The sequence below is a fragment of the Paraburkholderia nodosa DSM 21604 genome (genome assembly GCF_000519185.1).
Taxonomy (GTDB): domain Bacteria; phylum Pseudomonadota; class Gammaproteobacteria; order Burkholderiales; family Burkholderiaceae; genus Paraburkholderia; species Paraburkholderia nodosa.
Genome location: NZ_JAFA01000001.1, coordinates 511,050 through 568,720, shown reverse-complemented (window position 1 = coordinate 568,720; position 57,671 = coordinate 511,050). Strand labels below are relative to the sequence as shown.

Annotated in this window: 47 protein-coding genes (2 of these 47 cut by a window edge); 10 read left to right on the top strand and 37 right to left on the bottom strand. The window is 60.1% G+C overall.

Annotation, left to right across the window (positions count from 1 at the left end; genetic code table 11):
• Together A3CW_RS0102510 and galE are read left to right on the top strand one after the other, a co-directional pair.
• A protein-coding gene (locus A3CW_RS0102510; RefSeq protein ID WP_407669685.1) for a glycosyltransferase family 4 protein crosses the window boundary here: on the top strand, positions 1 to 872 show its 3' portion. Its footprint begins 304 nt before the window's first position; 872 of the gene's 1,176 nt are visible here — the last part of the coding sequence; its start codon lies beyond the left edge, outside the window; it ends in the stop codon at positions 870 to 872.
• A gap of 32 nt (positions 873 to 904) precedes the next feature.
• A complete protein-coding gene (galE, locus tag A3CW_RS0102505; protein WP_028202158.1) occupies positions 905 to 1,936 on the top strand; it encodes a UDP-glucose 4-epimerase GalE in 1,032 nt (343 codons plus the stop codon).
• Between the two features lie 107 nt (positions 1,937 to 2,043).
• Here galE and A3CW_RS0102500 read toward each other — a convergent pair whose 3' ends face one another.
• Both A3CW_RS0102500 and gmd (A3CW_RS0102495) read right to left on the bottom strand, forming a co-directional pair.
• Positions 2,044 to 2,943 (bottom strand): NAD-dependent epimerase/dehydratase family protein, encoded by a 900-nt coding sequence (locus A3CW_RS0102500; RefSeq protein ID WP_028202157.1) that lies wholly within the window; start codon positions 2,941 to 2,943, stop codon positions 2,044 to 2,046.
• Positions 2,943 to 3,977, bottom strand: a complete 1,035-nt coding sequence (gmd, locus tag A3CW_RS0102495) for a GDP-mannose 4,6-dehydratase (RefSeq protein ID WP_028202156.1) — start codon at positions 3,975 to 3,977, stop codon at positions 2,943 to 2,945. The genes A3CW_RS0102500 and gmd (A3CW_RS0102495) overlap by 1 nt, the downstream gene beginning before the upstream one ends.
• A 502-nt stretch (positions 3,978 to 4,479) precedes the next feature.
• On the opposite strand from gmd (A3CW_RS0102495), the gene A3CW_RS44960 reads away from it, so the two are divergent.
• The gene (locus A3CW_RS44960; RefSeq protein WP_245623517.1) at positions 4,480 to 5,748 is read left to right on the top strand and encodes an O-antigen ligase family protein; all 1,269 of its coding nucleotides are present in this window, start codon (positions 4,480 to 4,482) and stop codon (positions 5,746 to 5,748) included.
• A 520-nt stretch (positions 5,749 to 6,268) separates the two neighbouring features.
• Here A3CW_RS44960 and A3CW_RS50045 read toward each other — a convergent pair.
• Positions 6,269 to 7,390: an FkbM family methyltransferase gene (locus A3CW_RS50045; RefSeq protein ID WP_161782928.1), complete on the bottom strand. Its 1,122-nt coding sequence runs from the start codon at positions 7,388 to 7,390 to the stop codon at positions 6,269 to 6,271.
• A gap of 613 nt (positions 7,391 to 8,003) precedes the next feature.
• Between A3CW_RS50045 and cysC the strand changes: the two genes are divergently transcribed.
• On the top strand, positions 8,004 to 8,612 hold the full coding sequence (cysC, locus tag A3CW_RS44950) for an adenylyl-sulfate kinase (RefSeq protein WP_245623516.1): 609 nt from the start codon (positions 8,004 to 8,006) through the stop codon (positions 8,610 to 8,612).
• A gap of 41 nt (positions 8,613 to 8,653) precedes the next feature.
• Here cysC and A3CW_RS0102470 read toward each other — a convergent pair whose 3' ends face one another.
• From A3CW_RS0102470 to rfbB, 24 genes are all read right to left on the bottom strand, one after another.
• Positions 8,654 to 10,537 (bottom strand): polysaccharide biosynthesis protein, encoded by a 1,884-nt coding sequence (locus tag A3CW_RS0102470; RefSeq protein WP_028202154.1) that lies wholly within the window; start codon positions 10,535 to 10,537, stop codon positions 8,654 to 8,656.
• 320 nt (positions 10,538 to 10,857) lie between these two features.
• Complete coding sequence (locus tag A3CW_RS0102465; protein ID WP_035512154.1) at positions 10,858 to 11,880, bottom strand: MraY family glycosyltransferase; 1,023 nt, start codon at positions 11,878 to 11,880, stop codon at positions 10,858 to 10,860.
• Positions 11,877 to 12,860, bottom strand: coding sequence for an NAD-dependent epimerase/dehydratase family protein (locus A3CW_RS0102460; protein WP_028202152.1), 984 nt, complete (start codon positions 12,858 to 12,860; stop codon positions 11,877 to 11,879). Before A3CW_RS0102460 ends, A3CW_RS0102465 begins: the two co-directional genes overlap by 4 nt.
• 237 nt (positions 12,861 to 13,097) lie before the next feature.
• Entirely contained in the window at positions 13,098 to 15,053 is a 1,956-nt protein-coding gene (locus A3CW_RS0102455) for a hypothetical protein (RefSeq protein WP_028202151.1), read from the bottom strand.
• Between the two features lie 101 nt (positions 15,054 to 15,154).
• Positions 15,155 to 16,474, bottom strand: a complete 1,320-nt coding sequence (locus tag A3CW_RS0102450; RefSeq protein WP_028202150.1) for an NAD(P)/FAD-dependent oxidoreductase — start codon at positions 16,472 to 16,474, stop codon at positions 15,155 to 15,157.
• A 13-nt stretch (positions 16,475 to 16,487) separates the two neighbouring features.
• Positions 16,488 to 17,513: a lysylphosphatidylglycerol synthase transmembrane domain-containing protein gene (locus A3CW_RS0102445; RefSeq protein WP_028202149.1), complete on the bottom strand. Its 1,026-nt coding sequence runs from the start codon at positions 17,511 to 17,513 to the stop codon at positions 16,488 to 16,490.
• Positions 17,514 to 17,643: 130 nt separating this feature from the next.
• Entirely contained in the window at positions 17,644 to 18,423 is a 780-nt protein-coding gene (gene rfbF, locus A3CW_RS0102440; RefSeq protein WP_028202148.1) for a glucose-1-phosphate cytidylyltransferase, read from the bottom strand.
• A 10-nt stretch (positions 18,424 to 18,433) separates the two neighbouring features.
• Positions 18,434 to 19,396 carry a glycosyltransferase family 2 protein gene (locus A3CW_RS0102435; RefSeq protein ID WP_028202147.1) on the bottom strand — a complete coding sequence of 321 codons (963 nt, stop codon included), beginning with the start codon at positions 19,394 to 19,396 and terminating at the stop codon, positions 18,434 to 18,436.
• Positions 19,393 to 20,244 carry an NAD-dependent epimerase/dehydratase family protein gene (locus tag A3CW_RS44945; protein WP_051481144.1) on the bottom strand — a complete coding sequence of 284 codons (852 nt, stop codon included), beginning with the start codon at positions 20,242 to 20,244 and terminating at the stop codon, positions 19,393 to 19,395. The genes A3CW_RS0102435 and A3CW_RS44945 overlap by 4 nt, the downstream gene beginning before the upstream one ends.
• Positions 20,241 to 21,317 carry a CDP-glucose 4,6-dehydratase gene (gene rfbG, locus A3CW_RS0102425; RefSeq protein WP_028202146.1) on the bottom strand — a complete coding sequence of 359 codons (1,077 nt, stop codon included), beginning with the start codon at positions 21,315 to 21,317 and terminating at the stop codon, positions 20,241 to 20,243. The genes A3CW_RS44945 and rfbG overlap by 4 nt, the downstream gene beginning before the upstream one ends.
• 559 nt (positions 21,318 to 21,876) lie before the next feature.
• Positions 21,877 to 23,067 carry a glycosyltransferase gene (locus A3CW_RS0102420; protein ID WP_035512152.1) on the bottom strand — a complete coding sequence of 397 codons (1,191 nt, stop codon included), beginning with the start codon at positions 23,065 to 23,067 and terminating at the stop codon, positions 21,877 to 21,879.
• Entirely contained in the window at positions 23,064 to 24,179 is a 1,116-nt protein-coding gene (locus A3CW_RS0102415; protein WP_245623515.1) for a glycosyltransferase family 4 protein, read from the bottom strand. The genes A3CW_RS0102420 and A3CW_RS0102415 overlap by 4 nt, the downstream gene beginning before the upstream one ends.
• Positions 24,167 to 25,321, bottom strand: a complete 1,155-nt coding sequence (locus A3CW_RS0102410) for a glycosyltransferase family 4 protein (protein ID WP_028202143.1) — start codon at positions 25,319 to 25,321, stop codon at positions 24,167 to 24,169. The genes A3CW_RS0102415 and A3CW_RS0102410 overlap by 13 nt, the downstream gene beginning before the upstream one ends.
• 150 nt (positions 25,322 to 25,471) lie before the next feature.
• On the bottom strand, positions 25,472 to 26,506 hold the full coding sequence (gene gmd / locus A3CW_RS0102405; RefSeq protein WP_028202142.1) for a GDP-mannose 4,6-dehydratase: 1,035 nt from the start codon (positions 26,504 to 26,506) through the stop codon (positions 25,472 to 25,474).
• 67 nt (positions 26,507 to 26,573) lie between these two features.
• Complete coding sequence (locus A3CW_RS0102400) at positions 26,574 to 30,230, bottom strand: glycosyltransferase (RefSeq protein ID WP_028202141.1); 3,657 nt, start codon at positions 30,228 to 30,230, stop codon at positions 26,574 to 26,576.
• Between the two features lie 231 nt (positions 30,231 to 30,461).
• A complete protein-coding gene (locus tag A3CW_RS44940) occupies positions 30,462 to 31,931 on the bottom strand; it encodes a class I SAM-dependent methyltransferase (RefSeq protein WP_035512149.1) in 1,470 nt (489 codons plus the stop codon).
• Positions 31,931 to 33,151, bottom strand: coding sequence for an ABC transporter ATP-binding protein (locus tag A3CW_RS0102390; protein ID WP_028202140.1), 1,221 nt, complete (start codon positions 33,149 to 33,151; stop codon positions 31,931 to 31,933). Before A3CW_RS0102390 ends, A3CW_RS44940 begins: the two co-directional genes overlap by 1 nt.
• Complete coding sequence (locus A3CW_RS0102385) at positions 33,151 to 33,945, bottom strand: ABC transporter permease (RefSeq protein ID WP_028202139.1); 795 nt, start codon at positions 33,943 to 33,945, stop codon at positions 33,151 to 33,153. The genes A3CW_RS0102390 and A3CW_RS0102385 overlap by 1 nt, the downstream gene beginning before the upstream one ends.
• Entirely contained in the window at positions 33,945 to 35,390 is a 1,446-nt protein-coding gene (locus tag A3CW_RS0102380; RefSeq protein ID WP_028202138.1) for a mannose-1-phosphate guanylyltransferase/mannose-6-phosphate isomerase, read from the bottom strand. Before A3CW_RS0102380 ends, A3CW_RS0102385 begins: the two co-directional genes overlap by 1 nt.
• Before the next feature lie 216 nt (positions 35,391 to 35,606).
• A complete protein-coding gene (locus tag A3CW_RS0102375; protein ID WP_028202137.1) occupies positions 35,607 to 36,809 on the bottom strand; it encodes a sulfotransferase family 2 domain-containing protein in 1,203 nt (400 codons plus the stop codon).
• A 64-nt stretch (positions 36,810 to 36,873) separates the two neighbouring features.
• Positions 36,874 to 37,758, bottom strand: coding sequence for a dTDP-4-dehydrorhamnose reductase (rfbD, locus tag A3CW_RS0102370; RefSeq protein WP_028202136.1), 885 nt, complete (start codon positions 37,756 to 37,758; stop codon positions 36,874 to 36,876).
• A 7-nt stretch (positions 37,759 to 37,765) separates the two neighbouring features.
• A complete protein-coding gene (gene rfbC, locus A3CW_RS0102365) occupies positions 37,766 to 38,317 on the bottom strand; it encodes a dTDP-4-dehydrorhamnose 3,5-epimerase (protein ID WP_028202135.1) in 552 nt (183 codons plus the stop codon).
• On the bottom strand, positions 38,302 to 39,195 hold the full coding sequence (gene rfbA, locus A3CW_RS0102360) for a glucose-1-phosphate thymidylyltransferase RfbA (RefSeq protein ID WP_028202134.1): 894 nt from the start codon (positions 39,193 to 39,195) through the stop codon (positions 38,302 to 38,304). The genes rfbC and rfbA overlap by 16 nt, the downstream gene beginning before the upstream one ends.
• An 11-nt stretch (positions 39,196 to 39,206) precedes the next feature.
• On the bottom strand, positions 39,207 to 40,268 hold the full coding sequence (gene rfbB, locus A3CW_RS0102355) for a dTDP-glucose 4,6-dehydratase (RefSeq protein ID WP_028202133.1): 1,062 nt from the start codon (positions 40,266 to 40,268) through the stop codon (positions 39,207 to 39,209).
• Between the two features lie 373 nt (positions 40,269 to 40,641).
• Between rfbB and A3CW_RS0102350 the strand changes: the two genes are divergently transcribed.
• Positions 40,642 to 41,496 carry a symmetrical bis(5'-nucleosyl)-tetraphosphatase gene (locus A3CW_RS0102350; RefSeq protein ID WP_028202132.1) on the top strand — a complete coding sequence of 285 codons (855 nt, stop codon included), beginning with the start codon at positions 40,642 to 40,644 and terminating at the stop codon, positions 41,494 to 41,496.
• A 36-nt stretch (positions 41,497 to 41,532) separates the two neighbouring features.
• Here the strand turns inward: A3CW_RS0102350 and A3CW_RS44935 are convergent, their stop codons facing one another.
• From A3CW_RS44935 to A3CW_RS0102310, 8 genes are all read right to left on the bottom strand, one after another.
• Positions 41,533 to 42,306, bottom strand: a complete 774-nt coding sequence (locus A3CW_RS44935) for a lysophospholipid acyltransferase family protein (RefSeq protein ID WP_081771487.1) — start codon at positions 42,304 to 42,306, stop codon at positions 41,533 to 41,535.
• A 72-nt stretch (positions 42,307 to 42,378) separates the two neighbouring features.
• Entirely contained in the window at positions 42,379 to 43,662 is a 1,284-nt protein-coding gene (locus A3CW_RS0102340; protein WP_028202131.1) for a dihydroorotase, read from the bottom strand.
• 34 nt (positions 43,663 to 43,696) lie between these two features.
• On the bottom strand, positions 43,697 to 44,716 hold the full coding sequence (locus A3CW_RS0102335) for an aspartate carbamoyltransferase catalytic subunit (protein WP_028202130.1): 1,020 nt from the start codon (positions 44,714 to 44,716) through the stop codon (positions 43,697 to 43,699).
• Between the two features lie 90 nt (positions 44,717 to 44,806).
• Entirely contained in the window at positions 44,807 to 45,328 is a 522-nt protein-coding gene (pyrR, locus tag A3CW_RS0102330) for a bifunctional pyr operon transcriptional regulator/uracil phosphoribosyltransferase PyrR (RefSeq protein ID WP_028202129.1), read from the bottom strand.
• Between the two features lie 19 nt (positions 45,329 to 45,347).
• Positions 45,348 to 45,782 (bottom strand): Holliday junction resolvase RuvX, encoded by a 435-nt coding sequence (gene ruvX, locus A3CW_RS0102325; RefSeq protein WP_028202128.1) that lies wholly within the window; start codon positions 45,780 to 45,782, stop codon positions 45,348 to 45,350.
• Positions 45,779 to 46,357, bottom strand: coding sequence for a YqgE/AlgH family protein (locus A3CW_RS0102320; protein WP_028202127.1), 579 nt, complete (start codon positions 46,355 to 46,357; stop codon positions 45,779 to 45,781). The genes ruvX and A3CW_RS0102320 overlap by 4 nt, the downstream gene beginning before the upstream one ends.
• Positions 46,358 to 46,591: 234 nt before the next feature.
• Positions 46,592 to 48,103, bottom strand: coding sequence for a hypothetical protein (locus A3CW_RS0102315; protein WP_028202126.1), 1,512 nt, complete (start codon positions 48,101 to 48,103; stop codon positions 46,592 to 46,594).
• 194 nt (positions 48,104 to 48,297) lie between these two features.
• Positions 48,298 to 48,468, bottom strand: a complete 171-nt coding sequence (locus A3CW_RS0102310; protein ID WP_008342674.1) for a rubredoxin — start codon at positions 48,466 to 48,468, stop codon at positions 48,298 to 48,300.
• Between the two features lie 284 nt (positions 48,469 to 48,752).
• Between A3CW_RS0102310 and A3CW_RS0102305 the strand changes: the two genes are divergently transcribed.
• Positions 48,753 to 49,598, top strand: a complete 846-nt coding sequence (locus A3CW_RS0102305; protein ID WP_028202125.1) for a hydroxymethylpyrimidine/phosphomethylpyrimidine kinase — start codon at positions 48,753 to 48,755, stop codon at positions 49,596 to 49,598.
• Between the two features lie 154 nt (positions 49,599 to 49,752).
• Here A3CW_RS0102305 and groL read toward each other — a convergent pair whose 3' ends face one another.
• The gene (groL, locus tag A3CW_RS0102300; protein WP_028202124.1) at positions 49,753 to 51,393 is read right to left on the bottom strand and encodes a chaperonin GroEL; all 1,641 of its coding nucleotides are present in this window, start codon (positions 51,391 to 51,393) and stop codon (positions 49,753 to 49,755) included.
• 44 nt (positions 51,394 to 51,437) lie between these two features.
• Positions 51,438 to 51,728, bottom strand: a complete 291-nt coding sequence (groES, locus tag A3CW_RS0102295; protein WP_028202123.1) for a co-chaperone GroES — start codon at positions 51,726 to 51,728, stop codon at positions 51,438 to 51,440.
• 1,068 nt (positions 51,729 to 52,796) lie between these two features.
• Here groES and A3CW_RS0102290 point away from each other — a divergent pair.
• The 4 genes from A3CW_RS0102290 to A3CW_RS0102275 all read left to right on the top strand — a co-directional run.
• Positions 52,797 to 53,669: a hypothetical protein gene (locus tag A3CW_RS0102290; protein ID WP_154677831.1), complete on the top strand. Its 873-nt coding sequence runs from the start codon at positions 52,797 to 52,799 to the stop codon at positions 53,667 to 53,669.
• 60 nt (positions 53,670 to 53,729) lie between these two features.
• The gene (locus A3CW_RS0102285; RefSeq protein ID WP_028202121.1) at positions 53,730 to 54,821 is read left to right on the top strand and encodes a TAXI family TRAP transporter solute-binding subunit; all 1,092 of its coding nucleotides are present in this window, start codon (positions 53,730 to 53,732) and stop codon (positions 54,819 to 54,821) included.
• Between the two features lie 807 nt (positions 54,822 to 55,628).
• Positions 55,629 to 56,756, top strand: coding sequence for an acyltransferase family protein (locus A3CW_RS0102280; protein WP_081771486.1), 1,128 nt, complete (start codon positions 55,629 to 55,631; stop codon positions 56,754 to 56,756).
• A 377-nt stretch (positions 56,757 to 57,133) separates the two neighbouring features.
• Positions 57,134 to 57,671 carry the beginning of an FAD-binding oxidoreductase gene (locus A3CW_RS0102275; RefSeq protein ID WP_028202119.1) on the top strand. The gene runs 782 nt beyond the window's last position, so the window shows 538 of its 1,320 coding nt (coding positions 1-538); its start codon is at positions 57,134 to 57,136; the stop codon falls past the right edge of the window.

The following is a 57,671-nucleotide window of genomic DNA, read 5'->3' as shown; positions in this document are numbered from 1 at the left end:
GCGTCGTGTTCCACTACACGATCAAGCCGAACATCTATGGATCGATTGCCGCCTGGCTCGCGCGCACGCCTTCGGTGGCGGTCACAACAGGCCTCGGCTACGTGTTCATCCAGAAGAGCCGCGCCGCGCAGGTCGCCAAGCGCTTGTATCGTTTCGCGTTCCGCTTCCCTCGCGAAGTCTGGTTCCTCAATCGCGACGACGAAGCCGCCTTCAAGGATGGCAATCTCCTCGCGCATCCCGAACGCGCGAGGCTGCTGCACGGGGAAGGCGTCGATCTCGACGATTTCCCCTTCACGTCGCTGCCCGAGCGCGCACAATTTGCGTTCGTTCTGATCGGCCGGCTGCTATGGGACAAGGGCGTGGGCGAGTACGTCGAGGCCGCACGCACGCTGCGCGCGCGCTATCCGCACGCACGCTTCCAGCTGCTCGGCCCGGTGGGCGTGGACAACCCGAGCGCGATCTCGCGGGAAGAAGTCGCCGCCTGGGAACGCGAAGGCGTGATCGAATATCTGGGCGAAACGGCCGATGTGCGCCCTTTTATCGCCGATGCGGATTGCGTCGTGCTGCCCTCGTACCGCGAGGGCGTGCCGCGCACGCTGATGGAAGCGAGTGCGATGGGCCGCCCGATCGTGGCCACCAACGTGCCCGGCTGCCGCGAAGTGGTTACCGACGGCGTGAACGGCCTGCTGTGCGAAGCGCGTAACGCCGCCTCGCTATCCGCCAGCCTCGCGCGGATGCTGGACCTCGACGGGCCGGCGCGCGCCGCCATGGCCGGACGGGGCCGGAAAAAAATCGAGAAAGAATTCGATGAGCGCGTTGTGGTACAACGCTACCGGGAACTGATCCGGGAAATCACCGGGTCGACTTTTTGATCGAGTCTGGATTTCACGGGAACGAACACGGCATGACTGCGACGAACTCAAAGGGCACCATCCTCGTCACCGGCGGCGCGGGCTATATCGGCTCGCATACCTGCGTCGAGCTGCTCAATGGCGGCTATGAGGTGGTCGCCATCGACAATCTCGTGAACAGCAGCAGCGAATCGCTCAAGCGCGTCGAGCAGATCAGCGGCAAGCCCGTGGCGTTCTACGAAGCCGACGTGCGCGACGCCGCCGCCCTCTCGCGTATTTTCGAAGCGCACCGCATCACCGGCGTGATCCATTTCGCGGCGCTCAAGGCCGTGGGCGAATCGGTGGCGAAGCCGATCGAGTATTACCGCAACAACGTCGACGGCCTGCTCGTGGTGCTCGACGTCATGCGCCAGCACGGCGTGAAGCAGTTCGTGTTCAGCTCTTCGGCCACCGTGTACGGCATGCCAGAACGCTCGCCGATCGACGAGACGTTTCCGCTCTCGGCAACGAATCCCTACGGCCAGTCGAAGCTCATCGCCGAGCAGATTCTGCGCGACGTCACGATCTCGGACCCGGAGTGGCGCATTGCCGTGCTGCGCTATTTCAATCCGGTGGGTGCGCATGAAAGCGGGCTGATCGGCGAGGATCCGGCGGGCATTCCGAACAACCTCATGCCATACGTTGCGCAAGTGGCCGTGGGCAAACTCGCAAAGCTGCGCGTGTTCGGCGGCGACTACCCGACCCCGGACGGCACGGGCGTGCGCGACTATATTCACGTGGTCGATCTCGCGAAGGGCCACCTCAAGGCGCTCGATGCGCTTGCCTCGCGTGGCGAAGGCCTCGTCGTTAATCTAGGCACGGGGCGCGGCTATAGCGTGCTGGAAGTCGTGAAGGCGTTCGAACAGGCCTCAGGGCGGCCGGTGCCCTATGAGATCGTGGCGCGCCGGCCCGGCGACATCGCCGAGTGCTATGCGAACCCGGTCGCGGCGGAAAACGTCATCGGCTGGAAGGCGGAGTTCGGGATCGAGCGCATGTGCGTGGATCACTGGCGCTGGCAGGAGAAGAATCCGCGGGGGTTTGAGTAAGGCTGAATGCAGCCGCACTGCTTTTCGGGCAGGCGCGGCTGCAAAGGATGACACGAGCGCAGTACCTCGGCGCGACGCGACGGTAGCTGGCAGAATGCCCGCCGCTTTCAGGCGGCGTCGCTATCGGACAACATCCAGTGCAAGGTGTCGTAGAGTGTCGGCGCATCGAGCTGCCCGATGGCGCTCAACAGCTTGTGGTTATCGCCGCACTGCGATTTCACCTCGTGATCACGCACAAAGTTGGGATTGGTCCGCGCTTCGATATCGTGACCGGTGATCGTGGACATTGTCTGCAGCACGTGCGTGAGCGTGACCGCATGGCCCGAACACACGTTGAACACTTCGCCGACTGGCGCCTTCTCGAGCAGCCTGCAATACACATCAGCCACCCAGCGCACATCGGAGAAGTCGCGAGCCACATCGCGATTGCCCAGCTCGATGACCGGCGCGCGCCGACGGAAGTGATCCGCCATCTTCGCAACAAGAAAGCTCAGCGACTGGCCAACGCCGATGCAATTGAACGGGCGCACCGTGATGATCGGCAACCGGTCCGTCCAGAGTTGCGCCATGTATTCGAGCGCGACCTTGCTCACGGCGTAGTCGTTCGCGGGGTGATACGGCGCCGTCTCCGGGATCGGCAGGCCTAGCGGGCCCGCGCCATAAATGTTCGCGCTGCTTGCAAGCAGCACCGCCGAAGGTTTCTTTTCGCCCGCGGCGAGCGCCTCGAGCAGATTGCGCGATCCCACGACGTTGGTCGCGTAAATTTCCCCTGGATTGCCGTGCCCGACGAACGAGATGGCGGCCAGATGCACGACCCAGTCCGGACGCACACGCGCCACCACCTCTGCGAGCCCCGCGCGGTCCTGAAGATCGCACGCGTACACGTCAGGTTTGGGCTCATCACAGCGTCGTACGAGACTCGAAATCTGATGGCCGCGCGCGCGCAATGCCTGAGCAACATAACGCCCGGTGAAGCCCTCGGCTCCTGTAATCAGCACTGAAGCCATCAGAACGACGTCCCCTTCTTGTTACGCGCGACATCCGCTTCGACCATCATCTGGCACAGTGTTTCAAGTGACGTTTTCGGCGCCCAGCCAAGCTCGTCGTGCGCCTTTTGTGCATCGCCGATGAGCAGATCGACTTCGGCCGGACGATAGAACGTAGGATTCACGCGCACGATCGTCTTGCCGCTCTTGCGATCACGTCCGATTTCGTTTTCCGCGGTGCCTTGCCATTCGATCTCGATGCCAAGACACTTCGCCGCTGCGTTGACGAAATCGCGCACGCTTACCGTGCGGTTGGTTGCGAGCACATAAGTATCGGGCTGATCGGCCTGCAACATGCGCCACATCCCTTCCACGTATTCCTTCGCGTAGCCCCAGTCGCGCTGTGCGTCGAGGTTGCCGAGTTCGAGCACGTCGAGCTGGCCGAGGCTGATTTTCGCTAGCGAATCGGTGATCTTGCGCGTCACGAACTCGCGGCCGCGCAGCGGCGATTCGTGATTGAAGAGAATGCCGCTCGACGCAAACATGTCGTAGCTTTCACGGTAATTCACCGTGATCCAGTGCGCGTAGAGCTTGGCGACGCCGTACGGGCTGCGTGGGTAGAACGGCGTCGATTCCGTCTGAGGAATAGCCTGTACCTTGCCGAACATCTCCGACGTGCTGGCTTGATAGAAGCGCGCCTTCGGATGGATGATGCGCAGCGCCTCGAGCAGATTCAGCGCGCCGACTCCGGTCACCTGCGCGGTGAGCGCCGGCTGCTCGAACGACACGCCAACGAAGCTTTGCGCAGCGAGGTTATAGACCTCGTCGGGCTGCGCACGCTCCATCAGGCGAATACAGCTGCCCGCGTCCAGCAGATCGTGCTCGACGAGGCGCAGATTTTGATGATGCGCGACGCCAAGCTCTTCGAGACGCCAGAAGTTGACGGAACTCGTCCGGCGATAAGTGCCGTGGACGACGTAGCCCTTTTCTAGAAGCTGCTCCGTCAGATAGGCACCGTCCTGGCCGGTAATGCCAGTAATGATTGCTGATTTCACGATGTTCTTTCCCTCAAGTATGCGAATGATGCCATGCGCAGGTTCTTCGTGAGCGGTTTTGAAACATCGATTAATCCGAGATTCAAATTGCGGCGCGCAGGTTCATCATCGGCGCCCTTTTGCCCATGGGCGAATCGAAGTGCCTTGCAAAATTCTGATTGCTCACCTTGCCCGCACGGCGGCCAAGCGCATTCGGAGCGCTTGAGCCTTCCCGCGTCCGCATATTATTTATTCTTGTGCAGCTTGCTCTCGGGAGGTGCGATCCTGGAGCGCGCGCAGGCTTATGTCAAGCTCGACGGGCATTCGCCCCCTTATTTGAGCACGCTATCCGTCCTGACGTGCGCATTTTTTGGGGAAAACGCGAGCGGGGAGAATGTGTGCGTACAATGGTAGGTTTCCCGTCATACTTCGTAACCGAGAGGGTGCGAATTGGGGACGTAATGCGGGAGACGTAGTCAGTCCCGCCCTTACCGACAAGAGCAGTGTAGCGATGCAGACAGCAGTGAAGATTGACTCCCGACGCACCGAGCCCGGCGACTGGCTGACCGCGGCTTTCCTGCTTGGCTTTCCCTCTATTGCAATGCTCGTGCAGGGCGCCTCGAGCGCCGTATCGATCGGCGCGGGTGTCATAGCCCTGGTGGCGTTGTGCTGGCGGCCGGCTGGCGCGCCGTATGGCTACACGCGTCCCGACCGTCTCGGGCTGGCGTTGTGCATTGCACTGTGCGCCCCTGTTGCCGCCGTGGCGCTCAGCACGCTCTCGCACGACCATCCATTGCTCCGCACCTGGGATTCGCCCTCGCGGTTCCTGCTTGCAGTCCCGATCTTTCTCGCGCTGCGGCGCGCGCCGCTGCGGACCTTCGCCTGGGCGGACCTCTCCTTTACGCTGGGGGCGCTCTCCTCGCTCGTGATCGCGGTCATCCTGCCGCGCGATTGGGGCGACGGACGCATCGGCAGCGCGTTCCTGAACCCGATCCATTTCGGCGATCTCGCAGTCGCGCTCGGCGTGCTGTCGGCGATTGCGCTGAACTGGTGGCGCAAGGACTCGACGTTCATGCGTGCGCTCAAGTTCGCGGGCCTGTTTGCCGGCCTTGCCGCTTCGCTGCTGTCGGGCTCGCGTGGTGGCTGGGCTGCGATCCCTCTCGTTGCCGTACTGATCGTGTGGGAACTCGGCCGCGGGAAGCCACTTCACTGGAAGGTGCTGATGCCGGTGACTGTCGCGCTGCTGCTCGGGCTTGTGTACGGGCTCTCGGGGACAGTACGCGAGCGCGTTGGCGACGTGTCATCCGACCTAACGCAATACGCGCAGGGCCACCGCGACACGTCGGTTGGCATCCGCCTGCAACTCTATGAGGCAGCGTCCACGCTGATCGCCGAACATCCGGTGCTGGGCCTCGGTGGCGACGGGTTCCGCGACAAGATGACCTCGATGGCTCAAAAAGGCGCGCTCACTCCCAAGGCGGCGGCGTTTGGCGAAGGCGAAGTGCACAATCAGTTGCTCGCCTACATGGCCAACTACGGCATTGTGGGCGGACTCGCGCTGCTCGCGATCTACATTGTGCCCGCGGTCTTTTTCGCGGCGAAGCTCAAGTCCGAATCGAGGACAACGCGGCGCACGGCGCTCATGGGCCTGTCCTTTGTCCTGATGTTTTTCGTCTTTGGGCTGACCGTCGAGACGTTCGACCTGAAGAGCACGGTGTCTTTCTACGCAACCATGCTGGCCGTCCTCGCGGCGATTACGGAACGGTCGGATGTTAAATCCGAGTGGTTGTAGGGCGAACTGTCTGGAGTTTTGTATCAGTTTGGTTTTGGGCAGTTTGCGCTTTGCAAAAGCCCACGACTACCTCGGTGATATTTTCGACTGAAATTTCATCGATCTTACCCACGGTGAAATTGCTCTCAACATTGGGCAGGCACGCACGCGCCGGTCGGGCCGACACCCTCTCGAAACGGCAGCGCCGAGCCTACCGAGCGCCGAAGTTCGGCCTATGGGCGCTAGTCGCCTGCAGCAACAACGTAGACCAGTCGTCGAACCGGCGTTGTCTGACGCTCCCATCTACAGCGACAAGAATCTGGAAGCCACATCTTGTAGCAGTCTTGTCGTGCGCAATTTCAAGCATCGGTTCGATTGGGCCCAAGCCCTTTGTCATGGCGAAAGCCAGCGCGAGCCGCTCCCGACTCCGCTGCATTTGCGGAGAGCGTTCATTCCTCCGGTGGCCCATGATCGATCAGTATCTTGCCACCCACAAAACAAAAACCGCCCGAAGGCGGCTTTGCCCGGATATTCAATCGACCTATTGCCTGTTGAGTATTTTCCTGACACTGCGCAGGGGGGCGGTCACCATCCAGCTGTGCGAGTGCTCCATGCTGGAGATTCGTTCCCGCGTCGAAGCCAGTTCTATATCGAGTTGGGCAACTCGATTTCTAGCATCGTCCAGAGCTTCCTTGGGCACCATTTTGGAGATTTGTTCCTGCGTCGAAGCCAGCTCTATTTCGAGTTGGGCAACCCGATTTCTGGCATCGTCCAGAGCTTCCTTGGGCACCATTTCAGGCGCCGGCGGCACAATTGCGGGAGGATGAGCGGTCGCGTAGTCGAGCTCGTTGGTCTGGCGGATGTCTGCAAGACGGTTAAGGCGGCTCGTCAAGGCAGCTTCGTCGAACCCAGCTACGAGGTCCATAAATTGCCAACTCGTCAGATGCCGGAACTGCACGTCATGCGCGTGTTTCTCGTCCCGGAAATCCAAGTAGCTGCCTTCGTTCACGGCGTAGACGTACGGGAAGATCTCTAGCAGGCGCGCTCGGAACGCGGGGAGCGACATGTGGCGCCATAGATTGAGCGCGACGTGGTTCATCTCGAGTGTGACGATCGGCCGGTATCTGGCCAGCGTCCGCGCAGCTCCCTCCAGAACATCAAGCTCGTACCCTTCAACGTCGATCTTGATCAGGTCCAAACGATCGAGACCTAGGGTATCAAAAACACCGTCAAGCTTGTGCAGTTTCACAGCCTGGCGGAAGTGAAACCCATCGTTAATGCTGTGTGCGCTGACGACGAAGGAGCCGGACAGATTGTTCGGATTGCCCTGCATGACCACCTCCCCCTCAGCATTGCCAAGAGCGAAGTTGAACGTGCTGACATTTTGATACCCGGCGCTTGCCAGATTGCTTTCGAGAAGCCTGAAGGCCCCCGGCACCGGCTCGATTGCGGCGACCTTACCGCGCGCCGCCAACTGGCCGAAAAGAATGCCGGTCAAGCCAACGTTCGCGCCGATGTCGAGAATCCTGGAGTCGTCGCTACTGAGGCACTGCAGAAGTGCGGTCGTATTTGGCTCGAACCGCACGCCCAGATGCTTCCAGTAGTCCTGGTCAGCAGATATCGAATAATGCTTGGCCCCGATGGCAATGTCTTGCTGTGTCACGAATAGATCCTTCAAAAGGTTTTCATCTATTACGCATGCCTACCACTAGGTAAGGCGGGAACATCGTGACATCAGCAAGATTCCGGGTCAATACCCCGTGTACGCCTCGCTCGGCGAGACAGAGTGCATCACGACAATGCTCTTGCCTCGCGGCAACACATAATAGTGACTGTATGTAGACCAACCGTTTCTGCCCGAGTGAGACCGCTAAAATTGTGCCGCCCTCAACCCACACGCCTATCGATGCTCCGGTGTTGTTCGTAGAAGTAAGAGGTGACGGCTCCAACGCTATCGTCGGCGAATAACTCTATCGGTCTATACGGCATGCAGTAGTCGTTTGCAACGTCCGCGCGAATCAGAATCGTTGCGGCATATCCATGACCAAACCATCGGTCGTGCCCAAGCCGGGCACCACGATTGCCAGTATTTAGGGGGGCCTTTTCAGTCATTGCCAACAAGGGGACGGGGACACCGCAGTTTCCCCCTCTCAAGCCACTCATTACCTAAAGTTACAAGCCTGCGATTTTGTTGCAGCTTATTACATCCGCGTTACAAGAACTGCTTCGAAACGTTAGAATGCGAATCAGGTTTACGTTGATCGAGGCGGCAAGAAGTGAATACAGCAACGTCGGCTGGAGTTGTCATCTGGCTCACCGGCATGTCCGGAGCGGGCAAGTCGACCGTCGCGCGCGCGTTGGTCAGTCGACTGCAAACGTTTGCCTTTCGAGCGACGATGCTCGATGGCGACGTGCTGCGTACGGGCCTCAATTCAGATCTTGGTTTTAGCGCCGCAGAGCGCACGGAAAATCTCAGGCGCGTGGCCCATGTGGCGGCGCTGTTTTGCAATGAGGGGTTTATAGCCGTCACGGCGACCATTTCTCCCGAGCCCGAGCACCGGGAAAATGCACGGCGCATCGTTGGCGACTCTGCGTTTGTTGAAGTGTTTGTCGACACGCCGCTCGAAGTTTGCGAAAAGCGCGACCCCAAAGGGCTATATCAACGCGCCCGCCGCGGTGAGATCGCACAGTTCACTGGTATCGCTTCACCCTATCACGCGCCGGCTCATCCCGATCTCACACTGCACACGCAAGACAATTCGGTCGAAACTTGTGTCGACCATATCGTCGATTACCTGGTGCGCGACCGCCAATTTGCGATTGGCCGCGTCAGAGAACGATCGCTCAAGGTCGCCAATCTTCGCGCGGGCATCGGTGGAAAATAAGCAATGTCCGGCGAGGCGCTTTTGCGGCTTCGCTTCCGGTATCAGCCAGCGGCTCTCACCGACGTTCCACTCACACTTTGGAGCTTCGACACGCTCGACGGTTGGTACTCGGGCACCCAGCGCCGGAGGTCTCGGCGCACTTCGTCGTCGCCAGGGACCCGGTGCTGCATCAGCCACGGCAACAGTTCGTCCAGCAGATTGACCGGCACCTCGCGCGCCCGCGCGATGCGCAGCTTCGGGTGCGCCGTACGCGCGGTCATTTCGTCATCGGCCAGCAACTCCTCATAGAGTTTCTCGCCGGGACGCAAGCCACTGAACTCGATACGGATCTGATCTTCGGCAAAGCCATAAAGACGGATCAGGTCACGCGCCAGATCGACAATCTTGACGGGCTTGCCCATGTCGAGAATGAAGATCTCGCCGCCCTGCCCCATGCTCGATGCCTGAAGCACGAGCTGCGCCGCCTCGGGAATCGTCATGAAAAAGCGGGTTATCTCGGGATGCGTGACGGTCACGGGACCGCCCCTCGCAATCTGCTGCTGAAACTTCGGGATGACACTCCCCGCGCTACCCAGTACGTTTCCAAAGCGAACAGTCTCGAACTGTGTGCGTTCGCTCGTCTGCTGCAGCGCCTGGCACGCCATCTCGGCGAGGCGCTTGCTCGCGCCCATGACGTTGGTCGGATTCACGGCCTTGTCAGTCGAGATCAGCACGAAATGGCGCACGTTGTTGCGAATCGCCGCGGTCGCGACGCGATACGTGCCAAGTACATTGTTGCGCAAGGCCTGCCATGCGTTGAGTTCCTCCATCAACGGCACATGCTTGTATGCCGCCGCGTGGAAGACGATATGCGGGGCGTAACGCGACATGACGTGGTCGAGCAGCAGCGAGTCCTTCGCATCGCCGATGAACGAGATCATCGCCTGGTCGGGAAAGCGCTCACGGATCTCTTCGGTGAGGCGGTAGATCGCGTACTCGGACAAGTCAAACGCGATGAGCTGTGCGGGCTGGAACTTCAGGATCTGGCGGCAGAGTTCGGAGCCAATCGAGCCACCCGCGCCCGTGACCATCACCACGCGGTCTCGCAGCAGCGCCTCGACGTGGGCGGTGTCGATGTTGACCGCTTCACGGCCAAGAAGGTCTTCCAGGTCGATCTGGCGAATCTGGGAAAGGAAACCCTGGCTAGGCATCAGGGCCGTGAGGGAAGGCAAGACCATCGCCTTGACGCCAAGGCGCACGCAGAGCGTAGCGAGGCGTCGCTGCGTCTCCATGGGCGCGGACGGGATCGCGATGATCACATGCTCGACCTTGAGCGTCTCCGTCCAGTGCGCGATCTCATCGATCGTGCCGAGGACCTTGTAGCCATAGATCTCGCGGCCCCGCTTCGCGACGTCGTCGTCGAGCAGACCGACCAGGCGCCATTCACCCGAGCGCGACAACTCACGCGCGAGGCTCGCGCCCGCGCCCCCCGCACCGAGGATAAGCACAGGTTTACCGCGACCGACAAGGCCGCCGTACAGATAGAACTCTTTACTGGCCCGATAGATCGCTCGCGCGCCGCCCATCGCGAGGAACAGCAGCATCGGCGTAAGCAGGAGGACTGAGCGTGGAATGATCGGTTTCGGCTGAAACATGACCGCGCCGATCATCACGACGAGCGCACCGACCACGATCGCCTTCGCGATGCGCATCAGATCGGGCAGGCTCGCGAATACCCACAAGCCACGGTACAAGCCGAAGGTGCGAAACATCGCGCCGTAGACGGGAAGGACCCAGAAGAGCGCAACGCATGCGCCCTTAAAAAAGGGACCCGGAATTTCACCGTTGAAGCGGACGACGTACGCGACGAGCCATGCCGCCACTGCGGCCAGCATGTCGAAGAAGAAAACACCGAACGACAACCAAGATGCCTTGGATCGCAACATTGGCGGCAAACCTCGAAATTATTTCGCGTCAGATTCTGGGGAGCCTGCCCTGTGAAGATCGATGACGATCTCCCGGGAGGCAAATCTCCAGACCACGCACCTAAACTTGGCCATTGCTGCCACAGGGACCCGCTCCATGCCGCGGCGCCGCAGCAGTTATTATGCCCGCAAGCCTGACGAGGTACCAAACGATCGGAGCGCACCGCGCACTGATCTTAATGCTTGCAATGCGCCGCAGGAATTTCCCTGAAGAAACAAACGTCTCAGCCGTGTTACAGATGCGTCAGCATTTAAAGGGAAGAATCAACCACGGAGACCAGCTATTTCTCGTTAGAATTCTGAAAGCTTCGCCAACGCATATCCACGACGACGGCACAGCCCCCCAGAACGCCGTACCACGCCGCAAAAATCAGCCATTGCTCCCACATCGGCCGCCCCAGCGCCCATAGCGCGACGATGACACCGGCAAACATCACGGCATACCAGTAGATTGCGGTGCGGCTGTGACCGATGCCCGAGCGCACCATGCGTTGATAGTAGTGCTCCCGGTGCGCTTGCCAGAATTTTTCCCCACGACACACGCGCCTCAGCAATGTAATCGACGCATCCGCAATAAACGGGGAAAAAACAAAGGCTGGAAACCAAAGCGGCCAGACGGCGCCGCGCCAGCCCCAGTAGCCGAGTGCGCCCGCCAGAAAGCCGAGCGTGATCGAACCGGCGTCACCCAGGAACAATTTCGCAGGGTGAAAATTGAGGAACAGGAAGCCGAGTGCTGCCCCGGCGAGGGCGGCACCCACCTGTGCCAACGCTGGCGAGGGATGCCCTGTGGCCAGAGCCGCCGCCGCGTAAGCGCCGAAACCAAACAGCGCCATGCCGCCCGCGAGGCCATCAGCGCCGTCCATGAAGTTGTACAGGTTGATCAGCCAGAGCATCAGGAAGCCGATGCCTGCGAGCAGCCACCAAGGTGCGTCGGCCGGCCAGATGACGACCAGCGCGACCACTGCTGCGAAATGGACGGCAAACCGGATGCGCGCGGGCAAATCGCGACGATCGTCGATCTGCGACACCAAGGCGAGCGCCGCCGCTCCCGCCGCGAGCAACCACATCTGTGATGCGTGCCATAACAGCGCCGCGAGGCCGATCGGTACGATCCCCCAACCGCCCACGCGCGGAATCGGCTTGACGTGAAGCGAGCGATGATTCGGCACATCCGTCGCGATACGCCAGGCGAGACCGGTCGAAAGCAAGCCCCGAAGGATCAGAAAACTTGCCAGAGCCGATGCCGCGGCCGTAAGCAGCACGATCCAACCGGATGTTGCGATTACGTCAAAAACCTCCCTCATGCCCGCCCCTGCTCCTTGCGACATGCGCGATACCAGTCGGCCGTCGCCCGCAGTCCCTCGTCCAGCGTGTACGGCGGGTGCCAGCCCGACAACTGTCGCTGGATCGCGGATGCATCGAGAACCAGACTTTCGGTGAGACGCTCGATTTGCGCGGTTCTTCCCGTGAGCCTGCCGGCGAGTTTGAGAAGCGACACGGGCACTGGTATGAGCCGTGCCGGTCGGCCGAGATGCCTGCCAATGGCACGCAGCAGGTCCGCGACGGAAGGCGCGACATCGTCTGCCAGATGAAAACAACCGTTTTCTGAGCGTGCGTCCGATGCGCAATGCATGAGCGCGTCGGCCAGATTGTCGACGAACAGAAGGCTGCGCTGGGCATCCACGGCGCCCAACGGCAAGGGTGTCCCGCGCCAGACGGTATCGAGCATCTTGCGGAAGTTGGCGCCGACGTCCGGGCCATAGACGAGTGGTGGCCGTACGATCACGACATCGAGTCCCGTCTCGCTGCGCAGCTCGGCCAATGACCGTTCCGCCGCAAGCTTCGAGCGGCCGTAGGCGTCATCGGGTTGCGCGAGCGCGTCTTCTCGCAGCGGTTCGCGCGTGCCCCCGCTCCCCGCGATTGCCTTGATGCTGCTCACGTAGATGAAACGCCCCACGCCATGGCGCTGCGCGGCGCGCGCGACGCGCAGGGTGCCTTCGACGTTGGTCGCATTGAAGGCTCGCTGCGTCTCGTCGCTCTCCGCTTCATTCATGACGTGCACGCGCGCGGCAAGATGCACGACACAGTCGACATCGCCGGACTGCGCGGGCCAATGCGTGTCGATATCAGCGAAATCTGGAGTTGTATGGACCGATTCAACGGCACCAGTCGGTGCCGTGCCGGCACGGCGGACGATACCGGTTACACGGTATCCGTTATCGACCAGCGTATGGCAGAGGGCGCGGCCCACGAAGCCGTTCGCGCCCGTAACCACGACATGCATTTGTGTTGGCTCCGGGTACTGCGGTAAGCAAAAATGTGGCCCAGAAGCGCGAAAGGTGCCAAACCGTTCGTAGCGAATGGAATCCACAGGAGAATACAGGCAAGGTAAAGCATAGCCCCAGATATGGCAGTACCGTAGGTCGCTCGAGTTACCTCGCGATGATTGGTGGCGCCGTTGCACAAATTTACGGCACCTGCCCGTCCTCGCGCGCACAATATTTCATGCACCTACCACGCTCTAAATCGGTCGCCCATCCGTCTTCAGAACTTGAATCGACTTTAGATAGAAGCCAAGTACGCGCGGGTCAGTCGACAACCCCATGGCTTTGGGCGACACGGCATCCGGCAGCAGGAACTTAATCCGTATGCCTGAAGCCCCCTTCGGTACGGCAAGAACTATCGATTGCTCTGGTTTGCCGCTATCAAAGACGAACTCCTGGGCATCGCCGCCGTTCACGGAAATGCTCACATGCTGGACGTGAGTGGCGGGAACAAAGGCGAAGCCAGAAATCCGGACTGAATTCGGATACTCAGCACCACGGTCAGGCATCTCACAGTGAAAAGTAGCGACTTTGGCATTCGTCCACGTGCCTTGGTCCTCTGGTGAAGCAAAGCCTTCTGTGATGCCTTGCGAAAAGTGAGAATTTGTCAGACTCATTTCCCCGTGACAGGTATCGCGCGTCGCAATAGTCTTCGCGTAGCACATACCGTCAATGAACGCATATACGGGGTCAGCCGAAGGCAAGCGGCATGCCGGCATGTCATATCGAGACTTATCCTTAACGGTAATAACCATCCCGATTTTGTTCAACTGCGACAAATCCCGGCCATACAAAATATCGAGCGTATTGTCCGATCTTTCCGACTTGAACACGCCAACCGAAAACATATAGTCAATCACCGGCGACTCGCCGGGAAGCTGAAGCACGTACGTGGACGTCCCTACCGGTATCGCCGGCTCGCGCACCTTGACGGCCTCCATCTGCCGCTCCAGCGACATCAGGTGAGCCAGCGAAACAGATTTGTGCCGAGGAAAAATCGCAAGAGCGGCAACAACCATTAACAGGCCCACAGCACCGTAGTCAAAAATAGTCCTTATCGATCGAACAGTTGAGCTTGACTCCCCGTTCGAGCCTGAATGGCACCCCATCAACAAGGAGACGTTGACAATCAAGACCGTCCACAATCCGAATGCATACTTGCGGCAAGCGTATTCGGACCCACTCCCGATCTCGAGCACCACCATTTGCAGAAAACAAAGTGTCGAAATCGAGAGACCAAGTATGGCGAAATACTTGATTACCAACTGCTCCCGCTGCCGCTCCGGATCCTTCAACCGGATCCAATACCGCATCCCCACCACCGACGATGCGATTGTGATCAGCACGAGCGCTTGAAGGGCGAAGTGGTTGGGAATGAATGTCAAGGGCAGTGAACCGTTGTTTTCGCTTATCGTCGCCATTGTTCTGAACACGGGATTCAAAACAACCACGAGCAGCGCGGCAACTGCGAATGCAGCTCTTGCAAACAGAGTTCGTGCATCCCACCTGCGTGCTTGCCAAAGCTGGTCAAAAGCCACGAGCAAACCCAAAAAGCCGAGCAACTCCAGTGCCGGCAGCAAATGCATAAGCTCGACAACAAAGATTCCGACGATCAGCAGTCCGTATATGGCAAAACGTGACCAACCTGCCTGGGAAAGCGACAGCGAGATTGCCAAGATCACAAGCACAGCGGCCTGCGCAACAAACTGCGCGTAGAAGTATGAACCAACGACTTCATGCCCCCACAAATCGACGTCCAAGAAGAATCCGCCGATGACCAACGCAAGCAGCGCGACCTGCGTTGACCGACGAGCTTGGCGCGACGGCTGGGACCAGAGCATCCATCCAATTGCCGCCCACAGCGCCGACATGGACAACAACAACACGATTTGCATACCGGCAAGAGGCGAGCCCCAAAAACCGCCCAAAACAGCCGCAAACCGGTGACTCAATCGCGGATAGATTTGCATCTCGCCGAGAGAGGGATCCACCACACGCGGCAAATCGCCGAATTCTGCCAGACGCGCAACCAGTGCATAGTGATGAGCCAAGTCGGCATTTTGAGAAAAAATGGAGTCCCAAAAGTGAAGATAGAGAAGCACGCCAAACACGAGCGCGATCAGAATTTGCAGTGTACGTTGTCGATAGTTCATCGGGAGGTTCATCGGCTAATCAGCCGAGCGTCTAGCGAGATTCTGCGATCTGCCACTCTTCCTTGGCAGCCCAAGCAAGAGGGTAGTCAGTTCTGCGCTCTTTAAGCGAGCAGTTCATTGATCTTCACCGCGGCAGACTTGCCCTCCCGCACCGCGTAGTTCGTCCCCCGGTCTTCCGGATAAATTTGCGCCATCGTTGAAATCATCGCATTCGAGAACGGCGTTTCGGCGGACGGGACATACTTCGAATAGTCGCGCTCGGTGACCGGTTGCGCATATTCCGCACGCCAAACCTTCGCATCCTGGACCCACGACTTTTTCATTTCTGGGAACATGCGCTGAAGATGCTTGACGGCAAAATCCAAGTATTGATCGTCGCTAAAGCTCCAGACAGGATCCTGCGTCGCGAGGTAGCGCGACACGAAAACGAGGTGCTTGCCCTGGTAATTTTCCGGCGGGTCGAAGTTCGTGTGCTCGATCACGCCGACAAACGGAAAGCCGGGATCGTTCACGTTGAGCCAGTATGTATCCGACAGGCTGCGATCCAGTTGCAGCACCAGACACATATTGCCGAGGTACTTGACGCGTTGAAGCGACTGCAGCCAACCGGGGCTAGCCACGTCTTTGAGGATGTCCGCAATGATGGGGAACGACGGCGTGAACAGAAACTGCGTCGCCGAGATTTCCCCTTCCGAGGTCTTCAGCGAGAGAAGTTTGCCGTCCTTGACGTTGGCGCCGGACACATCGACGCCGTATTGGATCTCGCCGCCAGCCTTAATGATTGCATCAGCCATGAATTGCGCCAACCGGCCAAATCCGCCACGGAAATAGGCCAATTGTTCACCGCCCTGCTTGTCTCGCGTACTGCCTCTGAGCACCAGTTTTTTCCAGAACCAGACGGCGTTGACCGCGTCGGCATAAACGGAGAACTTCGATTCGATCAGCGGTTGCCAGACGATTCGAAATACGCTCTTCCCGCAGAGCGGCTCGAGCCATTCCCGAATGGAGAGGTGCTCGATCTCCTTCCAGTCACGGATCTTGCGCACCTTGAAGACGAGAAGTCCAAGCCGGATGCGGTCAATAATGGAAAGCGGCTTGAACTTGAGCAGATCGAGCGGCGTCGACAGGCGCCACAGGCGGCCGTTGAAGTACATGCCCGTACGGGACGGCTGCGTTACGATCAGGTCCTCCACGCCGAGCTCGCGCGCGATCTCCGGAATGTAGTCATCGTTGTTGAACCAATGATGGTAGAACTTCTCTACGGTGACACCGTTGTCGAACTCAAAGGTTCCCGCAAGGCCACCTGCGCTATTGTCTTTCTCGAGCACCAGAACCTTGCGTCCCGCGCGAGAGAGATCCAGAGCGGCCGCCAAACCCGTAAAGCCAGCGCCGACAATTACAACGTCGTATTGATCGTGCATTACCTGATCCAATTCAAAAAGTGTTTTCTACGGCGTTACGTCGCTGAAAAAGAGACGGGTTGAGCAGAATTGCAATCCCGCCGGCGACCGTCGTCGGGATCCACAGTGAGAGATGCGCCAGAACCGCGAAACTGGCCGCTGCCGGAGCCGAGCTTCCGAATACGACCGCCATCGAGTACGCAGCAAAATGGAACGGTCCAACATATCCCGGCGATGATGGCACCAACGTCGATAGCGTCGTCACCGCCATGATCATGAGCGCGGCCGGGAAATCCACGTCGATATTCAAACCGTGCAGGATCGACCAAAAAAGCCCGGTTTCACCAATCCAGATGCAAGCGGACAAGCCGGTCACGACGAGCAGCACGCTCAATCGCGACATGGCCCCAGTGCTGCCGACCAGGCCAGAAACCGTGGCAATCACTTTCGCCAATTTTTCGCTTTTACTCGCGACGCGGGCCTCGACATACGCAAGCACCTTGACTGCACGGCCGCTGAGCACCGCGATCACGAAAAGCAGCGTGCAGCCGACTACCGCGAGCAAGAACACGGTCCTCTGCAGCCACTCTGGAATCGTGGCCGACGAGCTTGCAAGCACGCCGACACCCAAACAGGCAAGCAACGTCAGCATGTCAATCAGCCGCTCGAACAGCAGGCTCGCGGTCGCGGTCACGCGGCTTACGCCAAGCGCGGCCGGGAAAACGAGTGCTCGAATGACATCGCCCGCCCGAAACGGCAAAACGTTGTTCAGCGTAATCGACCCGAGGAATGGCGCGGCACAACTCCTTGCGGAAATCACCGCCCCACCGGCGCGCAACATCACTGCCCAACGCACGATGCGGATGGTGTAATCGAACGCGAGCGCGGCCATGCCAAGCGCAAAATAGTGCCAATGGAAATTCTCGACGGCAGTCTTGATCTCGTCGATGTCCACCTTCCGAAAAACAAGCACCAGACAAACAACGGATATCCCTAATCCTATTGCCTGTCGCGCATAGTTTTTCTTCGAACGGCCCGCAGCGGGCGAATCTTTAGCCATTTTCTTGCAATAAGGCAGTTGTTACATAGTGACGTACATAAGGGGGCTTAGACGGGCAACAGTTGCCTGGATTCGCGGGAACCACCTGTCACGCATCATCGCCCTTTCACGCCGAGGCGCGCGTCAAAGCCTACGCCTTTTCCCAGACGCGCCACGGCGCGCGATCCGCCGACCACAATGCTTCAAGTTCCCGCTTGTCACGCAGCGTATCGCACGGCTGCCAGAACCCGCTATGTTGAAACGCGACCAGTTCCCCGTCCTTCGCGAGATTCGAAAGCGGGGCTCGTTCCCACGACGTTTGGTCGTCATCGATGTACGAAATCGCGCCGGGTTCCAGGACAAAGAACCCGCCATTGATCCAGCCAATCTCGTCGTTGGGCTTCTCTTCGAAGCTGGTCACCTGCCTCGAACCAGACATGTTCAACACACCGAATCGACCGGGAGGCTGCACGGCGGCTACGGTCGCAAGCCTTCCATGCGCACGATGGAATTCGATTTCCGCGCCGATGTCGATGTTGGACAGACCATCGCCATATGTGAGGCAGAACGTCTCCTGATCGACGTACGGCGCCACGCGCTTCAGACGACCGCCCGTCATGGTATCGGGACCCGTGTCGACCAGCGTGATGCGCCAATCCTCTGCATGGTTGCTGAGAATTTGATGATCACCGGTCTTCAGATCGATGACCATATCCGACATGTGCCGGTAGTAATTGAAGAAGAATTCCTTGATTACGTAACCCTTGTAGCCAAGGCAAATCACGAAATCATTGATGCCGTGGTGAGCATACGTTTTCATGATGTGCCACAGCAAAGGCTTCCCGCCGACCTCCACCATGGGCTTCGGCTTGGTATCGGACTCCTCGGCAATACGCGTTCCAAAACCACCAGCAAGAATAACCGCTTTCATAATATTCCTGTCAAAGCTTCAATTCAGTGGACTGCATGTTGAGACTCTGCTCAACAACAGCGACGGGATCGGCACGGAGCACCAGGTAGACTCTCAAAATATACTCGCCGATGATTCCCAGCAGAAATGCATTCAACCCAATGCCAAACAACACGAGTATGTGAATGCTGGCAAGGCCCTGTGGCAACGACGGATGCGAGAGCTTTAGAAAGACGTAATAAAGCGCGCCCACCAGACTGACTAGCAGAATCAGCACACCGACAAACGATGCCGCCCGCAGAGGCACGGTGGAATGGTTGAATACAGCCGTCAGGCCGAGCCGCAGCAATCGCCCAACATTGAACTTGCTCTTGCCTGCAGTTCGCGCGTCGCGATCATAGGGAATACCGGTCTGGTTGAAACCCAGCCCCGCAATCGTGCCGCGCAAGTACGGACTCGCCGTCTTGACCTTCACAAGCAGATTGACGATTTTCCTGTCGATCAGACGAAAATCGCCAACATCCTTCGGTATCGGATGCTCGCTGATCTTGTCGATCACCCAATAGCCAACTTTGCGGAATGCTCGAAGCAAGACGCCTTCTGGCCTCGCCTTTCTCACGCCGTATACGACCTGATAGCCACTGCGCCACTTCTCGTAGAACTCCTCGAGCATCTCCGGCGGATCCTGCAAGTCCGCGTCGACCTGCATCACCGCATCGCCACGCGTATGCATGTAGTTGGCCAGAATCGAGCGCTGGAAACCGAAATTCTTGGAGAATCGAATCGCCCGCACCCTGCTATCGCGTTCGGCAAGACGCGACAACAGAGACCATGTCCGGTCGTCGGAATGATTGTCAGAGAAAACAAATTCGAGGTCACACCGGTTGGCCATCTTGTCGGCCAGAGCGCAGAGGCGGCCGTACAGCGTCTCGATATTCCCCTCTTCATTGAGCACCGGAATAGAGATAGAGATGAGGTGCCGCTTGTTCGTCATTGACCAAGCCCTTCCGTCTGATTGGGTTTTTCCGACAAGCATGATTTCATATACTCAACGATCGCTGGCAGCGATTCACGAAACTTGATCGCAGCGGGTAACAACACTGGCTCAAAGATTCTTTCAAAGTTCTCTTCAACAGGATCGGCAATGGCGCCGACTTTCAGTAGCTCGCTTTTTCCCAGTCCTTCAAATACGGATACCGCAATGTCTCTTAGGGTAAGAGCGCTGCCATGGCTCAACGCAATCGTTCCGCTCGCCGTCGATTCGGCCAGCCATCGGATAGCACGCGCCTCATCCTCGAGATGGTGATACTCGCGCAATTGTCGCCCCGATGTCATTGGAAATGGAGCGGAACGACGAATGGCGTCCAGGATCTGGCCGAGAAACATAAACGGAGTCGGCGCACCCAACCCGTATAGCGTGTGAATTTGTAGATGCAACGCTGTACCGCCGGCGCGAACCGAAGTGTTCACGTACTCGTTCAAGCGCCGCTTGCTTTCCACATAGGCATTCTGCGCTCCGGGGAAAGCTTCCATCACGGTGCCGAACGTGACGACTCGCATACCGAGCGGCGATACTGCGGCGATCAGATTCTTTGGGAGGTGAAAATTGACACCCTGGAGCGACTCCGCCGGCAAACGCGGATCGAGCAACCCCGATGTCACGAAGATGAGCGACTCGCCTGCCTGACGCTCAAAATACCGCGTGATCTCGCGCTCCGCACCGTCCCTCGACCACGCCTCATAGAGCGACCGGTCCAGTATGACGACGTCCGCGTCAGCGTATTCGCGGGCGATAGCCTGCCCTAGCCGCCCTCGCGCGCCGATCAGATAAATCCGTTTCACTGGATTGCCGCCCGCCAGGCGTTGATCTGGTCTTCCGTAATTGCACGAGCCGCAGCGGGATTCGCGTAGAAGTTGCTATACCACGCCGAGGTCTGACGCACGGATTCCGCCGTATCCCAAACCGGCCGCCAGCCCAACTGATTCCGCGCGAGGCCACTGTCCAGTGCCAATGCTTGCGCCTCAGGAAGCGGATCGTTCAAATATTGCAGTTGGGGCCGCTGCCAGCAGTCGCTCATCAATTCGAGCACTTCGCGCACCGGGTATTGCGTGACGTCGTGCGGCCCGAGGTTCCAGGCCTGCGCAACCTTACCAGGATTCTCAGACACCAATCCGGCCAAGATCATGAGATAGCCGTGCACGAGTGCAAGCACGTGCTGCCACGGCCGCGTGGCGTTCGGAAATCTGAGCGTGAGCGTTTCGTTGCCCACGACAGCACGGACGAAATCCGGAATCAAACGATCTTCGGACCAGTCACCGCCACCGATGATGTTGCCGCCACGCGCAGTCGCGATCGCAGGGCCCTTGCCTTCGGACCACGGGTACGATGCCGCGTAGCTCTGGATAACCATTTCCGCTGCCGCTTTCGACGCGCTATAGGGATCCTTTCCACCAAGCGGATCGTTCTCACGATATGACCAGGCCCACTCGTTGTTTTTGTAGACCTTGTCCGTCGTAATGCACAGAACACCCTTCACGCTCTTGACTGAGCGTGCAGTCTCCAGCACGTTGACCGTCCCCTGTGCATTGACCAGGAAGGTCCTCACTGGCTCGCGGTAGGAACGGCGTACCAACGGCTGTGCAGCAAGATGCAGGATCAGATCCGGCTCAAACGAAGAAACTGCCTCGAGCAGACGGTCGTAATCGACGATATCGGCATGCGTCGTTGCGATTTCCTTGTCGAGACCTGCCGCTGTGAACAAGGATGGCGAAGTTTCCGGTGGCAACGAGTAGCCGGAGATCCTCGCGCCGATCATCTGCAACCACAGACACACCCAGCTTCCTGTGAAACCGGTGTGCCCCGTCACAAGAATTTTCTTGCCGGCCAACGCTGCTTCAAAAGTATTCGTTCCCATCGGTATTCGGCATATCCTAGTAGTAATAGTACTTTGTGCGGCGCCTGCTCATCGCACTGGCAACGGTCACGATTGCAAACGCACATCGCTACACACCAAGGCCGGTCAAAGAGATCGGCCTGGTTGGGCCCTGAATGGCGCATTTGGCGCACTGATGAATGACCGGCGCGTCTGGCGCGAGCATCCCGCGACTTGAGCCAGGCGGCAAGAATCAGAGCGCAGCAGACCACGAATTCCCGAGGGTTACTCGCTGATTATACCGGCGCACACGGCACGAAATAGCTCGCATCGATCATCGCCCCATTGAGCTGGTTCCGAGCGGGTTTACCGTCCAGCTTTTTATGCCCAATGTCTGACTCGATCGCACTGACGCCGGATTTTCATGCGAGCCTCCTGTGATGCCTCGTCGCGCCGGGTCAGACATCTGCTGTCGACCGCACCGTTCGCTCGGCACATTCGACGCCGTCATACCCGATGCTTTCGATTTCGGGTGCGGACGCAGCAAACCCTACGCAAGAGGAAAGAAGGCCTCCACCGCGAAGACTTGACGTACCCGAACTCAACCGAGCAACTGGTCCAACGTTCCAAGGAGCGGGGCGACCATCTGCCCCCATTCGTGTTGCTGCTCGACGAATGCTCTCGCTCCCTTCGCCATTTGTACCGCCTCGGCCGCATTGGCCGAAAGCCACTCAATGCGCTCGGCAAATTCATGCGGCGTATCCGCGATTAGAAGGTCATGCTCGCTTCTCGCGCCCAAGCCCTCGTAACCCAGCGAAGTGGCCACGACAGGTAACCCCAGCGCCATGTATTCCAGAATCTTGTTCTGTACGCCTGCCCCTATTCGCATCGGGCACACGCCGATGGCGCCGTCCTTCGCGGCGTCCGCCACCGACGCAACCCGCCCTGTCACCTCAACACCGTCGTATGCCCTGAACCGCTCCGCAAGCGCGGGGGAAATCGAACCCACGATCCTGAACCGGTAATCCGCGCGCTTGCGCAGCAACGGCAACACCTCTTGCGCGAAGAAGTGGCACATATCCTCGTTCTGAACGGTCCGCATGTCGCCGATGAAAATCAGCACGCGGCTCGCCATGCTACGCACCGAGTACGGCAACCCGGACAGATCGACTCCGTTCGAGCACACGAGCACATTCCTGGCATGCGAGCCAGGAAACAGATAGTCCTTATCCGTCTGCGAAACCAGCACGGACAAATCGAAGTCGTTGACGATCGTGCGCTCGTAATCGTGCAAGCGTTTAGCCTCAAGACTGAGCACGCGCGACTTGAGCCCCCGTGCATTCTTGAGCTGCTTGACCCGACTGTAGTTGAGCGAGATCGCGTCGGTCATTTCGAGAACCCGCGGCTTGTCCGACTTGCGCACATACTCAGCGCAGCGCACCAGATGGACGAGTGCGCCGTCATGCGAAGGCATCAACCGTGCAACTGCCGCGGCAAATGCCCGACTCCGGTAGTAAGCGACCTGCAATGGCGTCCGCGTGGGAAGCGCAAGCAGAGTGTTGACGTACGAACGCGCCTTCGACAGGAAGACTCGCTCGACCCGGTCGAATACGCCGTCGTCAGGCAGCTCGCAGTCCACCTCTTCGCGCGACTCGCACAAGCTCAGCAGCGTCAGCGAATATTGGCGCGACAACGCCTTGCAGAGGTGATAGATCCTCAGTTTGTCCCCGCCGATCACCGGGTAGGGAAGTCTGGGCGTCAGCACCAGCAGCTTTTTCTTATCTGTGGTCACGACAAACGTTCCCAGAACTCCTGAATCGACGGGGCGACGATCGACTCCGAAAACAGACGCGCGCGGTCCACTCCGTTGCGGACCCTCGCCTCGAATGTTTCGCCGCCGCTGCATATGCCGCGGATCTGCTCGGCCATCTCGCCAACCGAAAATGGGTCGAAATGCAGACCGGACCCACCAACGATCTCGGGCATCGAAGTCGTGTTACTGCACGCGACAGGCGTACCCGATGCCATCGCCTCCAACAGCGGTATGCCGAACCCTTCGAACAACGAAGCAAAGATGAATGCCCGTGCCTGACGGTAGTGCAGCTTCAGCTCCTGGTCGGATACATACCCGAGCAGCTCGACATGACCTGCGAGTCCCAGTGCAGATGCCCGCCGCAGGAAATATTCGTGATGCGCCGACTTGATCCCGGCAATGCGCAAACTGATGTCGTCATCCAGCGTCGGCCTCGCCAACGCGAACGCTTGCAGGAGGCGATCGACGTTCTTGCTGGGCACTTCGCCCGCCACGGTAAACAGGTAGGGTTGGCGAGCTGCCTCACTGAGTGGACGAGCGAACCAGTCATCCGGAATCGAACACGGAATGAGGTGCACATCCTCTTCCGACAGTCCGAACTGCTCAACCAGTTCCCGCTGGGTAAAGCGGGATACAGTCAGCACGACGTCGGCGCGGCGAGCCAGCCGGGGCACCACCTGCCGCCGGTACACCCGCCCGAACGTTTGATACAGGGATCTCGACGGAGGCAGCACCCGCCAGGGTTGCAGATAGATCAGGTCATATATGACCGAGATCAGGCGGGTCCGGCCCGTTGATCGCAATGGTCCAGTGTTGTACGGACACAACAGGTAATCCAGCTTCTGCGCTTCGCACAGGCGGGGCAGCTCGACCTGCTCCCACCATGGAAAGAAGCCGCGGCCATCACTAACGCATGGCCAATCCGTGGTGGTCACGCCGCTTGGCGCGAGACCCAGCACCGACGCACTCACCGGCTCGATGAGCTGACGCGCGAATCGTCCCATGCCACGGTAGTTGCCAACCATCCAGGTGACATCTACCCCCAACGTCACGCTGCATTGCCCCGAGGCAGATTGAGTCAGGAGCGACATGAACCATCCAGGACAGATTGATAAACTGCCACGGTCTTCTCGGCGCACGCCTGCCAGGTGAACGCTCGCGCTCTCGCCAACCCAGCCTCGCGGATCACGTCCGCTTCGCGAGGACCCGCGATCACGAGGCGCATGGCATCGGCAATTTCACCTGCGCTGTAGGGATCAACCAGAATGGCGGCATCTGCCGCCACTTCGGGAACGGAGGTTGTATTGGACGCGATGACCAGAAGACGCGACGCGAACGCCTCCACAACCGGCAGTCCGAAACCCTCGCCAAGCGACGTGAACACCAGCGCACTGGCCGATTGCATCAGGACACGCACGTCGAAATCCGGCAAATACTGCAACCAGCGGGCACTGCCTTCGGTTTCGCTTGCGCGCAGCCGGGCGACAAGGCTTTCACACCCCCACCCAGCCATTCCTACGACGACCAATGGAAACTCTCGGCGCAACCCGGGCGGCAGACTGGAGTGCGCATCCATGACCCGATCGAGATTCTTCCGCGGCTGCAAGGTCCCCACACACAGAAAGAACCGCTCCGGCAGGCCCAACCGCTTCAGCACCTCGTCACGGGCCGTCTGGTCGATCTGTTCAAAAAACCGCGGGTGCACACCCAAGGGAACGACGGAAATGCGTTCAGCCGAGATACCGAAATGTTCCACAATCGAGCGTTTCGAATACTCCGAAATCGTGATCACATGATCCGCCCATGTGCCCGAGCGCCGCAAGAGCCAACGACGTAACGCAGCCAGCTTCACGGTTGTCCACTCGGGATTCGACAATACAATCGCATCCATCAAGGTCGCGATGACGGGTATCGCAGAGAGCTTTGGAATCAGGTGATCGGTCGCATGGAACACGTCCACGTGCTGCGTCACAAGCTCCTCCTCGGCCACGCACTTCCACGGGCTCACGGCACCCAGCGTCGCCATGACCGCGTGGCGGCCGAGATTGACGGGCGGCCGGGCGCCCGGCATCACGTCTTCGCCGACGAACGCACGAAAGCCGACGGGGACGAGATCGACCCCGCCGCCGGCAAGCAGGGCTCGCCCCAGCTCCCGGGTGTACGAGCCAATGCCGTCCACCCCGCAGTGCGCAATGTTACGGGCCAATGCCGTCGTACCAAAACCAACCTTCACCCATGCCCCTCGTTGTACATCCAGCGCGGTGTGTCTTCCCGCATTATTTTTCTGAGCGGCCCGACAGCGGGCTCACCCACTGCAGCAAACAACTACGTGAAAACGCGGTTCACGCAGCCGGCAAGCCCCATCACTGGCGCCCACTGTGCATCAGAACGAAAAGCCGCGCTCATTGCGGCGCAGGTCGGCCTCGACCATCATTGCGCACAGCTGCTCGAGCGTGGTCTTCGGCTCCCAGCCCAGTTGCTTCTTTGCCTTCTCCGGATTGCCGATCAGCAGATCCACTTCGGCCGGACGATAGAACTTCGGGTTGATCCTGACGAGCGTCTTGCCGGTCGCAACGTCGACGGCGGTCTCATTCTCGTCACGCCCCTTGAACTCGAGGTCGACTCCGGTTGCCTTGAATGCCATGCGCACGAAATCGCGTACGGTCTCGGTACGATTCGTGCCCAGAACGTAGGTATCCGGCTCATCGGCCTGCAACATGCGCCACATGCCTTCGACGTATTCCTTCGCGAAACCCCAATCACGCTTCGCGTCGATATTGCCCAGTTCGAGTACGTCGAGTTGGCCGAGCTTAATCTTGGCGACGGAGTCGGTGATCTTGCGCGTCACGAACTCGCGGCCACGGAGGGGCGATTCGTGATTGAAGAGGATGCCGCTGCAACCGAAGATGTCGTAGCTCTCGCGATAGTTCACCGTGATCCAATGTGCGTAGAGCTTCGCGACGCCGTAGGGGCTGCGCGGATAGAACGGCGTCGACTCGATCTGCGGAATAGCCTGCACCTTGCCGAACATTTCGGACGTGCTCGCTTGGTAAAAGCGGATCTTAGGGTTGACGATGCGGATGGCCTCGAGCAGATTCAACGGGCCGATGCCGGTGATCTCCGCCGTGGTTGCCGGTTGGTCAAAGGACACACCGACGAAACTTTGCGCGGCGAGGTTGTAGACCTCGGTCGCGCCGGTCGTCTGTAGCAGGCGGATGCTCGCCGACAGATCGGTCAGATCGTATTCGACTAGATGCAGGTTCGGGTGCTTGGCGATGCCGAGTTCTTCGATACGCCAGAAGTTCACCGAGCTGGAGCGGCGATAGGTGCCATAGACCTTATAGCCCTTCTCTAGCAGGATCTGGGCGAGATAGGCACCGTCTTGGCCTGTGATGCCGGTAATAATGGAAACTTTCATACTTTGAGAATTCATCTTAAGTCCATAACTCTCTTGCAAAATTTTTATCAGATGGTTGACGGCGATGTCATTGAGTCTCGACGGATATTTCCGTGCCCGTAACGGCTTTGGTGACCTGACGCGTCGGCAATACGTTGTCCAGCAACTGCTGGGCAGCGTCCTGCCAGGTCAGTGTGTGCATTCCTTCGGATTTCGGATGCGTGCCTTGTCGATACAGCGTGAGCCAGTGTGTCACGGCTTCCGCCAATTCTTCACCACTGCAGGCGCTGAAATAGTGAGCGTGGCTCAGCGCCACCTCACGGAACACTGGCAAATCGCGAGCCAGTATGGGCAGATGCTTGCGACTAGCCTCAATCAGCGGCAACCCGAAGCCCTCGCCCTCCGAGGCCGCAAGCAAACAACAACAAGCCGCATAGACTTGCTCCAAGTATTCATCGCTAATGCTCTCCAGCCAGAATAGCCGTCTTCCAAGCTCGGGATGAGCTTGCAGACGCTCGACCAGCTTTTCCATCAGCCACCCGGATTTGCCGACGACAACCAGATTAATTGCAGCACCCTCTTGCCAAAGCTGCTCAAAAGCCGCCAGCGCCTGGGCATGTCCTTTACGCGGCTCAACCGTCCCCACCATCAAAAAGCTGGGCGCTGCGCGTAGTGCCCTGAGTATACGAGGCCCGTCGCTGGGCATGCCCGAGCTCGGTCGCGAGTTCTGTACATCCGCCCCGTAGTGGAACCAACCAACTTCAAGTGCCTCTTCGCGCTGAGGATGGTGCTCCTGCAGCCATTGCGTGAATTCGTGCGCCACCGTCCGGGAACCACAAACAACCCCATCATAACGGGAGATCGTATTCAGCCATTGCTCGAACAGCTCCATGCTCCCGGGCGAGAAGTAGTTAGGCATTTGCACGCATAAGAGGTCGTACACCACAAACAGGATACGAACACCATGGCGATGCATTTCATCAAAGAACGCTTCTTGAACCGGTACGACAGCTGGGTATAGATCTAGCCCCAAAAAGACATCACCTGTCTGGAAATCAATGGGATCCTCCTCCACGGTACCGGCATCATTCTGACCCATGAATTGCGAACGCAAACGTCTTGCATAAAAGTAGCCCGTTCGATCATGCGTTGCAAAGACCGGCCACACCTCGAAATCCTTCGGTGAGTTTCTTAGCAACTCGCTCAGAATGCTCCGCACGACGCGTTGGATCCCTGTCCGGGCGTCATGTTGAACAAGCACCGACACATCGACAAACAGTGCACGACGCGTTCGCTTAGGCAAACTGAGCGCTATAGCCTGCGCCACTTGGCTCAATTCGTCGTCGTTGCATTGACGTACCAAGGGTGCGAGTGCCTGAAACAGCTTTTTGCGCGTTGACTGGATACTCGGACGTGACTCTGCCACCGGAAGCGCGGCACCATTCCGAACAAGCAGTTCGCGGCAACGAACATACACGTCCTCCACGGAGATGTCATCGAGGCAAAAGAACTTGTGTGGACAGTCGCCTCGCGCAGCGATGTGGCAGGGTGAGCAGGCTGCATCGCGGTGCAGGACATAGCTGTCGCCGAACACCGGCGCCCATTCGCGCGCTGTTTCCAGGCCGCCATAGACGCCCAGCGCCGTCACGCCCAGATAGGCCGCCATGTGCGCACCACCAGAATTGTTGGCGACACATAGCTGGTGGCCAGCGAGACGCTGCATGAGTTCGGGGATGCTGAGCCCGGCATGAACCACCACTTTCTCAAGGCCATCGAAGCTGAAACGCTGAGCCTCGGCGACGCTGGCAAAGAAAACACTGACGAATTCCACCGCGGCGTCCGCAGCCAGTCGGCGGGCTAATTCGTGGAATCGCGCAACGGGCCATTCCTTGACATCCCCGCCGGCGTAAGGAAACAGAGCGACTGCGCGAGCATGCTCTTGCAAAGGAGTTACGAGTGGTGGCAACACCACATAGTCAGAGGGGTGAGCCGGAAGCGCATCGATAAGGGCCAACATCTGCTCACTAATCGAGATGCGATTCAATGGTGTTTCCGCAAATGGCACATCCGGATACGTGGGCAGCAAGATGTCGAGCGTGGCATCGATGGTTGGATTGAGGCTGCCATAGCCAACCTTGAGTCCAGCATCAACTTGCGCCAGAACGAATCGTGTATTGGGCTGGCGCCTCAAATCGATAGCCAGGTCGTAGGAACCCAAATGCCTCAGAAATTCAGCTAACGAACCATCATGCAGTTCTGCCTGCAACGACGATTTGCGCTTGAAGTAGTCCAGCGTCAACACCCGGTCAAAGAATGGCAGACTTTGGGCCAACGCCTGATTCCAACTACCCACTACAATATCGATACTGGCCTTCGGGTATCGCGCACGGAGCCGAGAAATAGCCGGCACGGCCAGCAACAGATCACCCATGTGATCCAGTTTGAGCAGCAGGATCCTTTTGATTCGCGGCTCGAAGAGTGTCGTGCGCTCGAAGGTCACGGCTTGCGCAGTCCGGGGCTCACCAGTTCGCTCGAAGGTCGCCATGGCCTGCAATGCGAGTTTGGCACTGCGATCCCACGAGAAGGCCTTCGCCTGAATCCTGGCGTTCTCCAGTAGTCGGTCACGCAGGCCGTCGTCAGTCAGCGCCTGATGCATCTTGGCGCTCATGGATGAAACCGACAGCGGATCGAACAGTGCCTCGGCGCTGCCCATGACTTCCGGAAGGCTTGTACTGTCGGCCGCGATCACCACAGCGCCACATGCCATCGCTTCCAGCGGCGGCATGCCGAAACCTTCGTGCAGAGAAGGGAAGACAAAAAGACTGCAGGTACTGAACAAAGCCAGCAAATCTTCATCATCGATGAAATCGCTGAACAACAGGTCGTCAGCGTGGAGGCCGGCGCGTTGTGCATGCGTGCGAAGCACGCTCAATTCCGGAAGCGGCATTCGGCCAACGAACAGCAACTGGTGGCGTTGACGCGAGGCATCAGGCAGTTGCGCGAATGCTTCGATCAAACGCGGGAGATTCTTGCGAGCATCGGCTCCCCCCGTGTACATGATGAAAGGCTTGGTCATCCCCAGACGCTTCTTCAGAGCCGCCAACCGATCTGCATCGGGCACGATCCGGGTAAACATTTCATCGCAAGCACCCGACACATTGGTCACCGTCTCGGGCGAAAAGGGTAATGCTCCCAACGCTTCCTGCCGGGCACTTTCCGAGATGGCAAGAAGATGACGCGCCCGCTTCAGGTTTTCAATGCGATCAGCGTAATAGCCACGATAAATAGGATTCTTGCGGAAATGCTCGTCCGGGTTGATCAGCGGAATTAGGTCGTAAAGTATGACCGCGGTCGGCAGCGGTTCGCCCAATGCGCCGATGCTGACGACTGCATCGTCTCCCAACCCCTCGAACAGACTGGTGACAAGCACGATATCGGGATCGAGCGTCTCCAGAAAAGCCTCTCGCACCCGTTCGGCGATGGCGCGACGCGACGCATTTCCCGCCTCAGTCCAACGCATCGGCCCCGGCGACTGCCATACGCGGATCCGCTCTTGTGGCAGCAGCCCTCGAAATGCTTGGCGTATCGGCTCAATAGATTCAGGGAAAAGTCCGCTGAGAGCCAAGTAGATTTCATGGTGTCCCGCATTGCGGGCAATGGCAAGCGCCAAAGAAAGGGTATAGCGCCCGATGCCCCGGAAGCGACTCTCCGTTTGCGCTCCCTGCATGTCAATAACGATTCGCATACTTATCCTACTTTACTTGAGCAATCGACACCCGCGACTCCGTCACGGCCCGGGAACGCATAGAGGATGTAGTTTCCAAAGCAACACGTAGCATTGTCGCTGGCACACCGCTCAAGCGCTGAGGTTCTATTTGCCCCTGAGGGCAATGCCGGAACATCGCCATCGGGAACAAATATCGCCACTTGAATCTTAGGTATTCGAGCACTTATATCTGATCGGTTATGAGCATCATCACCGAGATTCAGAAGCACGAACGGTGGCCCGGAGCTCCTCGAGCACTTCACGCGCCGATTGCGACAATTCTCGTTGAGACTGAGAGGAACTGACGGCGTTGCCCGCCGACGATGTCACGATAGTGCGCAATCGACGATCCAACGTTGGACTCAGCTTCACGAGCCTGAGTGCAACACGCTTCAATGCCGGCCGCTTCGTCAACGTAATCGCCCCGGCGCTCAGTACGGTCTTGATGCGCCTCTTGGTCCCTGATAGCAATCTGCGTTCGCTGATTGCAGAGGTTAATCTTCGAAGCGGAGCGCCAACGATACGCACCGGTGCCGACACACGCCAGGACGTGCTGTGCTGCACGGCATGCAACAGCGCATTCGCCTGCTGTGCCTGCGCTTCGGCATGCTGAGCCCGAGCCTCCGCGTCGCGAAGCTGGCTCTCTGCGCGCTGGCGCAGTTCCTCGGCATGCAGATGCCGTTCCTCCGCGAGCTGAAGCCGCGCCTCGGCTTCCTGCCGTTGCTCCACTTCGACATGCCGATGCCGTTCCTCCACGAGCTGAAGCCGCCCCTCGGCGACCTGCCGTTGCTCCACTTCGGCATGCCGATGCCGTTCCTCCACGATCTGAAGCCGCCCCTCGGCGACCTGCCGTTCCTCCACTTCGACCAGTTGCAACCGTTCATCCATCCGCTGGATACGTGCTTCGATTTTTTCCATCAGGAGCCGCGCAGAATCAGTTCGCGCTTCATAACGGTCGGCCAACTGCCCCAGCGACAAACCATAATCAGTCGCAAAGGCCTGCGCAAATCTCTCCTTGATATCCGGATCGGCAGCCTTTTGCGCGATGACGGCATAGTCGGGACTCACGCCGCGAATCACGTCCAGCAGGCGCACCGCATGATCAGGACTTCGCAACGCTGGCGACTCCTGCAACCGGACCGTCTTTACCGTGTCGAATCCACCATGCTCGACTACGAAAGACAACAGCAGGGACGGAATCGGCTTTTGATGCGTGGGGTCATGATAGAAGTCGTTGGTCGCGACGCCGATGTTTTCCGGATTCGGTGTCTCGAAAATCAGCAAACCACCAGGCCGCAATACTCGCGACGCCTCCGAAACGACAGACTGCAATTGCTCGAAGCTGATATGCTCGACGACATGGAACGCCGAGATCAACGCGCAACTATTCGATTCGAGCGATGCAAGATGCTCGATCGCATCGGCCTGAATCGCGGGCAGATTGCGCTCACGACAGGCTTCCAGCATGTCTGCATCCAGATCCGCGCCGGTCGAGTCAAAGCCGGCTTCGCTCATGAGTTCCAGCCACTCGCCACGGCCGCAACCCAAGTCGAAGGTTTTCGCCCCGGGATACAGCGTCGCCAGCGGCTGGAAGAACGGCGCGTATTGCGCCAGACGACTTTTGATCAGCTCGCGCGAGCCTCGGTACCGATCTTCAAACGCTCGATAGAAACTATCCACTACAACACGCTCCTCACTGTCGTCTGCAGCCAGGCCACTCCGATGAACTCGTCCATCTTCACGTTGGCGACGTCGAACATCAACGCGCGATCGCGCCATTGATAGTTATTGGCGAGATGGGCACTCCCGGTATGCAGCGCCACAGCGACCGAATAACTCCCCACGCCAAGATTGGCCATGAATTCAAAATTCAGCTCTAGCGACTGGCCAGCCGCCAAGTCAAACAACACCTGCTTTAAGTTATAGGTGTTCGTTCCGAACACAGTCTGCCCCAGCCGATCCTTGATCATGTACCCGACCACCAACTCGGGTATCGCATGTACGCATTTGACCTTGACTCGCAACGCGACCGGTTGCCCGACTCCGGCGACCTCGATGGGTTGCCCAGAAACGTCCAGCAGCGCGACCTCCTCGATCACGGCTTCACCCGTTCCCGAGACGGTTTGCACCGTTCCGTCATCGAGCTTCTCCTGCTTGACCTCATGATTCTTACGCTCAGCCAGCATCGCGTTGTAGTAATCCATGACCGCCTCAGGTGGCCCCTCCATCTCCAGCCGCCCCGCATTCAGTAGGATCGCACGGTCGCAGATGGCCTGAATCGCTGCCTTGTCGTGAGCGACGATCAACAGCGTCGTGCCCTGCTTGCGAAACTCCCGAATCCGATCGAAGCTCTTGTGCTGGAAATACGCGTCGCCGACCGAAAGCGCCTCGTCGACGATCAGGATGTCGGGACGGCGCGCCGTAGCGACACTGAACGCGAGACGCACCTGCATTCCGCTCGAATACACGCGCACCGGTTGGTCAATGTATTCGCCGATTTCGGCGAACGCCTCGATTTCCGGCATCAACGCGACAATCTCGTCGACGCTGTAACCGAGAAGTTGCCCGGCCATCATGACGTTCTGACGCCCTGTGAAGTCCGGATGAAAGCCCATCCCCAACTCCAGCAGTGCGGCGACACGACCAGTCATGGTCACACTGCCGACGCTCGGTTGCGTGGTGCCGACAATCATTTTCAGCAAAGTGCTCTTGCCAGCACCATTGATACCGATGATCCCTAGCGCCTCGCCGGCGCGAACCGAGAAATTCACGTCACGCTGCACCCAGTGCAGCGTGTGACGAGGCTTGCGGCGCGGATCCAACCACTCAATAAGACGCGACCACCGCGTTGGATACTGTTTGTATGCCTTGCCCAGATTAGTAACGGTTATGGTGCCCATCAGAGTTCATCCACCATTTCACCCGCATGCCTGCGGAACAAGCTGAAGCCGACGAGACAAAGTCCGATGCTCAATACAAACGGAAACAAAAGCGTCGACCAATCCGGCCAGATGTGTTGCACCATCACGACCTGGAAGGCTTCGATCACGGGCGCCATCGGGTTAAAGCGCAACGCAGCCTGTACAGGTTTGGACAAAATGTCGGCCGCATATACGACAGGCGTCAGCCAGAACCAGAAATTCAGCACGATCCCGAAGAACTGTCCGACATCGCGAAAAAACACGTTCAACACCCCAAGCGTGATCCCCAAACCGATGGCAAACAACGTCATCAGAGTCAACACTGGAACGACGGCAAGATAGGGCACGCCAGGGAAGTTGCCCGACATCAGCAGGAACACCGTGAACAACCCAAACACAATCGCGAAATTGACCAGCGCATTGATCACCACGATGGTCGGCAGACACAACCGTGGGAAGCTCAGCTTTTTGAGCAAGTTCGCATTATTGATGAATGTGTTCTGACCATTGCTGATAATTTCGACAAACATGCCCCACGGCAACACACCGGCACACAAGTGGATGCTATAGGCAAAGGTGCTATCCACCCCAGGCAAGCGAGCATGCATGACTCGCGAAAAGATCACCGTGTAGACGATGATCATCGCAAGCGGATTGAGCACGGTCCAAGCCGCGCCGAGCAAAGAATTGCGGTACTTGGACTGGAATTCCCGCTTGACGCTTCCCAGAATGAAACCGCGATAGGCCCAAAGAACTCTCAACATCCCTAACATCACGCCCGCCCGTAAACGTCCTGGAAGCGGACGATGTCGTCTTCTCCCAAATATTCGCCGCTCTGCACCTCGATCATCACGAGATCCAGCACGCCCGGATTTTCGAGGCGATGCTTGTGGCCAGCAGGGATGTACGTGGACTCGTTGGTGCCAACGAAGATTTCCTTGTCGCCGTTGACGACCTTGGCCATCCCGCAAACGACGATCCAATGCTCGCTGCGGTGATGATGCATTTGTAGACTGAGGCTGGCGCCCGGCTTGACCTCGATACGCTTGATCTTGAAGCGGGGCCCCTCTTCCAGGACCGTGTAGGTACCCCACGGACGGCTAACGGTCCGATGCAGCTTGTAGGCATCGTGATTCTGCTTCTTTAAGCAGGCCACCACTTGCTTCACATCCTGCGCGCGATCGGGATGCGCAACCAGCAAGGCATCCGGCGTATCGATGATCATCAGGTCGGCCACACCCACCGCCGCCACCAGGCGGTCCGGGCTTTGCACGTAGGTGTTGTGGCTATCGACAAAGATTGCATCGCCGACAGCACGGTTGCTGTCCTGGTCCGGGGCGACCAGATCGCGAATCGCACCCCACGAGCCGATGTCGCTCCAACCGAAGGTGGACGGCACCACGGCCACGTTCGACGAGCGCTCCATCACCGCGTAGTCGATCGAAATATCGGGCATCTTCTCGAACGTCTCGGCAGGAATCTCGAGCATTTGCCCTGCCGACTTGTCGGCGTGCAACGACGCCCAGCACGACTCGGTGGCTGCCGCGACATCGGGGGCATGGCGTTTCATCTCGTCGAGGATCACCCCGGCCTTGAAACAGAACATGCCCGAATTCCACAAGTAGTTGCCCGTTGCAACGTATTCGGCAGCCTTCACCGCGTCCGGCTTTTCGACGAAGCGTAGCGCCGTGCGACCGTCGCCGATTTTCTCTCCCGCCTCGATATAGCCGAAACCGGTGTCCGGGCTCGTCGGAACGATACCAAACGTCACCAGCTTGTCGCGCTTCGCCAATTCGACCGCACTCGCAACGGCCGCGGCAAAACCCGCCTGGTCCTGAACCAGGTGATCGGCGGCGAGCACCAGCATCAGAGCATCGCGCCCGTACTTTTCCGCCACGTAGCGCGCTGCCATGGCCACGGCAGGCGCCGTATTGCGGCCCATCGGCTCGAGCATGAACGCGCCGGACTGAGTTTCGCCAAGCTTCGCGCAAGCAAACTCGTCCTTGCTCATGAAGTAGTAGTCGCGGTTCGTGACCGTCAAGATCTCTCCGCACTGCGTAGGCGCACCGTTCCCGGCGACCGCCGCCGCCCGACAGTATGTCTTCAGGAGCAGGCTCTCGCCGTCGGCGAGCTTCATGAACGGCTTGGGGTGCCCTTCACGGGAAACCGGCCAAAGTCGGGTGCCAGCACCACCGGACAGGATGACGGGGATTAACATCACATTCACTCCAGATTCAGTATCCGCTGGCGAAGGAAACCCTCCGCCACTTGTATTGGTATTGATGAACCGCCAAAGTAGTGTCGGCTTAACAAGCCAAACCGGGCCGGGCAAGGATTATATCCGGCGAAGTACTGTCGTCCGTAACACAAGGTAATGATCGCCCCCCAATGAAGCCCAATCGACAGGGACCTGTCACACCTGAAAGCAAAAACCTTACCTGACGGTTACTTCGACCTCGCCAAAGGCGCTTGAATCGCCGTCGTCGAGCCAGGCGATGCCCTCCTGAACGAGGGTCAACCGCAGAACGTACTTCCCGGCGATGGATGGCGCCACGATGAGCGCCTGCATTTCCCTTTGCTCGTCCGGCATCAAAGACGCATGCAGCCTGGTTCGCTCGCCGTCGAACACCACGGCCTGCGAGCGCTTAGCGTCAAGCCAGTGATACGAGACATGCACCGGATTCGGCGCGCGACTGGCAATCTGGTATCGGGACTGATTGCGCAACCCGACCTGCACGAGGAACTGCTCATCCGCAGCCACGCACGAAGGTGCAGAGAGCACGGTCACTCCAAAGTGGGTTCGAGCTTGCTCGGCAATGGGCTCGTGCCAGGACTTCTTGACCAATGTTTCCGCCCGTCGATAGCTCTCCATCAACAGCGAACTCATCATCTCGCCCATGCGCTCCTCGAAGAGCTGGCAAGCCCAAACATACAATTCCTGATCAAGCACAGTCAGTTCGCGAATCGCCGCGACTTCCTCCGCAGACAACTCGTCAATTCCCGATCGATTCGACGAGGTATTCAATCTGGGTACCGAGAAGTTCGGAAAAAATCCAAGTTTGTGTGCAAGCAGACTCATTGAGTCGCGCATTCGCTCAGTGATGCCGAAAAACGCAAACGATTCAAGCCGTTTTTTGGCGAGGCCCAGCAATTCCCGGTCGTGTCCGCGCGCCGCATACTTCTTGACGGCCGCTTGTCCGTACCCGACCGGATCGCGAGCCAACTTTTGATAGTCGAAATCGGCCGCCAGAAATAACGTCTGCGTATTGACGGTATCCCAGTTCGTTTCCGCATCCCGAACGAAATCCAGCAGCGACCATCGTTCACTTTTCATTTGCTGGTGCCGGTATGCATTTGCGTCGCGCTTCGCGTGCAAATACCACGAAACGGTACGCTGGACCGGATCGCGCAGCATCGTGATATAGGTCAGGCTTCGCCCAACGTATGCGTCCAGTCCATGCCAGAGATGCCCGCGAAACAACCTGTACCGCTCCATCGATTCCAATGGGAGGGCGAACAGATCCGGAAGCAATTGCCCCGGACAGATCTCTTCCGGATCGAACTGATCATCCAGAAAAGAGGTAAGCGAAGTTCCCCCCGTTTTCGGGATATGGAGGTAATAAACAGGATCCGTCATTCAGTTAATCATCTTGATGAAACTTCAAGGTTGAGAGCGCAACCTTCTCAAACTGCTGTCTGATCTACTCAGCCAAACACAGCCGCAGCGCATCGTGCCAATCCGGCATCCGCAAACCGAACACCTCGGTCAGCTTGTTCAGCGACATCCTCGAATTGGCCGGCCGCTTCGCAGGCGTCGGATAGTCGCTCGCAGGAATCGGCAAGACCGTCGGCGCTTCGACGCCCATCGCAGCCGCGAACATCGCTTCTGCAAAGCCGTGCCACGACGTCGCTCCGGCCGACGTCAGATGGTAGACGCCGGAACGACGCACCCACCAGTCGATGTCGTCTGCCGCTGCACCTTGCGCGACGATGTGCGACGTCGCAGCCGCAATCGTCTTCGCCCAGGTCGGCGCGCCGATCTGGTCCGCAACGACTCGCAATTCTTTCCGCTCGCCGCCCAGCTTCAGCATCGTCTGCAAGAAATTCTTACCGCGCCGGCCGTACACCCAACTCGTTCGCAGGACCAGGTGCGCGCATCCCGTCGCCGCAATCGCGCGTTCGCCTTCGAGCTTCGTTTCCCCATACACGTTCTGAGGATTCGTTGCGTCGGTTTCCACGTACACGCTCGATTTCGCACCGTCATACACATAGTCGGTCGAATAGTGGATGAGCGCGCCACCGGCACGCGCAGCCTCTTCCGCGAATACGCGCGGCACGTCGACATTCAAGCGTCGCGCAGCCTCGATATCGGTCTCGGCCTTGTCCACCGCCGTATACGCAGCGGGATTCACAATCAGCGACGGCTTCAGGTCTCGCACGAAATCCCGCACACGCTCGAGATCGGAGAGATTTAGCGTCGACCTGTCGCACGGCACCACGCGGCCAAGCCCCTGCAGCGACCGTAGCAACTCGAATCCAACCTGGCCGTTCACGCCCGTCACGAGGATCGTCATTTCCCGACTCATACCCGCCTCAAGCGTAGAGTTCGGCTTCGGCCAGACGCACGCCGGCCGCGTCCTTCGCCGCCAGCAGCGGCTCGCCCTCTAGCGGCCATTCGATGCCGATATCCGCATCGTTCCAGATGATGCTGCGCTCGTGCTCCGGGTACCAGTAGTCGGTCGTCTTGTACAGGAACTGCGCGGACTCCGACAACACAACAAAGCCATGCGCAAAACCCGGCGGCACCCACAGCTGGCGATGATTGTCGACCGACAGATGCGCGCCAACCCACTTGCCAAAACGCGGCGAGCTTTTGCGGACGTCGACCACGACGTCGAACACTTCGCCCTCCACCACACGCACGAGCTTCCCCTGCGCATGCTCGATCTGATAGTGCAGCCCGCGCAGCACCCCCCGCGACGAGCGCGAGTGGTTGTCCTGCACGAATTCGATGCCCTGCTCCACGTGCTCGGCAAACTCGCGCGCGTTGAAGCTCTCGTAGAAGAACCCGCGCGCGTCACCAAACACCTTGGGCTCAATGATCTTGACTTCGGGCAGTGCCGTCGCCGTTACCTGGATAGCCATGCAACCTGATTGATGAGTATGTTCTGGAGGTACTGCCCGTAGCTGTTCTTCGCCAGCGGCTTTGCAAGCTTCAACACCTGTTCCGCATCGATCCACTGCTTGCGATACGCGATCTCCTCGGGACACGCGACCACGAGACCCTGGCGCTTCTGCAGCGTCGCAATGAAGGTCGCCGCCTCGATCAGCGAATCGTGCGTACCGGTATCGAGCCACGCATATCCACGACCCATGATCTCAACGCTGAGGGCGCCGTCCGCAAGATAGCGCGAATTCACATCGGTGATTTCCAGCTCGCCGCGCGCCGATGGCTTGATGTCGGACGCGATATCGCACACGCGGTTGTCGTAGAAGTACAGCCCCGTGACCGCATAGTTCGAACGCGGCTTCGCGGGCTTCTCTTCGATCGACACCGCACGGAACGACTGATCGAATTCGACCACGCCATAGCGCTCGGGATCGTGCACGTGATAGGCGAACACGGTTGCACCGGCCTCTTGCGCATTAGCATGCTCGAGCTGCTTTGCGAGATCGTGTCCGTAGAAAATGTTGTCGCCAAGAATCAGCGCCGACGGCTCGTTACCGATAAATTCCTTGCCTATGATGAACGCCTGCGCGAGTCCGTCGGGCGACGGCTGCACCGCGTACTGGATATTCATCCCCCACTGGCTGCCGTCACCGAGCATCGCCTCGAAGCGCGGCGTGTCCTGCGGCGTCGAGATGATCAGCACGTCACGAATGCCCGCCATCATCATCGTCGAGAGCGGGTAGTAGATCATCGGTTTGTCGTACACCGGCAGCAGCTGTTTCGACACGACGTGCGTGATCGGATACAGCCGCGTTCCGGAGCCGCCCGCGAGAATGATGCCTTTACGTGCCATCGCCTTGTTCCTCACCCGCGCTTCGCGTAATTCGTCTCGACCCACTTGCGGTAGTCGCCCGATACCACTTCGTCGACCCAACCCTGATTGTCGAGGTACCAGCCGACTGTCTTCGCGAGCCCGGTTTCGAACGTCTCGGCGGGCTTCCAGCCGAGTTCGCGCTCGAGCTTGCCCGCGTCGATCGCGTAACGGCGATCGTGGCCCGGACGATCCGTCACATAGGCAATCTGGTCGCGATACGAGCCGGTCGCCTTCGGGCGCAGCTCGTCAAGCAGGTCGCACAGGGTGTGCACGACTTCGAGATTCTTCTTCTCGTTCCAACCGCCGATGTTATAGGTCTCGCCAACCTTGCCGCGGGCGAGCACTTCGCGGATCGCGCTGCAATGGTCATTCACGTAGAGCCAGTCGCGCACGTTCTGGCCGTCGCCATATACCGGGAGCGGCTTGCCGGCGATCGCATTGGCAATCATCAGCGGAATCAGTTTTTCCGGAAACTGGTAAGGGCCGTAATTGTTGGAACAATTCGTCGTCAGCGTGGGCAAGCCATACGTGTGATGGTAGGCGCGCACGAGATGGTCCGAACCCGCCTTGGTTGCCGAGTACGGGCTGTTGGGCGCGTACGGGGTGGTCTCGGAGAATTGCGGGTCGGTTGCCGAAAGCGAGCCGAACACTTCGTCCGTGGAGACATGCAGGAAACGAAACGCGGCCTTTTCGGCGGCGGGCAGGTCGCTCCAGTACTGACGCGCCGCTTCGAGCAGCGTGAAGGTGCCGACGACATTGGTCTGAACAAAATCGGCCGGACCGTGAATCGAGCGATCAACGTGGCTTTCGGCCGCGAAGTGCAGCACGGCGCGCGGCTTGTGCTGGGCGAAGAGCGCGTCAAGCGCCGCGCGGTCGCAAATATCCACGCGCGCAAATACGTGCTTCGCATCGTCCCGCAACGATTTCAGCGTCCCGAGATTGCCCGCGTACGTGAGCTTGTCGACATTCAATACGGCTTCGTCCGATTGACTCAGCCAGTCAAGCACAAAGTTGGCGCCGATAAAGCCGGCACCGCCCGTAACCAGAATCATGGAACTCCTTTTATTGCGCGAGTGCGGAAGCAATTCTGGCGTCAATCTTTGCACCAGACGACCTGAAAGCTAACTGTAGAAATAGCTTTCGTGCGGGAGAAGCGCCCGATCCAGCTGATTCAGCCTTACTACCCCCGCAGATTCTGGTTCTAATTTTATCGATAGAGAATTATAAGGATACCGTGCACGAACGCCACCCCCCTAACATCTTGAAACAGCTTGACAAATTCGTTTGGCATTTTTCGTGCCATGCCGGGGTCGAATCGTTCATCCGCCATGCATCACCCGGTTTCCGCAGCGTCACGCGACAGCACTCATCTTGTGATACCGTCATTGCCTCGCGCCACGCCGTACACCGCAAGCCATCAACCGAATGAAAGAGCAAGCGTCGCATCCACCCCCTCTCGCTTTCGGCGACCTCCAGGGTTGCCTCTCACCATTTCGCGAACTGCTCGCCAAAGCCGCCCCCTCCCCGGACACGCCGCTCTGGTTCGCGGGCGACCTGATCAATCGCGGTCCCGCGTCGCTCGAAACGTTGCGCGAGGTGATCGAGCTGGGCAATCGCGGCGTGGCGGTGCTGGGTAATCACGACCTGCATCTGCTGTCCGTTTCGGCAGGGATCCGCAAGGCCAAGAAAGACGACACCATCGACGACATCCTGAGTGCGCCCGACGCCGAAGATCTGCTGCACTGGGTGCGCCACCGCCCGATCGCGCACTACGAGAACGGCATGCTGATGGTGCATGCAGGCGTATTGCCTCAGTGGGACGTCGATCTCACGATGGAACTCGCGCACGAACTCGAAAAAGCGTTGCGCCGCGACAACTGGCGGGAAACGCTTGCCGGCCTCTATGGCAACCAGCCGAACCGCTGGTCCAAAGACCTCAAGGGTATCGAGCGGCTGCGCGTGACCTGCAGCGCGCTCACGCGCGTGCGTTTTTGCGACAGCGACGGCGTGATGGACTTCTCAACCAGCGGCGGCCTCGACTCCGCGCCGCCGGGTTTCATGCCGTGGTTCGACGTGCCCGGACGCAAAACCGAAGACATCACCGTCGTGTTCGGCCATTGGGCAGCGCTTGGCCTCACCCTGCGCAAGAACCTGGTCGGGCTCGACTCGGGCTGCGTCTGGGGTGAGCAACTCTCGGCGATCCATCTCGTCGGCGATCCGGGCGAACGCATTCTCACGCAGGTGCCCTGCGAGAGTTGTCGCGCTATTACGAACGACTAACGCACCCATGAGCGCGCAGGCGCGCGCCTTCTGGCGTCAAGTCGCCTGCGCCACTCCATGCGCAAGCGCTGCCGCCTCACCTCGCATCGTATCCAGCGCCTGCCCCACCGCCTCCTGCGCACGCGCCGCCAGCTTGCGCCGGTCATCCCCGGCTTCGATCGCCTCGCCGACATAAACGTGAGCGGTCAGCGGCCCGGATTTGAGCATCGCGTCGAGCGAATCCTTGAGCGAAAGGTCGTCGATATACGCCGGCGCCACCGACTGCCGCCCCTGTGCATCCTCATACAAAATGCACAGTGGCTGCACGGGCCTCCCGGCCGACACCGCCGCCTGGAACATGTTCGAGTGAAACGGCTTGAGCGCGAGGCCATCCGAGGTCGTGCCTTCGGGGAACACACACATCAGCTCACCGCGCGTGAGCCGCTCGGCCAATTCATGCATGATGCGTTTCGCGTCGCTACGCTTCTCGCGCTCGACGAACACCGTGTCGAGATTCTGCGCGAACCAGCCAATGAGGGGCCAGTTGCGGATCTCGGCCTTCGAGACGAACGGCGTGGGACGCCACGCGTTGATCACGTAGATGTCGATCCACGAAATGTGGTTGCTCACGACGAGCACGCCCGCGTCGAGCCGTGCCGCGTCGTTGTGCACGACGAGCTTCAGGCCGCATAGCTCGAGCATCCTGAGGGACCAGGCGCGGTTCATGGCGTGGCGCCGATCGGCGCTTGCGCGCGGAAAACGCAGTGCCACGGTGCAGGCGCCGCGCAGCAGATGCGCGAGCAGGCGGGTCTTGCGAATGAAAAGGCTCATGTTTGACGATAGGCTGAATCGCGAAATCCTAGCAGACCTGCATGACACAAATCTGTCATGCGTGTTCGCAACTCAATCGAACCCGCGCTCGAAACCCACGCGCCCCGCCACGAGCGTTGCGCGCACCACGGCGGGCAGTTCGTAGCCGAGGAACGGCGTGTTGTGTCCCTGACTCTTGAGCGCGCGCGGCTCGACGCGCCAGTGCGCATGGGGATCGAACACGCAGAGGTCCGCGCTCGCGCCCACGGCCAGCCGTCCCGCGTCACGCTGCATCACGGCGGCCGGCGCCGACGTCACATGGGCGAGCGCCTTCGCGAGCGGCACGCGCGCTTCCTGCGCCCATTTCACGGTGAGCGAGAGGAACAGCTCGAGGCCCGTCGCGCCCGACGTCGCTTCGGCGAAGGGCAGCAGCTTTTCGTCGTCGTCCACGGGCGTGTGCTGCGAGCAGATTGCGTCGATCGTGCCGTCGGCGAGGCCCGCGCGAATCGCCTCGCGATCGCGCTGCTGGCGCAGCGGCGGGTCGAGCCGGAACTGCGCGTCGAAATAGCCGATGTCCATGTCGATCAGATGCAAGTGATTGGCCGTCACGTCGCAGGTCACGGGCAAGCCCTCGGCCTTCGCGGCGCGCATGAGCGCCACGCCCGCCGCCGACGAAAGATGCTGCACGTGCACGCGCGCGCCGGTCACGCGCATCAGTTCGAAAAGCGTATGCAGCGCGATCGTCTCCGCGCTCACCGGCACGCCGGAGAGGCCGAGGCGCGAAGCCAGCGCGCCGCTCGCGGCCACGCCGCCCTTCGAGAGATACGCGTCCTGCGGCCGCAGCCACACGGCGTAGCCATAGGTGCTCGCGTACTGCAGCGCGCGCAGCAGGACCTGGGTATCGGCGATCGGCGTGTCGGCCTGCGTGAAGCCGATGCAGCCCGCCTCGGTCAGCGACACCATCTCGGTGATCACCTGCCCTTTCAGGCCCACGGTGAGTGCGCCCAGCGGATGCACCTGCGCACGCGCGAGCTTGTCTGCACGATGCTTGAGCATCTCGACGAGACCGGCCTCGTCGAGCACGGGGTCGGTATCGGGCGGGCACACGAGGGTCGTCACGCCCCCCGCGAGCGCCGCGTTCATCTCCGAGTCGAGCGTCGCCTTGTGCTCGTAGCCCGGCTCGCGCAGGCGCGCGCTCAGGTCGACGAGACCGGGCGCGACCACGAGGCCGCGCGCATCGAGCGTGCGCTCCGCCTGGAAGCCCGCGGGCGCCGCGCCAAGCGCGGCGATCTTGCCCGCTTCGATGTACACGTCCTGCTGCTGTTCGGTTCCGGCCGCCGGATCGATCAGCGTGCCACCTTGAATATGGATCTTCATCTGCTGCCCTTCTCGTTCTCGCCGCTTGAGCGCTTTAATCGTTGTTTCCGGCGACGATGCCCATCACCGCCATGCGCACCGCAATGCCGAAGCTCACCTGGTCGAGGATCACCGACTGCGGACCGTCGGCGACCTGCGAGTCGATCTCCACGCCGCGATTCATCGGCCCCGGATGCATGACGATCGCGTCGGGCGCGGCGAGCGCGAGGCGCTCGGGCGTCAAGCCCCAGCTCTTGAAGTACTCCTGCGCGGAGGGCAGCAGCGCGCCGCTCATGCGCTCGTTCTGCAGGCGCAGCATGATGATGACGTCGACGTCCTTCAGGCCTTCGTCAAGGTTATGAAACACCCGCACGCCCATCTGCTCGAGGCCGCCCGGCAACAGCGTGCGCGGGCCGATGGCTCGCACCTCGGGCACGCCGAGCGTGGTGAGCGCGTGGATATCCGAGCGCGCCACACGCGAGTGCAGGATGTCGCCCACGATCGCCACGCGCAGGTTCGTAAAGTCGCGCTTGTAGTGGCGGATCGTGTACATATCGAGCAGGCCTTGCGTCGGGTGCGCGTGGCGGCCGTCGCCGGCGTTGATCACGTGCACGTGCGGCGCGCAGTGCTCGGCGATCAGGTACGGCGCGCCGCTCGACGCGTGGCGCACGACGAACATGTCGGCGTGCATCGCCGAAAGATTGCCGATCGTGTCGAGCAGCGACTCGCCCTTGCTCGTCGATGAAGCGTTGATGTTCAGGTTGAGCACGTCCGCGGAAAGACGCGTGGCCGCGATCTCGAAGGTGGTGCGCGTGCGCGTGGAGTTCTCGAAGAACAGGTTGAACACTGACTTGCCGCGCAGCAGCGGCACCTTCTTCACGTCGCGGTCGGTCACGCTCACGAACTGCGTGGCGGTATCGAGAACATGCGTGAGGATCGCGCGCGACAGGCCCTCGATCGACAGCAGGTGTTTAAGCTCGCCATTCTTCGTGAGCTGCGGATTGCCCTTGAGGAAGCCGTAGCGAAAACGCGTGGCGTCCGCTGGGGACGCTGCGGGCGTGGGCTGTGTGTTCATCGCTTGAATCCTGGATGTGATGGGCGGCGTGCGTGCCTGTGCTTCTGCCGTAGCAGCCGCCAAAAGTGTTCGATGCGCCTGATGCGCGCGTCAGGCGCCGCTACCCGGCTCGACGTGAAAGGCGAAGCGGCCGTCGGCGCTGTGGGCGAGCACAAGCGTCTCGCGCGCCTCGACGCTCACCGCGCCGCCGGTGAAACGCGCGGACACCGGCAACTCGCGCCCACCGCGCTCGGCGAGCACCGCGAGTTCGACGGAGGCCGGGCGACCGTAGTCGTAGAGTTCGTTGAGCGCGGCGCGCACGGTGCGGCCCGTATACAGCACATCGTCGACGAGCAGAATGTGGCGGCCGTCCACCGCGAAGGGCAGCGCCGTTGGGCTCGCCTTGCTGTGCAAGCCCTTTTTCGCGTAGTCGTCGCGATGCAGCGCAACGTTGAGCACGCCCCATTCGAGCGCGCCAACGTCCTGCGCAAGCCGCTCGGCGATCCACGCGCCGCCGCTATGGATGCCGACGATCGCCACGCCGCCTGGCGCGCCAAACGCATCGGCGTGATACGCCGCGCGGATCTCGTCGAGAAGGGCGCAATACAACGCTTCAGCGTCGGGAGTAATCATCGGGCAACTCGCGGGCAGGTCAGAGCGGGAGTTCGTCGAGGTACTGCTGGAGAATCACGGAGGCCGCTTCGGCGTCGACATGCTCGACGCGTTCGCCGCGCTCGCGCAGCCTCGCTTCGGCATCGACAGACGAATAGCGCTCGTCCACCCACACCACCCGCAGACCGAAGCGGCCGTTGAGCTGGTTGCCGAAGCGCTTCGCGTGCTGCGTCATGAAGTGCGGCGTGCCGTCCGGATGGCACGGCAAGCCGACCACGAGCAGGTCCGGCTGCCACTCGCGCAGCAACTCGCCTATCGCTTCGAAACGATAGTCGCGACTCTTGTTTGGAATGACGGTGAGCGCCCGGGCGCTGCGCGTGAGCGCATTGCCGAGCGCCACGCCGATGCGCTTTTCGCCGTAATCGAACGCAAGCAAGGTGGCCTCGCCGGCCCCTCGCCCAGCGGCCACGCTCATGCGTGGCCCGCCTCGCCCGACAGCATCGTCGACGAAATGCCGAGCAGCGCGAGCGCTGCCTCGAAGCGCTCTTCGGCGGGCACGTCGAATACGATCTTCGGATCGGCCTCGACCGTGAGCCAGCCGTTCTTCGAGATTTCGTCCTCGAGCTGACCCGCGCCCCAGCCAGCATGGCCGAGCGTGAGGAGGAAGCGCTCGGGGCCGCTGCCGTTGGCAACGGCTTCGAGCACGTCCTTCGACGTGGTCATCTCGAGCCCGCCCGGCACCGACATCGAAGACGTATAGCTCGTGCCTTCGGCGGGCGCGTGCAGCACGAAGCCCCGCTCGGTCTGCACCGGGCCGCCGAAATAGACGGGTACGTGCAGGAGCGGCTCGATTTCGAGCTTCAGGTCGATGCGTGAAAAGAGCGCCTCGAGATCGATGTCGGTGGGCCGATTGATGACGAGACCGAGCGCGCCGCGCTCCGAATGATCGCAAAGGTAGACCACCGTTCCTGAAAACGTGGGGTCCGCCATGTTCGGCATGGCGATCAGGAACTGGTTGGTCAGATTGATGCGATCGGTACTCTTGGACATGGTTTGAATTCTAGCAAAGACGATGCGCAATGGCGGCACGCTGCCAGGCCGGAGGTCGGGCGCCCGATGGCTGCCTCGCACTTTGCCGGCCGCTACGCGTCGCGCATTGCAGGGAATGGCTCACTCTAACACGCGCGCGCTGCGCCCTTGCAAGGCAATGGGCACGTGGCGCAAGGCCAATGCCCGGCGCCTGCGGGGCCAGGCGCACGCCGCTGATCCACCCGCCCTGTACATTCAGTGCGCAATATTTTGCACTGCATTTTGCGCCGCCCTTTGCGCCGCGCCGCTGACGATCGCCGCGCCTAGCGCGCGCACCGCGGGCGTCGCGTCAGGCTGCGCGACGCCGGCCGCGACCTTGTGCAGCATGGCGCGCAACGCCTCGCTGGCGTGCTCGATCGCTTCGGCACCGGGCGCCTGTACCGACGGCGCGCCCCGCGCCTCGAGCGCCGCTAGCGTTGCCGCGTGCGCGGTGCGCCGCCAGGCGAGGCCCAGCGCATCCGCGAGCTGGCCGACGTGCCCGAGACCGAGCGCCCAGGCCGCGGCGCCGATGCGATACGCCGCCTCCGCCGCCACCAGCGCGTCGGCCGCCTCCGCGCCCGCGCCGCGCAACGTCAACGTGCGCGAGTGCGTGCCGAGCGCGATCATCGCCGCATCGGCGGTCTGCAGGAAATCTTCATACGCGTTGCCGTTCACAACCAGCGCGCCCAGCTCGCGCGTGGGCGCCAGGCGCGCCGCGAGCGCGCCGGCCTGCGCGCTGCCGGCTTCCCAGAGCGCCTCCGAGGCTTGCGTCCCGGCAATGTGCCATTCCACGGTCAAGCCGTAGTCGTGTAGCAAATCGACGTCGGCAGTGTCTTCCGCGGCGGCCCCGAAGAGCGCGTAGTCGCGCCATAGCAACGCCAGCGTCAAGCGCACGAGCGTTTGCGGCGCGAAGCGCAGGCCGCGCGCGTGCTCGCCGATCAGCAGATTGCAGCGCGCGTAAAGCCGCCGCACGCCCTCGTCGCCCCACGACGCCACGCCGCGCCGCAGCGCGCGACCGCACGCAGCCGCAAGCCGCCAGAAGTCGTAAGGATCGGGACTCGATAGCTCGGCCATGCAGGCATCCATCTCGTCGAACGCAGCGAGCGCGAGCGCGTTGGCCGCGCGGCTGCCGTTGTCGACCTGCGATTTCAGCGCATGCAGGAGCGCTTGCTCAAAGCGAGCCCGCACCTGGCCAAAGCGCTGCGCCGACTGCGGATGCAGCGAAGCGGGCGCGAGCGGCCGGCCCTGCAATGCCACGTCCTCGTAGGCGAGCGCAACGCCCGGCATGTGCTGCGCGAGCGCCGCCACGAGCGCGTGCTGCCGCGCGAAAAGCGCGGGCGAGCACGCCAGCTCGCGCAGATTGCGGCGCTCGAGCGCTCCGACGAGCTCTTCGAGCGCCTCGCTGAACAAGGCGCGGATTTCAGCGCCCTGCATTTCCTCGGGCACATGAAGCGGCCGCGTGGGCAAGCCCGGCGGCGGTGCTACGGGCACCGGCGCGGCGAGCGCGAGCGGGGAAGCGAGGAGCAGCGTATCGGCAAAGCGCGCAGCGGCAAGCCAGCCGGCATCGTGCAGCGTGCGGGCAGCCTGGCGCAGCGGCCGGGCCACGTCACGCTGCTCTTCGAGCGCGGCGAGCGCCTGGGCGAGCGCGCCATGCGCGAACGGCACCGTGCCGCCGCGCGGATTGGGCAACGCTTCGAACCGCACATCAGAGCTTGAAGGATGACTCATAGGGCAGCGCCGAAAACGTTAGCAGGCCGACCAGGCGGGCAATCTCGACAACAGCCACGACAATAGCGTCGACAACCGCGACGGCAAGCGCAAATACGGTGCCCGCCGTTGCGACACCGCACTCCACACCCGCCACTTCTGGAATCTGCAGCCAGACTGCGCGCCGGCTATTGCCGGCTACCTGAGCAACGCGCTCAGATCTGAACCATCTCGAAGTCTTCCTTGCGCGCGCCGCACTCAGGACAGGTCCAGTTGATCGGGACATCCTCCCAGCGCGTGCCGGGGGCAATGCCTTCGTCTGGCAAACCGGCTTCTTCGTCGTAAATCCAGCCGCAGATCAGGCACATCCAGCTTCTATATTCCATTCTTATGCCGCGTCGAAAAGTCCGAAACCAGTCGGAAAAAAAATCGGGGAAACGAGAGCCATGATGGTACCTTGTTGCCGTTTCCATGCCTAGCAAGAGGAAATCTGGCCTGCACGGGATCAAACAGAATGCGTTGCCGCGAGCGGCTCGTGCAGCGCGGAAAAATCCTCGCGCGCGCCGGGCTCATCCGTCCCCCGGATTCATCGATAAGCCGCATAATTGAAGCATTCTCTTATGACGGCGCGGTACGCCGCGCCCGAAGTCCAATCCATCTCGCCACGTTCATGCCCAGCGACACCCCTCCCATCGTCCTCACCTTCGGCCTTTCCGACCCGACCGGCGGCGGCGGACTTCAAGCCGACCTGCTCACGCTCGCCAGCATGGGTTGCCACGGCGTCACCGCGCTGACCGGCTATACGGTGCGCGACTCCGCGGGCTGCGACGAAGTGACCAGCCTCGATCCGGAAACTGTCGCCACCCAGGCGCGCATGCTGCTCGAAGACATGCCCATCGCGGCGTTCAAGGTCGGCGCGGGCGCGCGCGCCGAGGTCGTGAGCGCGATCGCCGAAGTGGTCGCCGACTACGACGACTTGCCGCTCATCCTCGCCCCCGACTTCACGCTCGACGACGAGCACGTGCTCGCAGCCGACGAGCTGCGCGAAGCCATGGCCGACCTGCTCGTGCCGCAAACCACGCTGCTCGTGGCTGACTCCGCCACGCTGATCGCGCTCGCGCAGCCGGACGGCGACGCCGAGGCGCCCAGCGTCGACGCGGCCATTGCACACCTGCTCGCCATGGGCTGCGAGTTCATCCTGGCGATGGAAACGGGCACGCATCGCGTGGTCAACACGCTGTATTGCGAAGATGGCCAGTTGCGCCAGGACCTGTGGGACCGATCCACGCAGCCGATGATGGGCCTGACCGACACGCTCGGCGCCGCCATCGCCGCGCTGCTTGCCAATGGGCAGGAGCCGCCAGAGGCCGTGCGCGAGGCGCAGGAATATGTGTATCAGGCTGTGCAGAACGCGTTCAGGCCAGGGATGGGCGCGTGGCTGCCCGACCGGTTCTTCTGGGCGCGCAGCAACGACACGGACGCGGACGAAGCCTCGCCCGGCGAAGCGAAGCAATAAGACTACGGCTTGGCCTTCTACCCGGAGGCCAAGCGTGCAAACCGCCCGGACGAAAAAAAGCCCGCATCGTGCGGGCTTTTTTCTTTTCGGTCGAGGGAAACACCCCTCACGGGGCGCTCCCTGCACTTCAACGTAATTTCGGCAAAAGTCTAAATTACATGTCCATGCCCATGCCGCCCATGCCGCCGGGCATGCCGCCAGCCATCGGAGCATCTTCCTTCGGCACTTCAGCAACAGCAGCGTCCGTCGTCAGGAGCAGGCCAGCAACCGAAGCTGCGTTTTGCAGTGCGGTGCGCGTGACCTTCGTCGGGTCGACCACGCCGGCTTCAACCATGTCGACGTATTCGCCGGTGGCTGCGTTGTAGCCGTAGTTGCCCTGACCAGCAGCAACCGCTGCCACGACCACCGACGCTTCTTCGCCGCCGTTCGTGACGATCTGGCGCAGCGGCTCTTCCATGGCGCGCAGGACGATCTTGATACCGGCGTCCTGGTCTGCATTGGCGCCCTTCACGCTGGCGATTGCCGTGCGTGCACGGATCAGCGCAACGCCGCCGCCCGGGACGATGCCTTCTTCAACGGCAGCGCGGGTTGCGTGCAGCGCGTCTTCCACGCGTGCCTTCTTTTCCTTCATTTCGATTTCGGTCGCAGCGCCAACCTTGATCACTGCCACACCGCCTGCCAGCTTGGCAACGCGTTCTTGCAGCTTTTCACGGTCGTAGTCCGAGGTCGCTTCTTCGATTTGCGTGCGAATCTGCTTCACGCGCGCTTCGATGTTCGCGCCTTCGCCAGCGCCGTCGATGATCGTCGTGTTTTCCTTGCCCACTTCGATGCGCTTGGCTTGACCGAGTTCGGCCAGCGTTGCCTTTTCGAGCGTGAGGCCGGTTTCTTCCGCGATGACTTGACCGCCGGTCAGGATCGCGATGTCTTCCAGCATGGCCTTGCGACGGTCGCCGAAGCCCGGAGCCTTGACGGCGACGGTCTTCAGGATGCCGCGGATGTTGTTGACGACCAGCGTTGCGAGCGCTTCGCCTTCGACGTCTTCAGCGATGATCAGCAGCGGACGGCCAGCCTTCGCGACTTGTTCCAGAACCGGCAGCAGATCACGGATGTTCGAGATCTTCTTGTCGAACAGCAGGACGAACGGGCTTTCCAGCACGGCGACTTGCTTGTCCGGGTTGTTGATGAAGTACGGCGAGAGGTAGCCGCGGTCGAACTGCATACCTTCGACGACTTCCAGCTCGTCTTGCAGCGACTTGCCGTCTTCGACGGTGATGACGCCTTCCTTGCCAACCTTGTCCATCGCTTCAGCGATACGGTCGCCGATCGACGTGTCGCTGTTTGCCGAGATCGAGCCGACTTGCGCGATTTCCTTGTTGGTCGTGCAGGGCTTGCTGACCTTGCGCAGCTCTTCGATTGCTGCTGCGACGGCCTTGTCGATGCCGCGCTTCAGGTCCATCGGGTTCATGCCCGATGCGACGTACTTCATGCCTTCGCGGACGATCGACTGGGCCAGAACCGTAGCCGTCGTCGTGCCGTCACCGGCGTTGTCGCTGGTCTTGGAAGCGACTTCCTTGACCATTTGCGCGCCCATGTTCTGGAGCTTGTCCTTGAGCTCGATTTCCTTTGCGACCGAGACACCGTCCTTGGTGACCGTCGGGCCGCCGAACGAGCGCTCGAGCACCACGTTGCGGCCCTTCGGACCCAGCGTGACCTTCACTGCGTTGGCGAGAATGTTCACGCCTTCAACCATCTTGGAACGGGCGGAATCGCCGAACACGACGTCTTTAGCTGCCATCTTCTAACTCCTTGGATTCTTGAATAGTGAGCGGTGGAATGAACTTACTTGTTCACCACGGCCATGATGTCTTCTTCGCGCATCACGAGCAGTTCGTTGCCATCGACCTTGACGGTCTGGCCAGCGTACTTGCCGAACAGGACGCGATCGCCGACCTTCACGTCGAGCGCGATCAGGGCGCCCTTGTCGTCGCGCTTGCCCGGGCCGATGGCCAGGACTTCGCCTTGATCCGGCTTTTCTGCCGCTGCGTCCGGGATCACGATGCCCGAAGCGGTCTTGGTTTCTTGATCCAGGCGCTTGACGATCACGCGATCATGCAAAGGACGAAGGTTCATGGATGTTCCTCTGTGGATTGGACTTGAAGAGACTCAAGAAAACCTGGCTGCCGGCAACCGCCAGCCAGAGATGTTTGTGCACCGAGCGTTGTTAGCACTCTCATGCGGTGAGTGCTAATTATATGGACGAGGAATGACAAATTCAAGAAGGGCGGAATGGGAAGTTGCTGTTGAGCCTGGAACCACTCCTTGCCAATCCAATTTGAACTATCGGGCGCCCGGATTTGAGGGCCACGTCACAATATTTTCCAGTTATAACAATGACATAGCATGCCATCCGACTTGACAAGACAAGAGGTCGCCTGGGTCTGGAAGCAGAGGCGCGCTCTCGCGCGCCGAGCCATCCGAGACGCCTCTCGGGGAAATCCCCAACCTTGTGCCGAGGACTGGGCCGATCACTAAGGGGAATAGTTACCGCGCCAATGGATGCAGGCGCCCAACAATATGGCGCATTATCATAGAGTCGAATTATCGGCTTCAGTCTATTCATTCGCATGAACTATTAACGGAGCACAAGCCTCGGGCACGGGCATTCACCGATAGTCGGTCCGACCGGCTTCGTTGCCAAAGCCATCTCAGACCGGGTTTAAGGTCGGTCGGATTCAGGCCTTCGCCGACTCTGTCGGACGCTCGCTCACCCGTGCCTTTTCGACGCGCGCCAGCGGGCTGGCTTTGCGGCCGGCGGCCGCGACGCGTGTGTGCGGTAGATAACACTGGCAATTAGCGGATGAATGGAAAATCACTCATATGATCTTTCGAGCGGCTGCGTCTGGTCAAGCACCGCCGCTTTCCTGCGCATGCAGATCGTGGGTTCCGCGAGGCCTCGCCGATCGCTTCAACGACGATCCTGAACATGCCGAAATGGCGTCGCCATGACGGTGGAACGACAGCATGTCCGCTCAGATTGCTCGTGACCAGAGTTTCCCCACACCATGCAGGCGCTGTGGGGGCGTGCTCTACCAGCAGATCGATTCCTGCCCTTACTGCGGCGCGGATCGTCCGCTGGATACGGTTGCGCACGCGCGCTCCAAAGCCACGTTGAGAGTCCTCGATTCCGCGGTAGCGCCTATGCCTGCCGTCGCAAAGGTCTCGTTTGCCGGCGCGGCCGCATCCAGTCGCCCCACGGTGCAGGCCGACTATCTGCACCACTATCAACTCGAGCAACACCGCCCGTTCTGGCACACGGGTAAAGGGCGCTTCGCGAAGGGCGTATTGCTCGCCTGGCTCATTGTCGCTATCGCCTACGCTGCGTTTCTGCTGTACGGCGAAAGACACGGGCAGCAAAGAGAAGTGCGCGCCTCGCGTGCGAGCCTCGCGGAGAACAGCTTGCCAAACGCGAATGCCGCACTCGCGCGTGACGCGAACAATGACGAAGCGCGCGAGATACAGCGCGACAGCGCACCGGCGGAGCAACGCCGCGACAACGCGCTGCAAAGCGCGGACCGATGTGCCTCGCAACGCGCCTGGGATTGCGTGCGAGAGGAGGCATCGGAGGCGCTCGCGATTGATCCGGGCAGCCTGCACGCGCGATCGTTGATGGAGCGCGCCATCCTGGCGACGGGTTGGTCGCCGCTCCGTGCGCCGAAGGGCGCAGCGCAAGTGGATGCGGCGGTGCCACTGCCGCGCGATGCGCGCACCGTACCGTTGCCGTCGTCGCAAGACTGGGCCGCGGCCACGCCGTCGGCGTCGCAAGGCCCGCCCGCATCCGCGCCACCTCCCCCGCTGCCGGGCGCGACCAACACGCCAGCAAACGCGAATCCAACGGACCTCGGCGATGCGAATGCGAGCGCCGCGGCGAGCGCCGCGGCGACCGCTGCGGACGAATCCGCCAGCACGAGCGCATCGGGTCCGGCCAGCAACGACAACGGCGCCGATGCACAGGAGCGCGCGATTCTCCAACTCGGTTGGAAGCACGCCGCACCCTCCGAAGCCACACATTGAAAACGACTACAGATTAATTCGAAGTCTGCCGTACAACGTATCCAAGGCGGGAGAGAGACCATGCTGAAAACGATGCTCGCGGGACTGGCGGCGTTGATTACCCTGCTCTTTTCGACACTCGCGCTCGCCGCCGCGGCAGATGCGAACTACAAGATCGTGACCGGCCCGGAGCGCGGGACGTACATTCAGATCGGCCAGGACCTGGCGAAATGGGTCGCGCAGCCGGCGGGCATCGACCTTGAAGTGATCCCATCGAAAGGCTCAGCGGAAAACGTGCAGCGCATGCGTTTCGAGCCCGGCGTGAAGCTCGCGCTCGTGCAGTCCGACGTCTACGAGGCCTACGTCGACATGGCCAATTCCGGCAACGAAGAGGCCGGCACGCTGATACGGCCCCTGCGGCTCATCATGCCGCTCTATGACGAAGAGATTTACTTCGTGGTGCGTAACGACTCGCCGATGAAGACGATCAACGAGATCAAGGACAAGGTGATCAGCGTCGGCCTGATCGGCAGCGGCACCGCGCAGTCGGCGACGACGCTGTACCGCCTCATGTTCGGCCAGCCGATTCCCGAGCAGAACGCGCAGCACCTGAGCAACGAAGACGCGCTGGCCGCACTCATCGTCAAGAAGATCGATGTGGCGATCATCGTCGCCGGGCAACCCGCCAAGCTCTTTACCGACATGAACCCCGAACTGCTGCAGCAGATCCGCTTCCTGCGCGTCGATCCGAACGCGCCAGAAACGGCGCGCGCAAAGCAAACCTACTATCCCGCGACGATCCACGTGTCGAGCTACCCGAACTGGCTCAAGGAAGACGTGCCGACGTGGACGGTCAAGGCCTTTCTCGTCACCTATGACTACAACCTGCGCGATACGGTCGGCAACCTGAAGCGCTTTGCCGATTCGCTCTGCGCGAACTTCGACAACCTGCAGGAGCACGGCCATCCGAAGTGGAAGCAGGTGAAGCTCGAGCTGCCGGGCCTCGGCAAAGGCTGGCAATACTATCCGCCCGTTGAGCGGCGCCTGAAGGCCTGTTTCGCGCATCGCGCCGCGATGCAGGCGGCGACACCGCAACGCGCCAGCGCGACAGAACAAGTCAAAGGTCGCCCCTGCTCGGACCAGGAACGCCTCCTTCTGCTCTGCGGCAAGTGATTCGACACGGCATGCCCATCCTACGACAGGTGGCGGGACGCGCCCACCGAATCGCGCGGCGAACATAAGCGCTCAGACGATGAGCGCCGCAGACGCTCGGGCATGCCGAAAATGCCATCTTGTTAGTGTTCGCTGGTGGTCGCTCGAGGATCACTTCCCGCCAGGCAGTCGGCACTGGCGCAAAAGATCAGGCAGCAAACGCCGTGGATGAACCGCGTACACGGTTATAGATCGCTCCGCTTCGAAATCCTGCCCAACCAGACCTTGCCCGCGGCGCCGCCTGGTCTCGGTAACTCCCCAGAAAGACGCATATTCACCCGGAATTGAACATTTTCACATCCGGGATCGTGGCGACCAGTGCTATCGCAGTGACAGGGCTCGACTGCGCCCCGTCTCTTTCTCCACGACTGACCGGGGAGCTCAATCCCCATCAATGCCTTCGGGCAGCGTGTTTGTGACAGGGATCGAAGCCGAAGGTCAGTCGAACCGGCGCCGTCGCCGAAACCACTCAGATCATATAGCCACGTCAAGTAAGACGCCGTAAGTAATTGGAAGTGTTTGGAAGCCCGCAGATCTCGACAGCGCAAGGAATATCATTCACCCGGCGGTCGCGCTCCTTACCGTTCCTTACCGCCCCTTACCATCAGACGAGACTAAGCCGCTTGCAAAAAACGGCGAATCACCTTCCGGTCTCGTGATCGCGCGTCGCCGCAGGTGGTTCACGCCAGAGCTTGAATGCCATCCGGAGTGCCATCGTCTCCTGTTTGCGTAGTTATAAAACGAAACCCCGACGCGTAGGTACTAACCATGAATGCGGCCAACAAAAGTAACAGAGAGGGGAAACTACATGGTCTGGAACTTCTTAGGTTTATATTGGCATTTTTGACCATGGCATGGCACTACTATATCTTTGGTCCAGCGCTGGGCGTAGTCAAACTGCGAGAAGTTGGATTCTCTGCCTTCCGGTATTTGTCATTCACCGTAGAAATTTTTTTCATAATCAGCGGATTTATAATAATTGCATCGGCGATAAATCGTAGACCGAATGACTTTGTAATAGGCCGAGTTGTGCGACTGGCGCCTTGCCTACTGGTATGCGCAACGATTACGATGGCTGTGGGTGCCATGTTTGGAGTTAGAGCCTCTTTCAAGAGCTACCTGGCATCGATCTTTCTTGTACCTCTGGTATTTCATACAGGTGTTGACTGGTCCTATTGGTCACTGAGATTCGAAATAACATTTTATTTTATTGTATTTATTTCTCTATGTCTCGTCGACGTGGAGCGAAATATTTTTAAAATCGCTTTAACGATAATAATTTACGATGTCTTTTCGCTCTTTTCACCCGGTTTTCTGGGATTCGATAACTATTTGTCGACAATCATTCAGTATCCCGGCGAAAAATACTCACCGTTTTTTGCAGTCGGAATATTGCTATATCTTATTATTACCCAGAAAAAAATCAATCTTGCAACCGCGTCGACATTGTTGATCGCGTGCATTTTGGGTACTATCAGATGCTATCAGGAGGCAAACCGAATCGCTCAATCGTTGTCTTGGCCGCACGCTAGCCTGTTTGATGGATGTTGCATCTTTCTTGCGATTTTTGGCATATTTATTTACTTTGTCACGATCAGAGGCAATCCGCGCTTTTATTCTACATATTCGCGCCTGGGAAAAACGAGCTATCCACTTTATCTTATTCATCAGAACGTCGGATACACAATATTCGCCGCCTCTGAAAAGCGATTCGCTCCGGGGTTTGACATCAGACCCATCGTCATGATTGCAATGGTCGTACTTGCCGCTGTGATTGCAAATCTTGTCGAACCGGCTCTTGCGCGGCAGTACAGAAAATGGATTTCCTCCATGATGGAAGTAGTCCGGCCAGTCCACCCTCGGGCCCTTAAGTCAAAAATTGGCGATACTGAGTGACCGCGGGCCCTGCCACCGCAAGAAGACGATGCGGAGCCCGACACACCCCTTTTATGCCGTATGGATAGCCTGACCTCCGCAAGCGCTGTCAGCAACTGATCGCCGTCTCCACCTGAGGCATGAGCTCCACTCCCCGACAAAGGGCAGGTTTGTTCCGCCACGAGACGCAGAAGCACCCATGAAAGCGCTCAAAATACTGCGCGCTGCCGTACACTTTCCCGCAGGTAAGTATTTCGATGAGATGAACGCAGGTAGTCTGGATCGCTGCGGTCTAGCGAGCGCGCTAGACGGCGGTCTTTGTGCCCCGGCGAACGGTAGGCCCGGGGCGACTTGCCTAACATGCGCCAATCGCAACCACTGCCCGGCGATAGCACATCATGAGCGTCTCGAAGCTCAGTTCCTGGGGCCACTACCCGTACGCACCGCAGACCGGCCGCGAGCCTGGCTGGCGCGGGAGCGTGCAAACTGCTCTGCGCGATTCGAGCGCGCGCTTCGGCACGACGTTGCCATTCGGCAACGGGCGCAGCTATGGCGATAGTTGTCTTGCCGCCACCGATCACGTCCTCATGCTTCGCGGTCTCGACCGCTTCATCGCCGCGAACTGGAAAACTGGCGTCGTGCGTGCCGAAGCGGGCGTCACGCTCGGCGAAGTGCTTGCGCTCGCAGTGCCCCGCGGCTGGATGTTGCCCGTCACGCCCGGCACGCAATTCGTCACGCTCGGCGGCGCTGTCGCCAACGACGTCCACGGCAAGAATCACCATGTGCGCGGCACCTTCGGGCGACACGTGCGACGCTTTTCATTGCTGCGCTCCGATTGCGAACCGCTCGAATGCGCACCCGAAGAAAACGTGGAGTTCTATCGCGCAACGATCGGCGGGCTTGGCCTCACGGGCATTGTCGAGTGGGTCGAACTGC

What these genes read in the sequence shown, in the direction of transcription:
- A3CW_RS0102375 (WP_028202137.1), bottom strand. Translation starts at nt 36,809, where the DNA reads ATGACGGATCCTGTTTATTACCTCCATATCCCGAAAACGGGGGGAACT.
- A3CW_RS0102500 (WP_028202157.1), bottom strand. Translation starts at nt 2,943, where the DNA reads ATGGCTTCAGTGCTGATTACAGGAGCCGAGGGCTTCACCGGGCGTTAT.
- ruvX (WP_028202128.1), bottom strand. Translation starts at nt 45,782, where the DNA reads ATGAGCGTGGCCGCTGGGCGAGGGGCCGGCGAGGCCACCTTGCTTGCG.
- A3CW_RS0102380 (WP_028202138.1), bottom strand. Translation starts at nt 35,390, where the DNA reads ATGTTAATCCCCGTCATCCTGTCCGGTGGTGCTGGCACCCGACTTTGG.
- A3CW_RS0102400 (WP_028202141.1), bottom strand. Translation starts at nt 30,230, where the DNA reads ATGCGAATCGTTATTGACATGCAGGGAGCGCAAACGGAGAGTCGCTTC.
- A3CW_RS0102310 (WP_008342674.1), bottom strand. Translation starts at nt 48,468, where the DNA reads ATGGAATATAGAAGCTGGATGTGCCTGATCTGCGGCTGGATTTACGAC.
- A3CW_RS0102285 (WP_028202121.1), top strand. Translation starts at nt 53,730, where the DNA reads ATGCTGAAAACGATGCTCGCGGGACTGGCGGCGTTGATTACCCTGCTC.
- rfbD (WP_028202136.1), bottom strand. Translation starts at nt 37,758, where the DNA reads ATGAGTCGGGAAATGACGATCCTCGTGACGGGCGTGAACGGCCAGGTT.
- rfbA (WP_028202134.1), bottom strand. Translation starts at nt 39,195, where the DNA reads ATGGCACGTAAAGGCATCATTCTCGCGGGCGGCTCCGGAACGCGGCTG.
- A3CW_RS0102450 (WP_028202150.1), bottom strand. Translation starts at nt 16,474, where the DNA reads ATGCACGATCAATACGACGTTGTAATTGTCGGCGCTGGCTTTACGGGT.
- A3CW_RS0102340 (WP_028202131.1), bottom strand. Translation starts at nt 43,662, where the DNA reads ATGAAGATCCATATTCAAGGTGGCACGCTGATCGATCCGGCGGCCGGA.
- A3CW_RS0102290 (WP_154677831.1), top strand. Translation starts at nt 52,797, where the DNA reads ATGCCTGCCGTCGCAAAGGTCTCGTTTGCCGGCGCGGCCGCATCCAGT.
- A3CW_RS44935 (WP_081771487.1), bottom strand. Translation starts at nt 42,306, where the DNA reads ATGAGCCTTTTCATTCGCAAGACCCGCCTGCTCGCGCATCTGCTGCGC.
- pyrR (WP_028202129.1), bottom strand. Translation starts at nt 45,328, where the DNA reads ATGATTACTCCCGACGCTGAAGCGTTGTATTGCGCCCTTCTCGACGAG.
- rfbF (WP_028202148.1), bottom strand. Translation starts at nt 18,423, where the DNA reads ATGAAAGCGGTTATTCTTGCTGGTGGTTTTGGAACGCGTATTGCCGAG.
- A3CW_RS0102455 (WP_028202151.1), bottom strand. Translation starts at nt 15,053, where the DNA reads ATGAACTATCGACAACGTACACTGCAAATTCTGATCGCGCTCGTGTTT.
- A3CW_RS0102445 (WP_028202149.1), bottom strand. Translation starts at nt 17,513, where the DNA reads ATGGCTAAAGATTCGCCCGCTGCGGGCCGTTCGAAGAAAAACTATGCG.
- groES (WP_028202123.1), bottom strand. Translation starts at nt 51,728, where the DNA reads ATGAACCTTCGTCCTTTGCATGATCGCGTGATCGTCAAGCGCCTGGAT.
- rfbG (WP_028202146.1), bottom strand. Translation starts at nt 21,317, where the DNA reads ATGGGAACGAATACTTTTGAAGCAGCGTTGGCCGGCAAGAAAATTCTT.
- A3CW_RS0102305 (WP_028202125.1), top strand. Translation starts at nt 48,753, where the DNA reads ATGCCCAGCGACACCCCTCCCATCGTCCTCACCTTCGGCCTTTCCGAC.
- A3CW_RS0102335 (WP_028202130.1), bottom strand. Translation starts at nt 44,716, where the DNA reads ATGAACACACAGCCCACGCCCGCAGCGTCCCCAGCGGACGCCACGCGT.
- groL (WP_028202124.1), bottom strand. Translation starts at nt 51,393, where the DNA reads ATGGCAGCTAAAGACGTCGTGTTCGGCGATTCCGCCCGTTCCAAGATG.
- A3CW_RS0102315 (WP_028202126.1), bottom strand. Translation starts at nt 48,103, where the DNA reads ATGAGTCATCCTTCAAGCTCTGATGTGCGGTTCGAAGCGTTGCCCAAT.
- A3CW_RS0102435 (WP_028202147.1), bottom strand. Translation starts at nt 19,396, where the DNA reads ATGACGAACAAGCGGCACCTCATCTCTATCTCTATTCCGGTGCTCAAT.
- galE (WP_028202158.1), top strand. Translation starts at nt 905, where the DNA reads ATGACTGCGACGAACTCAAAGGGCACCATCCTCGTCACCGGCGGCGCG.
- A3CW_RS0102350 (WP_028202132.1), top strand. Translation starts at nt 40,642, where the DNA reads ATGAAAGAGCAAGCGTCGCATCCACCCCCTCTCGCTTTCGGCGACCTC.
- A3CW_RS0102390 (WP_028202140.1), bottom strand. Translation starts at nt 33,151, where the DNA reads ATGGGCACCATAACCGTTACTAATCTGGGCAAGGCATACAAACAGTAT.
- A3CW_RS0102465 (WP_035512154.1), bottom strand. Translation starts at nt 11,880, where the DNA reads ATGAGGGAGGTTTTTGACGTAATCGCAACATCCGGTTGGATCGTGCTG.
- A3CW_RS0102415 (WP_245623515.1), bottom strand. Translation starts at nt 24,179, where the DNA reads ATGTCGCTCCTGACTCAATCTGCCTCGGGGCAATGCAGCGTGACGTTG.
- A3CW_RS0102280 (WP_081771486.1), top strand. Translation starts at nt 55,629, where the DNA reads ATGAATGCGGCCAACAAAAGTAACAGAGAGGGGAAACTACATGGTCTG.
- A3CW_RS0102385 (WP_028202139.1), bottom strand. Translation starts at nt 33,945, where the DNA reads ATGTTAGGGATGTTGAGAGTTCTTTGGGCCTATCGCGGTTTCATTCTG.
- A3CW_RS0102460 (WP_028202152.1), bottom strand. Translation starts at nt 12,860, where the DNA reads ATGCATGTCGTGGTTACGGGCGCGAACGGCTTCGTGGGCCGCGCCCTC.
- A3CW_RS0102470 (WP_028202154.1), bottom strand. Translation starts at nt 10,537, where the DNA reads ATGTTGCGATCCAAGGCATCTTGGTTGTCGTTCGGTGTTTTCTTCTTC.
- gmd (WP_028202142.1), bottom strand. Translation starts at nt 26,506, where the DNA reads ATGAAAGTTTCCATTATTACCGGCATCACAGGCCAAGACGGTGCCTAT.
- rfbB (WP_028202133.1), bottom strand. Translation starts at nt 40,268, where the DNA reads ATGATTCTGGTTACGGGCGGTGCCGGCTTTATCGGCGCCAACTTTGTG.
- A3CW_RS0102320 (WP_028202127.1), bottom strand. Translation starts at nt 46,357, where the DNA reads ATGTCCAAGAGTACCGATCGCATCAATCTGACCAACCAGTTCCTGATC.
- rfbC (WP_028202135.1), bottom strand. Translation starts at nt 38,317, where the DNA reads ATGGCTATCCAGGTAACGGCGACGGCACTGCCCGAAGTCAAGATCATT.